Source organism: Nocardia sp. NPDC057227, assembly GCF_042669725.1.
Classification (GTDB): domain Bacteria; phylum Actinomycetota; class Actinomycetes; order Mycobacteriales; family Mycobacteriaceae; genus Nocardia; species Nocardia asteroides_A.
On sequence record NZ_JBHUXA010000008.1, the window covers coordinates 55328 to 111584 of the forward strand.

Annotated in this window: 51 protein-coding genes and 4 tRNA genes (2 of these 55 cut by a window edge); 23 read left to right on the forward strand and 32 right to left on the reverse strand. The window is 71.2% G+C overall.

Translation table 11 applies throughout. The annotated features are described in order from the left end of the window. Positions 1-673: the 5' portion of a salicylate synthase gene (locus ACFUJ1_RS13550; RefSeq protein WP_378645432.1), read on the reverse strand. Its footprint begins 578 nt before the window's first position; 673 of the gene's 1251 nt are visible here — the first part of the coding sequence; the start codon lies at positions 671-673; its stop codon lies off the left edge, out of view. A 254-nt stretch (positions 674-927) separates the two neighbouring features. Here ACFUJ1_RS13550 and ACFUJ1_RS13555 point away from each other — a divergent pair, with 254 nt between their 5' ends. From ACFUJ1_RS13555 to ACFUJ1_RS13565, 3 genes are all read left to right on the forward strand, one after another. Continuing rightward, a complete protein-coding gene (locus ACFUJ1_RS13555; protein WP_378645434.1) occupies positions 928-3420 on the forward strand; it encodes a glycerol-3-phosphate 1-O-acyltransferase in 2493 nt (830 codons plus the stop codon). 130 nt (positions 3421-3550) lie between these two features. After that, a complete protein-coding gene (locus ACFUJ1_RS13560; RefSeq protein ID WP_378645435.1) occupies positions 3551-5038 on the forward strand; it encodes an HAD-IB family hydrolase in 1488 nt (495 codons plus the stop codon). A gap of 73 nt (positions 5039-5111) precedes the next feature. Then, a complete protein-coding gene (locus ACFUJ1_RS13565; protein WP_378645437.1) occupies positions 5112-5555 on the forward strand; it encodes a DUF6069 family protein in 444 nt (147 codons plus the stop codon). Between the two features lie 38 nt (positions 5556-5593). Here the strand turns inward: ACFUJ1_RS13565 and ACFUJ1_RS13570 are convergent, their stop codons facing one another. Together ACFUJ1_RS13570 and ACFUJ1_RS13575 are read right to left on the reverse strand one after the other, a co-directional pair. Then, complete coding sequence (locus tag ACFUJ1_RS13570; protein ID WP_269821909.1) at positions 5594-6328, reverse strand: polyprenol monophosphomannose synthase; 735 nt, start codon at positions 6326-6328, stop codon at positions 5594-5596. 105 nt (positions 6329-6433) lie between these two features. Next, positions 6434-6616 (reverse strand): hypothetical protein, encoded by a 183-nt coding sequence (locus tag ACFUJ1_RS13575; protein WP_233015838.1) that lies wholly within the window; start codon positions 6614-6616, stop codon positions 6434-6436. Between the two features lie 134 nt (positions 6617-6750). Between ACFUJ1_RS13575 and ACFUJ1_RS13580 the strand changes: the two genes are divergently transcribed. Beyond that, positions 6751-7374 (forward strand): TetR/AcrR family transcriptional regulator, encoded by a 624-nt coding sequence (locus tag ACFUJ1_RS13580; RefSeq protein ID WP_378645439.1) that lies wholly within the window; start codon positions 6751-6753, stop codon positions 7372-7374. Between the two features lie 61 nt (positions 7375-7435). On the opposite strand, the gene ACFUJ1_RS13585 is transcribed toward ACFUJ1_RS13580, so the two are convergent. From ACFUJ1_RS13585 to ACFUJ1_RS13605, 5 genes are all read right to left on the reverse strand, one after another. After that, a tRNA-Phe gene (locus tag ACFUJ1_RS13585) sits at positions 7436-7509 on the reverse strand. A 60-nt stretch (positions 7510-7569) separates the two neighbouring features. Beyond that, positions 7570-7643, reverse strand: a tRNA-Asp gene (locus ACFUJ1_RS13590). A 29-nt stretch (positions 7644-7672) separates the two neighbouring features. Then, a tRNA-Glu gene (locus ACFUJ1_RS13595) sits at positions 7673-7745 on the reverse strand. Between the two features lie 93 nt (positions 7746-7838). Then, positions 7839-8504, reverse strand: coding sequence for a TetR family transcriptional regulator (locus ACFUJ1_RS13600; RefSeq protein ID WP_378645440.1), 666 nt, complete (start codon positions 8502-8504; stop codon positions 7839-7841). A 929-nt stretch (positions 8505-9433) separates the two neighbouring features. After that, a tRNA-Lys gene (locus ACFUJ1_RS13605) sits at positions 9434-9509 on the reverse strand. Positions 9510-10061: 552 nt separating this feature from the next. On the opposite strand from ACFUJ1_RS13605, the gene ACFUJ1_RS13610 reads away from it, so the two are divergent. The 4 genes from ACFUJ1_RS13610 (at position 10062) to phoU (ending at position 15479) form a co-directional block, all read left to right on the forward strand. Then, the gene (locus tag ACFUJ1_RS13610) at positions 10062-11024 is read left to right on the forward strand and encodes an acyl-ACP desaturase (RefSeq protein WP_378645442.1); all 963 of its coding nucleotides are present in this window, start codon (positions 10062-10064) and stop codon (positions 11022-11024) included. 64 nt (positions 11025-11088) lie between these two features. Further along, positions 11089-12243: a tRNA dihydrouridine synthase DusB gene (dusB, locus tag ACFUJ1_RS13615; RefSeq protein ID WP_378645723.1), complete on the forward strand. Its 1155-nt coding sequence runs from the start codon at positions 11089-11091 to the stop codon at positions 12241-12243. Between the two features lie 741 nt (positions 12244-12984). Next, the gene (locus tag ACFUJ1_RS13620) at positions 12985-14727 is read left to right on the forward strand and encodes an LCP family protein (protein ID WP_378645444.1); all 1743 of its coding nucleotides are present in this window, start codon (positions 12985-12987) and stop codon (positions 14725-14727) included. Positions 14728-14819: 92 nt separating this feature from the next. Next, positions 14820-15479, forward strand: coding sequence for a phosphate signaling complex protein PhoU (gene phoU / locus ACFUJ1_RS13625; protein ID WP_378645445.1), 660 nt, complete (start codon positions 14820-14822; stop codon positions 15477-15479). Positions 15480-15577: 98 nt separating this feature from the next. Here the strand turns inward: phoU and pstB are convergent, their stop codons facing one another. From pstB to ACFUJ1_RS13655, 6 genes are all read right to left on the reverse strand, one after another. Continuing rightward, a complete protein-coding gene (gene pstB, locus ACFUJ1_RS13630; protein ID WP_067647266.1) occupies positions 15578-16354 on the reverse strand; it encodes a phosphate ABC transporter ATP-binding protein PstB in 777 nt (258 codons plus the stop codon). A gap of 15 nt (positions 16355-16369) precedes the next feature. Continuing rightward, positions 16370-17269, reverse strand: a complete 900-nt coding sequence (pstA, locus tag ACFUJ1_RS13635; protein ID WP_233015831.1) for a phosphate ABC transporter permease PstA — start codon at positions 17267-17269, stop codon at positions 16370-16372. Continuing rightward, positions 17269-18243 carry a phosphate ABC transporter permease subunit PstC gene (pstC, locus tag ACFUJ1_RS13640; protein WP_378645447.1) on the reverse strand — a complete coding sequence of 325 codons (975 nt, stop codon included), beginning with the start codon at positions 18241-18243 and terminating at the stop codon, positions 17269-17271. The genes pstA and pstC overlap by 1 nt, the downstream gene beginning before the upstream one ends. An 89-nt stretch (positions 18244-18332) precedes the next feature. After that, entirely contained in the window at positions 18333-19442 is a 1110-nt protein-coding gene (gene pstS / locus ACFUJ1_RS13645) for a phosphate ABC transporter substrate-binding protein PstS (RefSeq protein WP_378645449.1), read from the reverse strand. 242 nt (positions 19443-19684) lie between these two features. Next, positions 19685-20608 (reverse strand): mycothiol synthase, encoded by a 924-nt coding sequence (gene mshD / locus ACFUJ1_RS13650; protein ID WP_378645450.1) that lies wholly within the window; start codon positions 20606-20608, stop codon positions 19685-19687. Then, positions 20605-21369, reverse strand: a complete 765-nt coding sequence (locus tag ACFUJ1_RS13655; RefSeq protein ID WP_378645452.1) for a winged-helix domain-containing protein — start codon at positions 21367-21369, stop codon at positions 20605-20607. The genes mshD and ACFUJ1_RS13655 overlap by 4 nt, the downstream gene beginning before the upstream one ends. 177 nt (positions 21370-21546) lie before the next feature. On the opposite strand from ACFUJ1_RS13655, the gene ACFUJ1_RS13660 reads away from it, so the two are divergent. From ACFUJ1_RS13660 to ACFUJ1_RS13685, 6 genes are all read left to right on the forward strand, one after another. Then, a complete protein-coding gene (locus ACFUJ1_RS13660) occupies positions 21547-22368 on the forward strand; it encodes an LmeA family phospholipid-binding protein (RefSeq protein WP_378645453.1) in 822 nt (273 codons plus the stop codon). Positions 22369-22407: 39 nt separating this feature from the next. Further along, positions 22408-22860: a thioredoxin family protein gene (locus ACFUJ1_RS13665; RefSeq protein ID WP_378645455.1), complete on the forward strand. Its 453-nt coding sequence runs from the start codon at positions 22408-22410 to the stop codon at positions 22858-22860. Between the two features lie 286 nt (positions 22861-23146). Continuing rightward, on the forward strand, positions 23147-23629 hold the full coding sequence (locus ACFUJ1_RS13670) for a DUF4395 domain-containing protein (RefSeq protein WP_378645725.1): 483 nt from the start codon (positions 23147-23149) through the stop codon (positions 23627-23629). Positions 23630-23659: 30 nt separating this feature from the next. Next, the gene (locus ACFUJ1_RS13675; RefSeq protein WP_378645456.1) at positions 23660-24493 is read left to right on the forward strand and encodes a sulfurtransferase; all 834 of its coding nucleotides are present in this window, start codon (positions 23660-23662) and stop codon (positions 24491-24493) included. 5 nt (positions 24494-24498) lie between these two features. Next, positions 24499-24804 (forward strand): DUF1416 domain-containing protein, encoded by a 306-nt coding sequence (locus tag ACFUJ1_RS13680; protein ID WP_233015823.1) that lies wholly within the window; start codon positions 24499-24501, stop codon positions 24802-24804. A 191-nt stretch (positions 24805-24995) separates the two neighbouring features. Continuing rightward, on the forward strand, positions 24996-25694 hold the full coding sequence (locus tag ACFUJ1_RS13685; RefSeq protein ID WP_378645458.1) for an FABP family protein: 699 nt from the start codon (positions 24996-24998) through the stop codon (positions 25692-25694). 1 nt (position 25695) lies between these two features. On the opposite strand, the gene ACFUJ1_RS13690 is transcribed toward ACFUJ1_RS13685, so the two are convergent. The 6 genes from ACFUJ1_RS13690 to ACFUJ1_RS13715 all read right to left on the reverse strand — a co-directional run bounded on the left by ACFUJ1_RS13690 (position 25696) and on the right by ACFUJ1_RS13715 (position 33662). Continuing rightward, positions 25696-26280: a Uma2 family endonuclease gene (locus tag ACFUJ1_RS13690; protein ID WP_378645459.1), complete on the reverse strand. Its 585-nt coding sequence runs from the start codon at positions 26278-26280 to the stop codon at positions 25696-25698. A 246-nt stretch (positions 26281-26526) separates the two neighbouring features. Continuing rightward, on the reverse strand, positions 26527-28254 hold the full coding sequence (gene cydC, locus ACFUJ1_RS13695; protein ID WP_378645461.1) for a thiol reductant ABC exporter subunit CydC: 1728 nt from the start codon (positions 28252-28254) through the stop codon (positions 26527-26529). Continuing rightward, positions 28251-30002, reverse strand: a complete 1752-nt coding sequence (gene cydD, locus ACFUJ1_RS13700) for a thiol reductant ABC exporter subunit CydD (protein ID WP_378645462.1) — start codon at positions 30000-30002, stop codon at positions 28251-28253. The genes cydC and cydD overlap by 4 nt, the downstream gene beginning before the upstream one ends. Positions 30003-30075: 73 nt before the next feature. Next, positions 30076-31107, reverse strand: a complete 1032-nt coding sequence (gene cydB, locus ACFUJ1_RS13705) for a cytochrome d ubiquinol oxidase subunit II (protein ID WP_378645464.1) — start codon at positions 31105-31107, stop codon at positions 30076-30078. 9 nt (positions 31108-31116) lie between these two features. After that, positions 31117-32583: a cytochrome ubiquinol oxidase subunit I gene (locus ACFUJ1_RS13710; protein ID WP_378645465.1), complete on the reverse strand. Its 1467-nt coding sequence runs from the start codon at positions 32581-32583 to the stop codon at positions 31117-31119. 158 nt (positions 32584-32741) lie between these two features. Next, positions 32742-33662 (reverse strand): aminodeoxychorismate lyase, encoded by a 921-nt coding sequence (locus ACFUJ1_RS13715; protein ID WP_378645467.1) that lies wholly within the window; start codon positions 33660-33662, stop codon positions 32742-32744. A gap of 162 nt (positions 33663-33824) precedes the next feature. On the opposite strand from ACFUJ1_RS13715, the gene ACFUJ1_RS13720 reads away from it, so the two are divergent. The 4 genes from ACFUJ1_RS13720 (at position 33825) to ACFUJ1_RS13735 (ending at position 37045) form a co-directional block, all read left to right on the forward strand. Next, complete coding sequence (locus ACFUJ1_RS13720) at positions 33825-34955, forward strand: YgfZ/GcvT domain-containing protein (RefSeq protein WP_378645468.1); 1131 nt, start codon at positions 33825-33827, stop codon at positions 34953-34955. Continuing rightward, a complete protein-coding gene (locus ACFUJ1_RS13725; protein WP_378645469.1) occupies positions 34955-35614 on the forward strand; it encodes an MOSC domain-containing protein in 660 nt (219 codons plus the stop codon). The genes ACFUJ1_RS13720 and ACFUJ1_RS13725 overlap by 1 nt, the downstream gene beginning before the upstream one ends. A 73-nt stretch (positions 35615-35687) precedes the next feature. Beyond that, positions 35688-36641: an asparaginase gene (locus ACFUJ1_RS13730; RefSeq protein ID WP_378645470.1), complete on the forward strand. Its 954-nt coding sequence runs from the start codon at positions 35688-35690 to the stop codon at positions 36639-36641. A 176-nt stretch (positions 36642-36817) separates the two neighbouring features. After that, positions 36818-37045: a DUF3073 domain-containing protein gene (locus tag ACFUJ1_RS13735; RefSeq protein WP_233015814.1), complete on the forward strand. Its 228-nt coding sequence runs from the start codon at positions 36818-36820 to the stop codon at positions 37043-37045. Positions 37046-37205: 160 nt separating this feature from the next. Here the strand turns inward: ACFUJ1_RS13735 and purM are convergent, their stop codons facing one another. Together purM and purF are read right to left on the reverse strand one after the other, a co-directional pair. Continuing rightward, the gene (gene purM, locus ACFUJ1_RS13740; protein ID WP_378645472.1) at positions 37206-38285 is read right to left on the reverse strand and encodes a phosphoribosylformylglycinamidine cyclo-ligase; all 1080 of its coding nucleotides are present in this window, start codon (positions 38283-38285) and stop codon (positions 37206-37208) included. Between the two features lie 123 nt (positions 38286-38408). Then, complete coding sequence (purF, locus tag ACFUJ1_RS13745; protein ID WP_378645473.1) at positions 38409-40055, reverse strand: amidophosphoribosyltransferase; 1647 nt, start codon at positions 40053-40055, stop codon at positions 38409-38411. Between the two features lie 140 nt (positions 40056-40195). Between purF and ACFUJ1_RS13750 the strand changes: the two genes are divergently transcribed. Beyond that, positions 40196-41605, forward strand: coding sequence for a YhgE/Pip domain-containing protein (locus ACFUJ1_RS13750; protein ID WP_378645475.1), 1410 nt, complete (start codon positions 40196-40198; stop codon positions 41603-41605). Here ACFUJ1_RS13750 and ACFUJ1_RS13755 read toward each other — a convergent pair. The 3 genes from ACFUJ1_RS13755 to ACFUJ1_RS13765 all read right to left on the reverse strand — a co-directional run bounded on the left by ACFUJ1_RS13755 (position 41592) and on the right by ACFUJ1_RS13765 (position 44421). Further along, positions 41592-41978, reverse strand: coding sequence for a sterol carrier family protein (locus ACFUJ1_RS13755; protein WP_378645476.1), 387 nt, complete (start codon positions 41976-41978; stop codon positions 41592-41594). The genes ACFUJ1_RS13750 and ACFUJ1_RS13755 overlap by 14 nt on opposite strands. A gap of 9 nt (positions 41979-41987) precedes the next feature. Beyond that, on the reverse strand, positions 41988-42533 hold the full coding sequence (locus ACFUJ1_RS13760) for a CPBP family intramembrane glutamic endopeptidase (protein ID WP_378645478.1): 546 nt from the start codon (positions 42531-42533) through the stop codon (positions 41988-41990). A gap of 148 nt (positions 42534-42681) precedes the next feature. Further along, positions 42682-44421: an alpha/beta hydrolase gene (locus tag ACFUJ1_RS13765; RefSeq protein WP_378645479.1), complete on the reverse strand. Its 1740-nt coding sequence runs from the start codon at positions 44419-44421 to the stop codon at positions 42682-42684. 219 nt (positions 44422-44640) lie between these two features. On the opposite strand from ACFUJ1_RS13765, the gene ACFUJ1_RS13770 reads away from it, so the two are divergent. Next, a complete protein-coding gene (locus ACFUJ1_RS13770) occupies positions 44641-44928 on the forward strand; it encodes a YiaA/YiaB family inner membrane protein (protein WP_378645481.1) in 288 nt (95 codons plus the stop codon). Here ACFUJ1_RS13770 and purL read toward each other — a convergent pair whose 3' ends face one another. Beyond that, a complete protein-coding gene (gene purL / locus ACFUJ1_RS13775) occupies positions 44929-47220 on the reverse strand; it encodes a phosphoribosylformylglycinamidine synthase subunit PurL (RefSeq protein WP_378645482.1) in 2292 nt (763 codons plus the stop codon). It abuts the gene before it with no gap. 103 nt (positions 47221-47323) lie between these two features. Between purL and ACFUJ1_RS13780 the strand changes: the two genes are divergently transcribed. Then, positions 47324-48547, forward strand: coding sequence for a glycosyltransferase 87 family protein (locus ACFUJ1_RS13780; protein ID WP_378645484.1), 1224 nt, complete (start codon positions 47324-47326; stop codon positions 48545-48547). Here ACFUJ1_RS13780 and ACFUJ1_RS13785 read toward each other — a convergent pair. The 4 genes from ACFUJ1_RS13785 to purS form a co-directional block, all read right to left on the reverse strand. After that, positions 48505-49800 carry a M18 family aminopeptidase gene (locus ACFUJ1_RS13785; RefSeq protein WP_378645485.1) on the reverse strand — a complete coding sequence of 432 codons (1296 nt, stop codon included), beginning with the start codon at positions 49798-49800 and terminating at the stop codon, positions 48505-48507. The genes ACFUJ1_RS13780 and ACFUJ1_RS13785 overlap by 43 nt on opposite strands. A gap of 149 nt (positions 49801-49949) precedes the next feature. Continuing rightward, positions 49950-50372 carry a MarR family winged helix-turn-helix transcriptional regulator gene (locus tag ACFUJ1_RS13790; RefSeq protein WP_233021127.1) on the reverse strand — a complete coding sequence of 141 codons (423 nt, stop codon included), beginning with the start codon at positions 50370-50372 and terminating at the stop codon, positions 49950-49952. A 272-nt stretch (positions 50373-50644) separates the two neighbouring features. Then, entirely contained in the window at positions 50645-51322 is a 678-nt protein-coding gene (gene purQ, locus ACFUJ1_RS13795; protein WP_378645487.1) for a phosphoribosylformylglycinamidine synthase subunit PurQ, read from the reverse strand. Continuing rightward, entirely contained in the window at positions 51319-51555 is a 237-nt protein-coding gene (gene purS / locus ACFUJ1_RS13800) for a phosphoribosylformylglycinamidine synthase subunit PurS (RefSeq protein ID WP_233015803.1), read from the reverse strand. The genes purQ and purS overlap by 4 nt, the downstream gene beginning before the upstream one ends. A 126-nt stretch (positions 51556-51681) precedes the next feature. On the opposite strand from purS, the gene ACFUJ1_RS13805 reads away from it, so the two are divergent. Then, positions 51682-52332, forward strand: a complete 651-nt coding sequence (locus tag ACFUJ1_RS13805; protein ID WP_378645488.1) for an MBL fold metallo-hydrolase — start codon at positions 51682-51684, stop codon at positions 52330-52332. A gap of 593 nt (positions 52333-52925) precedes the next feature. Here the strand turns inward: ACFUJ1_RS13805 and ACFUJ1_RS13810 are convergent. Together ACFUJ1_RS13810 and ACFUJ1_RS13815 are read right to left on the reverse strand one after the other, a co-directional pair. Next, entirely contained in the window at positions 52926-53630 is a 705-nt protein-coding gene (locus ACFUJ1_RS13810; RefSeq protein ID WP_378645490.1) for a DUF2334 domain-containing protein, read from the reverse strand. A gap of 86 nt (positions 53631-53716) precedes the next feature. Beyond that, positions 53717-55873, reverse strand: a complete 2157-nt coding sequence (locus ACFUJ1_RS13815; RefSeq protein ID WP_378645491.1) for a S9 family peptidase — start codon at positions 55871-55873, stop codon at positions 53717-53719. Positions 55874-55973: 100 nt separating this feature from the next. Between ACFUJ1_RS13815 and ACFUJ1_RS13820 the strand changes: the two genes are divergently transcribed. Next, positions 55974-56257: the beginning of a DUF2330 domain-containing protein gene (locus tag ACFUJ1_RS13820; protein ID WP_378645492.1), read on the forward strand. It continues 769 nt past the right edge of the window; 284 of the gene's 1053 nt are visible here — the first part of the coding sequence; its start codon is at positions 55974-55976; its stop codon lies beyond the right edge, outside the window.

Below are 56257 nucleotides of genomic sequence, written 5' to 3' on the forward strand. Positions count from 1 at the left end.
CGACGGCGACTACCAGTTCCGGACTGAAGCCCGCCGCCTCCAGTCCGCCGAGGCGGAGCAGGAAGGAGCGCGCGGGGGTGTTGTTGGCGCGGCCCAGGCGGTAGGTGGCGGGGATGTCGACCACGAAGGGCAGGTCGACCTTTCGGGAGAGGATCACCTTCTGGTAGCGCCCGGCGTTGATCTCGCCGACCGCCTCGGCGACCCGGTCGCGGTACCCGGTGGGGTCGAGCCGGATCTCGGCGGGGGTGGCGGCGGGCGCCTCGTCGTCCTCGGCGATGAGCGCGAGGATCGCCTCGGCCTCGTCGGGGGTGGCGCCGGTGACGGCGTGCCCGGAGCCGTCGATCCGCACCTCGATGCGCGGGACCATGAGGTGTGCGAGCGTGGTCCGCTCGGGGACGTGTGCGACGGCGTCCAGCGCCCAGGCGCAGAACTCGAAACCGATCCAGCCGTAGGCGTTTCGGCCGCCGAGCGGCAGCCGGGCGAGCGCCTGGTCGAGCACGGCGGCCGGGCGGCCGGACCATGCCTCTGCCGTCGTCTCGCCCTGCCAGGAGACCCGCAGTTCGTCGATGTCGAGCTCGATCCCGCCGATGGGGTCGGCGGCGAACACCCATTCACCCTGGCGCTCGTAGATCACGTACTCGCCGAAGCGGTCCGCCCCCGCGAGGCGTGACATCGCTGCCGCCGGATCGGTTACCAGCTCCGCGCGCACGCGCTCGTCCGTTGTCGACAACGATCCTCCAAAGGTAAAGCTGACCTAACTACGGGAGGTAAGGTTAGCATTACCTGGCTTTACGCGCGCTTGTGCCGCAACGCACACCGGCCCCCGACGCCTATCACCCGAATCGGATTCGACTCGCTGCCCGACTTCCCTGCGCGGATCGCCGCCGAGGGCTTGAATAGGAGTGTCGTTCAACGCGGAGGGACCGGATGATCGAGGACAGCGGCAGCACCGGCGGTGCCACCACCGCGCCTGCCACCCGGCCGGGGCGCGGGGCTCCGGCGCCGGTCTCGGTGGTGGCGCTGGTGGATTCGGCGTCGGCGGTGGAGCGCGAGCTGATCGGCGAGTGGATCGCCGCGGGCGGCCTGGCCGCGGAGGCGGGCAGCGCGGCGCCGGTCACCCAGATCGACCTGGACGCGGGCGCCATCGCCACCCGGCTGGCCGGGCGCAGGGACGACCCGCTCGTGGTACCGGTGCGGGTGCTCTGGCTGCCGCCGGAGCGCGATGGCGTGCGCCGGGTGACCTTCACCGACCTCGCGCTGCTCACCAACCCGCGCAAGCCGAACCGGCTGGTCCAGCGCAAACTGCTGGGCAGCTCGCCGGAGCGGCACCGGGTGCTCACCGGGCAGCCCGCCTACCTGAGCGAGCTGCGGCTGAACAACCCGGAGGCCGCCGCGCTGCACCGCACCGGCCAGTCGGAGCCGTTCGCCCGCGCGGTGGTGCGCGCGGCGGTGGTGGCGCTGGAGCGGGCCGAGCGCTCGGTGATCGGCGACCGGTACAAGGTGCCGCAGCTGGTTGCCGAGGAGATCCTGGACTCCCCCGACTTCCTGCGCAGGCTGGAGGCGATCGCCGACGCCGAGGACGCCGACCCGCGCGAGGTGTACCGGCGGGCGGAGAAGGGGCTGCACGAGCTGGTCGCGGCGCAGAGCAGGCTGGTCTCCGACCTGTTCACCCAGGCCATGCGGCCGGTGCACGCCTCGACCTGGAACGTCGACTCCGACGATTCCGGGCTGGCCGGGCTGCGCGACCTGAACCGGCGCTACCCGCTGGTCTTCCTGCCCTCGCACCGCTCCTACGTGGACGCCTTCGTGCTCGGCGACGTGCTCGCCCGCAACGACTTCCCGCCCAACCACGTGATCGGCGGGGCCAACCTGAGCTTCTGGCCGATGGGTGCGATCGCGCGCCGCACCGGCACCGTCTTCATCCGGCGCAGCTTCGGCGACGACGAGGTCTACAAGGCGGTGGTCGAGGAGTACTTCGCCTACCTGCTCAGCAAGCGCTTCAACATGGAGTGGTACTTCGAGGGCGGCCGCACGCGCACCGGCAAGCTCCGGCCGCCGCGGTACGGGCTGCTCAACTACCTGGCCGCCGCGGTCCGCGCGGACCGGGTGGAGGACGTCCTGCTCGTCCCGGTCTCGATCACCTACGAGCGGCTGAACGAGCTCGGCGCCATCGCCACCGAGCAGGTCGGCGGCAAGAAGAAGGCGGAGGGGCTGGGCTGGCTGGCCCGCTACATCCGCAACCAGCAGCACTCGGCCGGGCACGTCTATGTGCGCTTCGGCGAGCCGCTCTCGGCGCGGGACCGGCTCGGCGCGCACGGCGACCCGCTGCACAACCCGCCGGTCACCATCCCGCTGCACACCACCAACGGCACCGCGGCCGCCGACGACCCGGCGCGCGCCGAGCGCGAGGAGCGGGAGCGGCGCGCGGTGCAGCGGCTCGCCTTCGAGGTGGCGGTCGGCATCAACGCCGTCACCCCGGTCACGGTGAACGCGCTGGCCACGCTGGCGCTGCTCGGCGTGCAGGAGCGGGCGCTCACCCTCGGCGAGGTGCGCGCGCTGCTGGCGCCGGTGCTGGACTACATCGTCGAGCGCGACCTGCCGCGCGGCGAGCTCGGCGCGCTGCGCGAGGAGGCCAGCCTCGCCGTCGTGCTGGAGCAGCTCTCGCTGGCCAGGGTGGTCACGGTGTTCCGGGGCGGGCTGGAGCCGGTGTACTCGATCCAGAGCGGCGCGCATCTGGAGGCGGCGTTCTACCGCAACAGCGCGGTGCACTGGTTCGTCAACCGCGCCATTCTGGAGCTCGGCATCCTTGCCGCGGTCACCGCGGACGCCGACCCGCAGCCCGCCGCGGAGCCGGACCCGCTGAACGCGGGCTGGGACGAGGCGTTCCTGCTGCGCGACCAGCTCAAGTTCGACTTCTTCTTCCCGGAGCGCAAGGAGTTCGCCGACCAGCTCACCGCGGAGATGCTGCTGGTCGATCCGGACTGGCGGAGCAGGCCGCGGAGCACAAGGGGCCGGGAGGTGCTCGGCAGGCTCACCTCGTCCGGCTTCATGATGGCGCACCGGGTGCTGCGCGCCTTCTTCGACGCCCAGCTGGTGGTGGCCGAGCGGCTGGCCGCGCGCGATCCCGGAGTCGCGGTGGATCGCAAGGACCTGGTCGCGGAGTGCGTCGCGGTGGGCAGGCAGATGCTGCTGCAGCAGCGGCTGCACAGCCCGGAGTCGGTCTCGACCGAGCTCTTCGGCACCGCGCTGAAGCTCGCGGACAATCGCGGGCTGCTCGACCCGGCCGATGGGCCGGAGGCGCGGGCCGACCTGGCGGTGCGGCGCGAGGAGTTCGCCGCGCGGCTGCGCATCCTGGCGGCGCGAATCGGCCAAGCGGCGGCGCTCGACCCGTCCAACCGGGCGTCCCTGGACCGCCGATGAGCGCCACGCGCACAATCGTCGCGATGCGACCGCGCCCGATGAGCGCCACGCGCACAGCCGTCGCGTTGCGACCGCGCCCGATGAGCGCGACGCGCGCGGCCCGCCGATCCCGGCCGTCGGAGTCGCGGCGATGAGCGAGGCCGCGCACCGCGACGATTCCCCCGCGGCTGCCGAGCCCGCCCGCTCGGTCGACGCGCTGCTGGAGGCGATCCGCACCGGCCCGCAGGGGCCGCAGGTCGGCGCCTTCTTCGACTTCGCGGGCACCGTGGTGGACGGCTTCCGCAGACCGGGCCCACTGCGGAGGTTCACCGGACGCCGCCGCCCGCACGACGCCGCGCACACCCTGCGGGACAGCATTCGGACCGGCACCACCGACGGCGAGTACGGCCAGTTCCTCCAGGCCGCCCAGCACACCCTCGCCGGCTGCACCGAGGACGACCTCACCGCCGCGGGCCGCGCCCTCTTCCGCACGGAGCTCTACGAGCAGGTCTTCCCGGAGGCGTGGCTGCTGGTGCAGGCGCACCGCGAGGCCGGGCACACCGTGGTGCTGATCAGCTCACTCACCCGTTTCCAGCTGCGCCCGGTCGCCGACGAACTCGGCATCGAGCACCTGCTCTGCACCGAACTCGCGGTCGATGGCGGCGCGCTCACCGGCTACCTCGACGGCAAGCCGCTCTGGCGCAGCGGCAAGGCCGACGCCGCGCTGGCCTTCGCGCAGGCGCGCGGCATCCAGCTCGGGAACAGCTGGGTCTACGCCGACAGCCTGGCCGACCTCCCGCTGCTCGAGCTCGCGGGCCGCCCGGTCGCGGTGGCGCCGGACTCCCGGCTCGCCCTGGTCGCGGCCGAGCGGCGCTGGGCGGCGCCCACCTTCCGGCCGCGGCGCCCGCCGACCCCCCTCGACGCCGTGCGCACCGCGGCCGGCTTCGCCGCCATGCTCGGCGGCGCGCTGCTCGGCGTGCTCGCCCGCAGCTACACCGGCGAGCGCAGCAAGATGGCGGACGGGTTGCTCGCCTTCGCGACCAGGGGCGTGCTCACCACCACCGGGGTCCGGCTGCGGGTCACCGGCACCGAGCACGCGCGCGGCCCGCGCCCCGCCGTCTTCCTCTTCAACCACCAGAGCCAGTACGACGTCTTCATCGTGCCGCGGGTGCTGAACGGCGGGGTCACCGGCGTCGGCAAGCAGGAGCTCACGAAGAATCCGATCTTCGGCCCGCTCATGCGCTTCGTCGGGGTCACCTTCATCGACCGCACCAGCACCGACAGCGCGAAAGCCTCGCTCGCCCCCGTGGTGCGGACGCTGGGCGAAGGGCTCTCCATCGCCATCGCGCCGGAGGGCACCCGCTCGTACACGCCGCGGCTCGCCCCGTTCAAGAAGGGCGCCTTCCACATCGCCATCCAGGCAGGCGTCCCGATCATCCCGATCGTGATCCGCAACGCGGGCGAGGTCTGCCGCCGGAACGCCGCGGTCGCGCGCCCCGGCGTGGTGGATGTGGCGATCCTGCCGCCGATCGACGTGTCGGGCTGGGATCCGGCCGCACTGGACGAGAAGGTAGAGCAGGTGCGCAGGCAATATCTGCACACCCTGCTGCACTGGCCGGGACAAAAAGACTTGACCTGAAGGATCCTCGAGGTTTCAGTATGAGTGGGCAGAGCCGGAGCCGCTCCGGCGCCCGAGGGAGGGAGACCCCACCGTGACCACCGCTTCCACCACACCGAGCCGAGTCCCCGCGCTGAGCCGCCCCGTCGCGGTACTCGGCCCGACCATCGCCGCCGTCGTCGCCAACCTGATCATCTGGGCCATCGCCAAGGCGGCGGGGGTGAACTTCGAGGCCACCAACAACGGCGAGGTGGGCGAGGTGCCCGCGAGCGGCATCGTCTTCATCACGGCGGCGCCGATGCTGGTCGGGCTGACCGCCGCGGTGCTGCTCGCCTACCGCTGGCCCGGCATCCTGCGGATCGCCGCGATCGTCGGGTCGGTGCTGGCCATCCTCACCATCGGGCTGACCATCGCCACCGACTTCGATCTGTCGTCCACCATCGCGCTCGCGCTCATGCACGTCACGCTGGTGCCCGCCATCGTGATCGGGCTGGAGGGGCTGCGGCGCAAGCTGGCCGAGCAGGGCAAGGCAGCCTGATCACGAGGTCCGGCGCCCGTGCCAACCCGGCGCGGGCGTCAGACCTTGCGGTTGAAGAGCAGCTTCCACGGCATGAGCGCCGACTCCAGCTGCACCGCGAAGCTCATCTTGGAGTCGCCGATGGTGCGCTCCTCGAAGCGGATCGGCACCTCGGCGATGGTGTAACCGCGCTTGACGGTGCGGTAGTTCATCTCGACCTGGAACGAGTAGCCGTTGCTGCGGATCGAGCCGACCTCGATGGCGCGCAGTGTGTCGGCCTTCCACGCCTTGAAGCCCGCGGTGGCGTCCTTGACACCGAGCCGCAGGATGGCGTTGACGTAGAAGTTGGCCCAGGCGGAGAGCGCCTTGCGGTACCACTTCCACTCCTCGGCGGTGGAGCCGCCCGGCACGTAGCGGGAGCCGAGGACGACGCCCGCGTCGGTGTCGCGCAGCTTCTCCAGCATCGCCGGGATCACCTCGGCCGGGTGCGAGAGGTCGGCGTCCATCTGGATCACCACGTCGGCGCCCTCGTCGAGGGCGCGGGTGATGCCCGCGATGTAGGCCCGGCCGAGGCCGTCCTTCTCGGTGCGGTGCAGCACACCGACGACGGCGGGCAGCTCGGCGGCGAGCTTGTCGGCCACCTCGCCCGTGCCGTCCGGCGAGTTGTCGTCCACGACGAGGATGTGCAGGTCGGGGATGGACAGCGACGTCAGCCGCTCCACCGCGACCGGCAGATTATCCCGCTCGTCGTAGGTCGGCACAACAACGGTAACCCTCAAGGGTCGCCCTCCCAGCTCACCTGTTCACGCGCCGCGGGCATGAAGACCCGCGAGCGTTCGCCTGATTCCGGGGAAACGGTACTCGATCCGCGCGCGGGGAAGCCGGGCGGCGGGGTGGGTTCAGCCGCCCTCGCTCCAGTTCCGGTCGGAGCGGTCGGCCTGTTCGTTTCGCGCCCTTGCGATTTCCAGCGCGCGCTCGGCCGTCGCCTGGTCCGGGTAGGGGCCCATCCGGTCCCGGAACCAGCACTGCCGCCCGCGCTCGGCCCTGTTGTGCTTCAAGCAGTAGTACCAGCGTTCAGCCATGCTCTCAGCATTCCACCGGAGCGGGCTCCCTACACGGGACTCACGCGAACGACCGGCTCGGTAATTTTGACCCGAGTTCATCTCAGGGCCGCTATGGTTACGTGTTCACACCTAGCGTATGGGGGCACTCGCTGATGACCGTCGATACCGGAGCGCGCCGGGAGAGCCCGCGATCCAAGCGAAGCACCATCCTCGCGGTCGCGATCGACCAATTCGGCCGGGTCGGCTACGACCACACCAAGTGGGCGTCGATCGCGGACGAGGTCGGCATCGGCCAGACCGCGCTCTACCACTACTTCGAGTCCAAGGCGCACTGCCTGCTCACCATCATGCGGCTGGAGCTCGCCGACACGGTCGAGCGCTTCGACGCCGCCACCGACGGCATCGACGACCCGGCCGCCGCGCTGCGCGCCGCCGCCGCCGGCGCGCTGGCCGCAACGCCGAGTGACGCGCTGCAGCGGCGCATCCTGCAGAACCACCTGGATCTGCTGGCCGCGCCGCGGCAGTCGGAGAAGGAGGAGGCCGAGCGGCTGCGCTCGCGCGGCCTGGTGCAGGAGATCGAGGCGCGCTGGGCCGAGCTGATCCAGCGCGGCATCGATGCGGGCGACTTCGCCGACGCCGATCCGCGCACCCTCGGCAGGCTGGTGCTCGGCATGGTCATCAGCGTGTGGCGCTGGTACCGCCCGGACGGCCAGCTGACCCTGGATCAGATCATCGAGACGGTGAGCGACGCCGCCGTCCGCGCGGTCCGCGGGTAGCGGGCCCGCCTCTGCCCCGGAAACGCGAAATCCCCCTGATCGGCGACGATCAGGGGGAATGTGGCCAGGGCCGGGATCGAACCGGCGACCTTCCGCTTTTCAGGCGGACGCTCGTACCAACTGAGCTACCTGGCCGCAGGCAACTGCGAAACGGCTGCCATACGCGAAGTGCCGGATTTCTCCGGCACTCGTGTGCGACCCTGACGGGACTCGAACCCGCGACCTCCGCCGTGACAGGGCGGCGCGCTAACCAACTGCGCCACAGGGCCTTACTTTGCTACCAACGACCCGAAGGCCGTACCCCCTACGGGATTCGAACCCGCGCTACCGCCTTGAAAGGGCGGCGTCCTAGGCCGCTAGACGAAGGGGGCTCGTTCCGGATCTCTCCGGATCGGCTTTCAACGTTGTCCGCTGGGAGCTCGCATAGCTTATGACAGACCGCCCCGGATTCCCAAACCGGCTGGTCAGATACCCAATCCGAGTTCTTCGAGCCGGGCGGATGCCTGCCAGCCGTTGCTGTGGAACTTATCTGCCCACTCCTGGGTGGCCATGGCCTCGATCACCACCTCCAGCGCCTCCTGGAACCGCGAGCGCAGATCGATCCCGCCGCCGAAGACGTCGATCAGGTACCGCTGGCCGGCCAGCGCGGCCGCCAGGGTCCGGGTGAACCGGTCCGGGTCGGCATCCGCGCGCAGCTGCCCCTGCTCCATCGCGCGCACCGCCAGTGTCTTGGTGGCGCGGCCGATGATCCGGCTGCCGCCGGTCTGTACGTCGCGATAGAAATCGGGCTCGATGATGAGCCGGTACTCGGCCTGCACGATGATGTCGTGCTGCAGCCGGAGCGCCATCTCGTCGATCATCCCGTGCAGAACGTCGAGCGGCCCGAGATCCGTTCGGGTGAGCCAACGTTCGGCGGATGCGCGATATCGCTCGATCGCCGTGTCGAGGACGGCGCGCGCCAGGTCCTCCTTGGAGTCGAAATGGAAGTACATCGCCCCCTTGGTCGCCCGCGACCCTTCCAGTATCCGATTGAGCGACGCCGCGGCGTAGCCGCTCTTCCCGAATTCAACGGCGGCGGACCTGATGATCGCCGCACGTGTCCGGCGGGCCCGCTCTTGCTGCCGTGCCATGCTCGAAACGCCTCCGAAGCTTACTCGCCGCCGCTGGCTAACCCCCCTTGGGAAGAAACCGGCAGCGCATAATGACGACTCTTGTTTACACTTCAACCTGGGTTTTCGCCCAATTACAAACTTTGGGTACGGAAACTCGGTATAAAACTCGAAACACACCAGCTGGTATAGTTCCTCTGCCCGGGTGCGCCGCAGGGGGTGCGCATCCGGGCGTTTTTCGTCTCGAATCGGCCTCCTCCTGCGGCGTTCGACTCCAGCGGTACCGCGATCGGGGGCCCCGATCGCGGCGCGGCCCGGGAGAGCCGTACACATCCCGAATCAATCACGATCCGCTCGCGCGCGGTGTTTCTCCCGAATTTCACCAGGCCGCCACCGTACCTGGAAACCGCATCCGGCACGTGGCAAACCGAGGGGTCTGCCGTCGCGATCGCCAGAATTCGCATTCCGGCAAACCGTCCGCAATCGGTTATAGGTGGCGAACTCACCGCTATTTCGGACCGAACGGAACGGGCGCCGGGCCACCGGCCCGACAGCTCCGCGCGGCCGGTTTCCGGCCCCGCACCGGCGCACCCGATCCGTTCCGGGCGCCCCCGCGCGCCCGGCTGTCTCCCCCCGCAAATCCAAAGGCTTTGCTGGACAACATATTTCGATGATAGGCATGGACCGGAGCAGAGGCGAAGCCGGGGCTGCGGATTCCGGGGCACATCGACCCGATCCGGCGCCGCGTTACCCGAGCGGCTCGCGCCACCTGCGGAATCCCCTCGCGCACGGTCGGTTCGGGCACGCGGAACGGCTTCCGAACGGAAGGACCGCGAATATCGGAGCGATTCCCACCGCGGAGAAGATGTGATGCCCATCATTCCGAGGCAAGCACGCCGAAGCGACCGAAGCGGAGTGGTGAGCGTCCTCGACCGGGGGAACCTGGAGCGTGGTGCCCCCTGTAGGACTCGAACCTACGACCTAGTGATTAAAAGTCACCAGCTCTACCAACTGAGCTAAAGGGGCTCGGTCGGACACAGTACCCGACCACCACGCGCGGGCACGAGCAGGATTCACCGCCACCTCTACACATTTGCCTTATCTCGCCAGAAGCTCTCCGGCCCCGCCGGGCGAGCGCCGCGCCAGCAAAAGCTACCGACGGGTAGCAGGATCGCGGCCCCGTTCGGCGGCCCGCCGGGACTCCCCGCGGCGCCGGAATCCGCCGATGCCAGGCGGATACCGCCACCCCACCGCGCTCCCGGCGCCTGCGGGCCGCCGGTCGGATCCGGTGAGAGCCCCGCTCCCGCGCTGTAACCCAGGCCACGCCCAGCTAACGACGGGGCCCGCCGGACGATAGTCCACGGAACGCCGCGGAGCCCTAGAATCGGGGTGGTCGCCCCCCTGGTTCAGGGGGCGATACGGACGTGGTCGGAGCGGCCTGACGGTAGCGGACAGCACCCGAAGATGCGTTTCGCATCACACCTACGGTGCCGTAAGGTATGGCCGCATCGGCTTCGGTCTACCGTGGAAAACGACCCGAACGACCGCACGCACCGACTGAGAAGGGCACAAGACACTATGGCAAGGGATCTGACTCAACTCGAGCTTCTGACAGAGTTGGAGCCGGTTGCCGAAGAGAACGTCAACCGGCACATCTCCATGGCCAAGGAATGGCACCCCCACGACTACGTGCCGTGGGACGAGGGCCGCAACTTCGCCGCCATGGGCGGTGTGGACTGGGCGCCGGAGCAGTCCCACTTGAACGAGGTCGCCAAGGCGGCCATGATCACCAACCTGCTGACCGAGGACAACCTCCCCTCCTATCACCGGGAGATCGCGGAGAACTTCTCGCAGGACGGCGCGTGGGGCACCTGGGTCGGGCGCTGGACCGCCGAGGAGAACCGGCACGGCATCGTGATGCGGGACTACCTGGTGGTCACCCGCGGTGTCGATCCCGTCGCCCTCGAAGAGGCGCGGATGATCCACATGACCAACGGCTTCGCCTCCCCCACCGAGGCCGACGCCGGCTTCCTGCACTCGGTCGCCTACGTGACCTTCCAGGAGCTGGCCACCCGGGTCAGCCACCGCAATACCGGCAGGGTGTGCGACGACCCGATCGCCGACCGCATGCTGCAGCGCGTCGCCGCCGACGAGAACCTGCACATGATCTTCTACCGCAACCTCTGCGGCGCGGCGCTCGACCTCTCCCCCGATCAGGCGCTGGACGCGATCACCCTGATCCTGGAGAACTTCCAGATGCCGGGCGCGGGCATGCCCAACTTCCGCCGCAACGGCGTACTGATGGCCAAGCACGGCATCTACGACCTGCGCCAGCACCTCGAAGACGTGGTCAACCCGGTGCTGAAGAAGTGGCAGATCTTCGAGCGCGACGATTTCAGCCCGCGCGGCGAAGAGGTCCGCGAGCGGCTCGCGAAGTTCCTGGAGAAGCTGGGCGCCGACGTGCTCAAGTTCGAGGAGCAGCGCGACCGCATGCTGGCCCGCGAGGCCAAGAAGCGCGAGCTGGCGACCACCGGCAGCTGACGCCACGGACCCCGGCACCGCCGGGCAGCTGCCCGGCGGTGCCACACTGGTAACCGTGACGACGCTGGAAGCCGCGACCGCGGCAGCAACGGGCAACGCGCTGCGGATCGGCCCCTACCCGGTCGATCCGCCGGTGGTGCTGGCCCCGATGGCGGGCATCACCAACCTGGCGTTCCGCAAGCTCTGCCGCGAGTTCGGCAGCGCGACCTCGCTCTACGTCTGCGAGATGATCACCGCGCGGGCCATCGTGGAGCGGAACGAGAAGACGCTGCACATGATGTCCTTCGACGCGGACGAGCACCCCAGGTCCATGCAGCTCTACGGGGTCGACCCGAAGACGCTGGCCGAAGCGGTACGGATCGTGGCGGGCGAGGGCTGGGCCGACCACATCGACATGAACCTCGGCTGCCCGGTGCCCAAGGTGACCAGGCTCGGCGGCGGCGCGGCGCTGCCCTACAAGCGCTCGCTCTACGCCGAGATCGTCAAGGCCATGGTGCGCGCCGCCGAGCCGTACGGCGTCCCGGTGACCATGAAGTTCCGGATCGGCATCGACGACGAGCACCACACCTACCTGGACGCGGGGCGGATCGCCGAGGCCGAGGGCGCTCAGGCGGTCGCGCTGCACGCGCGGACCGCGGCCCAGCGCTACTCCGGGCAGGCGGACTGGACCGCCATCGCGAAGCTCAAGGAGCACGTGACCACCATCCCGGTGCTCGGCAACGGCGACATCTTCGCCGCCGCCGACGCGGTGCGGATGATGGCGGAGACCGGCTGCGACGGCGTCGTGGTCGGCCGCGGCTGCCTCGGCAGGCCGTGGCTCTTCGCCGAGCTGGCCGCCGCGCTGCGCGGCGAGCCCATGCCGGAGCCGCCGAACCTGGGCCGGGTCGGCGAGGTGCTGTATCGGCACGGCGCGCTGCTCACCGACCACGACGGCGAGGACAAGGCCATGCGCGATCTGCGCAAGCACATGGCCTGGTACCTGATGGGGTTCCCGGTCGGCTCCGAGCTGCGGCGCGCCTTCGCGACCGTCTCCCGGCTGTCCGAGCTCGCCGGGCTCGTCGAGCAGCTGGACCGGGAGGCGCCCTTCCCCCGGGACGCGGAGGGGCCGCGCGGGCGGCAGGGTTCGCCGGGCAAGGTCGCGCTGCCGCACGGCTGGCTGGACGACCCCGACGACCCGGCGGTTCCGCACGCCGCGGACGTCATGCACAGTGGCGGTTGATCGTTGCGTGCGGCAGAAGTGGCCTGCCGTGGCGTAATCGTTATCATTGCGGCATCGGTCACGCCGGTCGACACGGCCTGATGCGGCAGCAGGGATCGGGAAAAGCGAGGTTCGTAGGTGGCTGACGATCGGCAGGGGCGTTCGCCACGTCCGGGAGGCCGCCCCCCTTGGGAGCGGTACCCGGCCGGGAGCGAGCCCGAGGCGGACGGCGCGCACTCGTCCCGCCGGTCCAGGCACTCGGAGGACGGTGACGAGTCGGCGTCGGCTCCGCTCACCGTGCACGACCTCGTGCAGAAGGTCGACAGTGAGCGGGTCGCGCGGCGACGGCGGCCGGATTCGCAGGGCGAGCAGCGCAGGCCGAGCGGGCAGGGTGCCGCGCGGCGGGAGCCGCCACCCGCGCGCGGCAGGGGTGGCTCGCCGGTCGCGGGGGATATCGCCGGTGCCGCACCGGCTCCGGGGCGGCCGAGCGATCCCGGGCGGCCCGCTCCGGGGCGGCGCGCTCCGAGCCGCGAAGATCCGCCTCGGGCAGGCGGGCGGGGGGCCCCCGGACGCCAGGCGCCGGCACCGGACGAATCAGCCCGTCGACAGCCCCCCCAACGGCCGACCCCCGCCCGCGACGACGTCGCCCGGCCAGCGGGACGCCAGGCTCCCGCCCGCGACGAGCCCGCCCCTCCCCCCGGACGCCAGGCGCCCGGCCGCGCCGAGAAGCCAGCCCCCGAACCCGCCGCCGACTCCACCCGGGTGCACCGGCAGGCACCGGCCGCGGGCCCGTCCCGAGCCAGGGCGGAGAAGGGCCGCAAGCCCCCGGTACCACCGCGCGGCCCGGTCGCCGACGAACCCGCCGAGGACGTCACCGAGGAGATCCCCCCGATCGAGCCGGGGCCGGAGCCGCGCAAGACCGGCGACGCCCCGCGCGGCCGGAAGGCGCGCAGCGCGGAGCAGCCGCGCGCGGTCGGCCCGCGGAAAGCGGGCGCCACCGGCGTCAAGAGCAAGCGGGGCCGCTTCGCACTGCGGTCGTCCGTGGCCGCGGTCGCGGTGATCGCCCTGCTCACCACCGGCGGCGGCTGGAGCTACCTGCGCGCGACCGACAGCGGCTTCACCCAGGTCAATGCCCTTGACGAGAACCCGGAGGACGTGCTCGACTCGGACCTGCAGCTCGGCGACGAGAACTTCCTGATCGTCGGCACCGACACCAGGGCCGGGGTGAACGGCGACATCGGCGCCGGCACGCTGGAGGACGCCGAGGGCGCCCGCGCCGACACCGTCATGCTGGTCAACATCCCCAAGAACCGCTCCCGCGTCGTCGTCGTCTCCTTCCCGCGCGACCTGGACGTCACCCGCCCGCAGTGCCAGGGCTGGGACAACGACAACGGCACCTACACCCAGGAGACCTTCCCCTCCGCCATGGGCGACAAGCTGAACGCGGTCTACGCGCTAGGCGGCCCGCGCTGCCTGGTGAACGTGGTCCGCAAGATGAGCGGGCTCAGCATCAACCGCTTCATCGGCATCGACTTCGCCGGCTTCGAGGCCATGGTGGACCAGGTCGGCGGCGTCGAGGTGTGCAGCACCAAGCCGATCATCGACGACACCCTCGGCACCATCCTGGAGACCTCGGGCAAGCAGATCGTGAGCGGCCAGACCGCGCTGAACTACGTCCGCGCCAGGCACGTCTACGGCGAGGAGCGCAGCGACTACGACCGGATCAACCGGCAGCAGAAGTTCCTCGCCTCGCTGCTGCGCGGCGCGCTCTCCAGCAAGGTGCTGCTCGACCCCGGCAAGATGAACGGCTTCGTCTCCGCCTTCACCAGCCACACCTTCGTCGACAATGTGCGCAGCCAGGACCTGCTCATGCTCGGCCGCTCGCTGCAGAAGATGAGCGCGGGCGCGGTCACCTTCCTGACCATCCCGACCGCGGGCACCACCTCCTACGGCAACGAGATCCCGCGCGACACCGACATCAAGGCGCTGTTCCGCGCGGTCATCGACGACCAGCCGCTGCCGGGCGAGCAGAAGGCGCCGGAGATCACCACCGAGGCGGAGCCCGCGCCCGCCGAGCCGACGGCCAAGCTCACCGCCGTCGACCCGAGCATCGTCTCGGTGCAGGTGTCGAACGCCTCCGGGATGGAGGGCTCCGCGCAGCGCACCGCCACCAAGCTGAGCACGCAGGGCTTCGGCATCTACACCACCTCGAACTACGCGGGCGGGACCTCGCCGAGCACGAAGGTCAGGTACGCCACCGGGCACGAGGCGGAGGCGGCGACGGTCGCCAGCTCGATCCCGGGCGCCAGCCTGGAGCGCGCCGACGAGCTCGGCAGCATCATCGAGCTGGTGCTCGGCGAGAGCTACGCGGGCACGGTGGTGCCGCCGACCCCGGTCGGGACCACGTTGCCGAGCGTGCCGCTGGGCACCCCGGCGAGCGCCGCGCCGGTCGCGCTCCCCTCCGACCTGGAGCACATGAACGCCGCCGACGACACCTGCAAGTAGCGGTTTGCCGGGAATGCGCCCGGACCGGGCGCATCACCCGCCATTCACCCGTCGTTGGTGACGCGGAAAGTCGCGGACACTAGTCTCTGCCCATGCGTGTCATCTACAACGAGCAAATGGCCGACCTCGCCGATCTCCTCGGCGAGATGGCCGGACTCGCGGGCGCCGCCATGGAGCGGGCCACCCAGTCGCTGCTGCAGGCCGACCTCGGGCTGGCCGAACAGGTGCTCTCCCAGGACGACCGGATCGCCGAGATGATCAGCGACGCCGAGGAGCGCGCCTTCGCGCTGCTCGCGCTGCAGGCCCCGGTCGCGGGCGACCTGCGCCAGGTGGTGAGCGCCATCCAGATCGTGAACGACGTGAACCGGATGGGCGCGCTCGCCCAGCACGTCGCCAAGGTGACCAGGCGCAGGCACCCCGCGCACGCGCTGCCCGAGGCGGTGAACGGCTACTTCGCCGAGATGGGCCGGATCGCGGTCAGCATGGGCGCCAGCGCCAAGGAGGTGCTCGCGACCCGCGATCCCGAGCGCGCCCTCGAACTCAACGAGGAGGACGAGGCGATGGACGACCTGCACCGCCACCTCTTCACCCTGCTCATGGACCGGGACTGGAAGCACGGCGTCGCCGCCGCCGTCGACGTCACCCTGCTCGGCCGCTACTACGAGCGCTTCGCCGACCACGCCGTCGAGATCGGCCGCCGGGTCGTCTTCCTGGTCACCGGCGAGCTCCCCGTGAGCACCGACGAGAAGTAGTCGCACTCCGCTCGCCCGGCGTTCGCGCCGGGCGAGCCCCCCCATCGGACACGCGAAAGGCCCGCGCGCGAGCGCGGGCCTTTGTCGTCGCGGGCGGATCAGCCGAAGCGGCCGGAGATGTAGTCCTCGGTGGCGCGCTTCGACGGGTTCGAGAAGATCTTCTCGGTGTCGTCGATCTCGATCAGCTTGCCCGGCTTGCCCTGGGCCTCCAGGTTGAAGAAGCCGGTCTGGTCGCTGACCCGGGCAGCCTGCTGCATGTTGTGCGTGACGATCACGATGGTGAACTCCTTCTTGAGTTCCGTGATCAGGTCCTCGATCGCCAGGGTGGAGATCGGGTCGAGCGCGGAGCAGGGCTCGTCCATCAGCAGCACGTCGGGCGAGACGGCGATGGCGCGGGCGATGCAGAGCCGCTGCTGCTGGCCGCCGGAGAGGCCGCCGCCCGGCTTGTCCAGCCGGTCCTTGACCTCGTTCCAGAGGTTGGCGCCGCGCAGCGACTGCTCGGCCACCTCGTCCAGTTCCTTCTTGCCGCGCACGCCCTGCAGCTTCAGCCCGGCCACCACGTTGTCCCGGATGGACATGGTGGGGAACGGGTTCGGGCGCTGGAACACCATGCCGATGGTGCGGCGCACGCCGACCGGGTCCACCTGGGAGCCGTAGATGTCCTCGCCGTCGAGCAGCACGGCACCCTGGACGCTGGCGTTCGGGGTGACCTCGTGCATGCGGTTCAGCGAGCGCAGCACGGTCGACTTGCCGCAGCCGGATGGCCCGATGAAGGCGGTGACGCTGCGCGGAAGCACCGTGAGCGCGACATCGGCGACGGCGTGGAACTTGCCGTAGAAGATGTTCAGGTCTTTGACGTCGATACGCTTGGCCATTGTTTCGTTCCGCCTCTATCGGTTCCGCGTGAGCAGCTTGTTCACGACCGCGGCCGCCGCGTAGAGCGCCGCGATCAGCAGGATCAGCGTCAGGGCCGCGCCCCACACCCTGAGCCGGCCCGCCGGCTCGGGGTTCGCCAGCTCCTGGTAGATGAGCAGCGGCAGGGAGGCCATGTTGCCGTCGAACACGTCGGTGTTGATCGACTTGCTGTAACCGACCAGCACCAGCACCGGCGCGGTCTCGCCCATGACGCGGGCGAGCGCGAGCAGCATGCCGCTGAGCATGCCGGGCAGGGCGGTGGGGATGACGATCCGCACGATCGTCTTCCACTTCGGGATGCCGAGTGCATAGGACGCCTCGCGCAGCTCGTCCGGCACCAGCTTGAGCATCTCCTCGGTGCTGCGCACCACCACCGGCAGCATCAGCAGCACGAGGGCGAGCGAGACCGCGAAGGCGCTCTGCGGGAAGCCGAAGGTGGCGATCCACAGCGCGAAGATGAACAGCGCGGCGACGATCGATGGCACGCCCGCCAGGATGTCGACCATGAAGGTGGTGGTCTTGGCGAGCCAGCCGCGGCCGTACTCCACCAGGTACACCGCGGCCATGATGCCGAGCGGCACCGCGAGCACGGCGGCGATCAGGGTCTGCACGATGGTGCCGTAGATCGCGTGGTAGACGCCGCCGCGGCTCTGGTCCGGCAGCACGCCCTTCTGCGAGTTCAGCCACCAGTCGGAGCTGAGCACCGCCTCGATGCCGCTGGTGATGACCAGGCCGAGCACCCAGACCAGCGGGATGAGCGCGATCACGAAGCAGATCGCGACGACGACGGTGGCGATGTGGTTCTTGACCCTGCGGCCGGTGCTGATCGCCCGGAAGGCGGGCGCCTTGATCGGCTTGTCGAGTGTGGTGGTCATCAGCCGTTCACCCTTCCGCCGGACGCGACCCGCGCCAGCGCGTTGACGACGAAGGTCAGCGCGAACAGCACGAAGCCCGCCGCGATATAGGCACCGGTCGGCAGCGGCGCGCTGAACTCCGAGGCCGCCGAGGCGATCTTGGAGGCGAAGGTGTAGCCGCCGTCGAAGAGCGACCAGTTGCCCGCCTGCGACGCCGTGCGCAGCACGACGAGGACGGCGATGGTCTCACCGAGCGCGCGGCCGAGGCCGAGCATGGAGCCAGCGATCACGCCGGAGCGGCCGTAGGGAAGCACCGTCATCCGCACGACCTCCCACTTGGTGGCGCCGAGCGCCTGGGCGGCCTCGATGTGCGCCCGCGGGGTGAGGTTGAAGACCTCGCGGGCGACCGAGGTGATGATCGGCAGGATCATCACCGCGAGCACCACGCCCGCGGTGAAGATCGTGCCGCCGCCGGCCAGCGAGACGTTGCCGTCCGAGAAGAGGAAGAACCACCCGAGCTTGTCGTTCAGGAAGGTCTGCACCGGCTCGATCTGCGGAGCGAGCACCAGGAAGCCCCAGAGCCCGAAGACGATGGACGGCACCGCCGCGAGCAGGTCGACCAGCGTCGCGAACGGGCGGGCCACCTGCTTCGGCGCGTACTGGGTGAGGAACAGCGCGATACCGATACCGATCGGCACCGCGATCACCAGCGCGAAGATAGAGCTCAGCACGGTGACCATGAACAGGTCGCGAATGCCGAAGCGCAGGTCGTCGGCGTTCGAGGTGTTGAACTCGGTGCTGGTGAAGAAGTTGGCGTTGTTCGCCATGACCGATGGCACCGCGCGGATCAGGAGGAACAGCGCGATCAGGGCGATGGCGGCCACGATGGTCGCGCCCGCCGCCGTCGCCAGCGACCGGAACAGGACCTCGATCCGCTGGCTCGACGCCTTCTTCGTCCGGCCGGGGCCGGGCTCGTTGCTCGGCGGCTTCGTCATGGACGATGATTCTCCGCCCGCAGTCGGGCTCGTCGCGGTGGACGAGCCCTCGGCGGACACCTCAGGGTGCACGGTCATGGCCTACTCGATCAGGAAATCGCGTTGATGGCGGTGGTCAGGCGGGTCTTGAACTGGTCGGGGATCGGCACGTAGCCGCTCGCGTCCAGGCCGTCCTGCCCGTTGTCGATCGCCGAGGTGAGGAACGCCTTGACCGCGGTGGCGGTCGCGCCGTCCGTGTACTTCGAGCAGACGATCTCGTAGGTCGGCAGGATGATCGGGTACGCGCCTGCCGTGGTCGGCTTGTAGAACGAGGAGACGTCGAGCACCAGGTCGTTGCCCTGGCCCTTGATCTTCACGCTGTCGATCGCCTTGGCCGCGGAGGTGCTGGTCAGCTCGACCGGCTCCGGGCCGGCGGCGGTGACGATCCGCGCGACCGACAGGTTCTGCGACTTGGCGAAGGACCACTCGTTGTAGGTGATGGCGTTCTTGGTGTTCTTCACCGCGGCGGTGACACCCTCGTTGCCCTTGGCACCCTCGCCGACGCCGCCGTTGAAGGCCTTGCCGGTGCCCTTGCCCCACGCGCCGTTCGCGGCGGCGTCCAGGTAGAGCTGGAAGTTGTCGGTGGTGCCCGACTCGTCCGAGCGGAAGATGACCGCGATCGGGGCCGAGGGCAGCGTCGCGCCCGGGTTCAGCGCCTTGATCTCCGGGGCGTCCCAGGTCTTGATGGTGCCGTTGAACACCTTGGCGGCGGTGGCGCCGTCCAGCGCCAGGTTGGTCACGCCGTCGATGTTGTAGCTGACCGCGATCGGGCCGAAGACGGCGGGCAGGTTCCACGCCGGGGCCCCGCCGCAGCGCTCGGCGGCCTTGGCCACCTCGCCCTTGCTCTCGCTCAGCGGCGAATCGGAGCCGGCGAAGTCGGTCTGGCCGCCGAGGAACTCGTTGACGCCTGCGCCGGAACCACTCGAGGTGTAGTTCAGGGTCGAGCCGTCGCAGTTGGCCTCGTAGGCGGCGACGAAGCGATCCATCGCGTTCTTCTGCGCCGAGGAGCCGCTCGCCTTGAGGGCCTCCTTGCCACCGCAGGCGACGTCGACCGTCGAGCCGGTGTTCTCCGTGGTGTTGTCATCGCTACCACAGGCGGAAAGGACCATGGCCCCTGCGGCCAGCACACCGACAAGGGCGCTGCTGCGCTTGAACTTCACTATTCCTCCGGAATCGCATGCGACACGCCCGGTCCCTCACCGACCGAGCGGGTGTTCTGGTGCGGAGCGTTCGCGGGGAACTTGCGCACCAGGGCAGCCACCGAGCCGCCCGTACACAAAGTAAGGTCGCCCGGTTGACAGTTGGACCAGGCTGAGTGAACGGAAAATGAACACACCGGCGCGGGCGCGGAGGCTCCCTTACGATTTGCCGTCCGTTTACTGGAGCGTCTCCAGGACGACCGTCAGGCGACCGGCGCGGCGTAGGCGACGTCCACGTGCGCGGGCGCGAAGCCGAGCCGGGTGTAGGTGCGGACGGCCGCGGTGTTGTCCGCCTCGGTGTAGAGCAGCACCTCGCCGAGGCCGCGCGCGCGAAGGTGGTGCAGCCCGGCCAGGGTCAGCAGCCTGCCGAGCCCCCTGCCCTGCGCCGCCGGGTCGATCCCGACCACGTACACCTCGCCGACCGGAGGGCTCTCGTCGGAGTGCACCTTGGTCCAGTGGAATCCGAGCAGCCGCTCCGGATCGGCGGCGACGGTGGCGACGAAGAGACCTGCCGGGTCGAACCAGTCGGCCGCGCGCCTGGTCGCGATATCGCGCTCGGTCCAGCCGCCCTGCTCGGGATGCCAGTCGAACGCGGCGTTGTTCACCCGGAGCAGTTTGGCGTCGTCGGCCGCGCCCGCGCCGCCCGGACCGCGGTAGGTGCGCAGCACGATGCCGTCCGGAACGACCAGCTCGGGTAGCTCCGGCGTAGCCAGTGGCCGCCGCATCTGCCAGAGCTCGCGCGCGGTGCGCAGCCCGAGCCGCCCGGCCACCGCCTTCGCGGCGGGCAGGTCGCCGTGCGCCCACACCCGCGCGCCCGCGCCGCCCTCCGCCAATACGCGGGTGACCAGGGCGGATCCGATGCCGTGGCCGCGCGCGGCCGGGGCGACCGCCACCTCGGCCATGGCCGGGTGATCACCGTGCGCCGGAACGAGATTGGCGTACCCGGCGGGTTCGCCGCCGTGCCGGGAGACCAGGTGCCGCGCGCCTGCCGCGGGGTCGGCGAGCGAGAGCACGGCCGCCTCGGAGACCGGCGCGACGCCGTCCGCCGCGGTCGCCGCGGCGAGCAGTGCGCGCACGGCGGCGGCGGTCGGCTCGTCCAGCCGGTCGCTCCAGTCGGTGCCGGTCACTGCGCGGTGCCGTTGTTGACCGGGGCGAGCGGGGCGTCCCCGGCCGGCTGCTCGCCGTCGTCGGCGCCCGCGGGTTCGCCCTTGGCCGCGGTGCGGGACGGGCGGACGGCCTTGTACCCGACATTGCGCACGGTGCCGATCAGCGACTCGTAATCGCTGCCCAGCTTGGCGCGCAGCCGCCGCACGTGCACGTCGACCGTGCGGGTGCCGCCGAAGAAGTCGTAGCCCCAGACCTCCTGCAGCAGCTGGGCCCTGGTGAAGACCCGCCCCGCGTGCTGGGCCAGGTACTTCAGCAGCTCGAACTCCTTGTAGGTGAGGTCGAGCGGGCGGCCGCGCAGCCGCGCGGTGTAGGTGCCCTCGTCGATCACCAGCTCGCCCAGGGTGATCTTGCCGGTGTTCTCCGGGCTCGCGGCGCCGCCGTTGCGGCCGACCAGCAGCCGGAGCCTGGCGTCGAGCTCGGCCGGGCCGGTGCCGGGCAGCAGGATGTCGTCCAGACCCCAGTCGGCGTTCACCGCGACCAGCCCGCCCTCGGTCAGCACGGCGACGACCGGCACCGACGACCCGGTGCTGCCGAGCAGCCTGCACAGCCCGCGGGCCGCCGCCAGATCGGTGCGCGCGTCCACCAGGGCGACATCCGCGGTTCCGGCCTCGAGCAGCGAGGAGACCTCGGTCGGCGCCGGGCGCACGTGGTGCGCGAGCAGCGCTAGCGAGGGCAGTACCGACTCGGGGTTGGGGTCGGAGGTCAGCAGGAGCAGCTCCACAAGCCCTCCTCCATCTCGTGGCGCGCGGACCGGTCGGCCGCATCGCCGGGTCCACATCGCATCATCACAGGTGATTCCGGGAGAAAGATTAGCGCGTCGGTCCCGATAGTCCGGGTTCACACGGCCCGGAGGCCCCGGCGCGGGTGCCGATCGGGCCGCCGCGACTAGGGTCGAGCCATGCGCAAGCTGATCATCGGGCTGCTGGTACTCGCGGGACTGGTGGTGGTCGCCGACTTCGGGGTCGCCGCCTACACCGAGTACCGCGTGTCGCGCACGCTCCGCGACGGCGCCGACCTCAGCGCCGACCCGGAGGTCACCATCCACGGCTTCCCGTTCTTCGCCCAGGCGCTGGACGGCCGGTTCGAGACGGTCGACATCAGGGCCAGCGCCAAGCGGCCGGACCTGCCCGGCGAGATCGCGCTGGAGGCCACGCTCACCGGCGTGCACATGGAGGTCGGCGACCTCTCCGACGGCCGGGTGCGCAACATCCCGGTCGAGCGGGTCGCCACCAGGATGCGGATCGAGCCGACCGAGCTCGGCAGGCTCTTCGGCATCCCGGACCTGCAGGTGCACTCCAGGCCCGCGGACAAGTCGGACGGCACCGGCGGCTCGGGTGGGTCGGGGATGACCACCGCGGGCGCGCTGGTGCTCACCGGGACACTGCCCGAGCAGACCGGCGGGACGGCCGCCCCGTTCGGCGACGGCGAGTCCGAGAAGGTCAGCGTGATGGCCGATCTGCTGCTCGACGGCGACGAGGTGCGGATCGTGGCGACCGGCATGTACAAGGGCACCCTGGCCGACGCCACCCCGACCGCCGTGGTGCCGGAGGCGGAACGCCCGGCGGTGCTCGAGCGGTTCACCCGTACCATCGACACCGAGGAGCTGCCCTTCGGCGTGCGGCCGACCGAGGCGTTCGCGCTCGGCGGTCAGATCGTGGTGGAGGGCCGCGGCGAGAACGTGACGATCGATCTGGATCGGCTCGGCATCGGGCGCCGCTGATCGGCTCCTCCCGCCCGTTCGTCCCCGGAGAAAGCCGTCATGATCGAGATCGTCGTTCTGGTTGTGGTCCTGCTCGCCGCCGCCGCGGTCGGGTTCGCACTGCGGGCGCGCGAGGGCAAGCTGCGCGACGCCGCCCCCAAGGCGGTGACCGGCCCCGGCTCCGCGACCGACCGCCGCACCGAGCTGCTCGCCGAGGTCGGCGTCACCGGTGGTGGCCCCGCGGTGCTGCACTTCTCCGCCGAGTGGTGCGGGCCGTGCGCGGCGGTGCGCCGGGTGGTGGCGGGCGTCACCGAGGATCTGTCGGCGACGCCGCAGGCCCCGCAGGACATCGAGGTCGACATCGACGCCGAGCCCGCGCTGGCCCGCGAGCTGAACGTGCTCTCGCTGCCGACCACCTTCGTCTTCGACGCCGAGGGCAGGGAGCGCTTCCGCATCTCCGGCGTCCCCAAGGCCGACGCACTGCGCTCCGCACTGGTTCCGCTCACCGCGTGAAGTAACTCTGACCTGGCCGGAAACCCGGAAATTCCGGGTCTCCCGACGAATCCCCCGACGGACCCGGTAAACTTGACGTCGTGCAATCCGACCACGAGCTGATGCTCACCCGACGCCGCACGGTCGATCTGTGTCGGCTCGGGGGTTGTTGCTGCCTGTGCCGCTGAGCGGTCGGCCCCCTCAGAGTTCCTGACGCCGACCTGCGTTCACCGCGTGTGAGATCCCTCGATCCCCGGTGAACGGGCCCGATCCCAACCCGATCCGCCATAGAACTCACGCGCAGGAGATTCCCTTGGTTTCCGAAGCCACCCCCACCCGCACCTCCCCCGATGTGGTCGACGTCCGCGGCCCCCGCTTCGCGGCCTGGGTCACCAGCGCCGTGCTGGTGGTCGTCCTCGTGCTCGCGGCCTTCTCCCCGGTCGCGGCGGCGATCGTGCTGGCGGCGCAGGCCGTCGTGTTCGCCGTCGGCGCCGCGGTCGGCCCGAAGAACAGCCCCTACGGGCGGATCTTCCGCGCGGTGGTCGCGCCGCGGGTCGGCCCGCCCACCGAGACCGAGCCGACGCCACCGCTGCGGTTCGCCCAATTGCTCGGCCTGGTCTTCAGCGCCGTCGGCCTGCTGGGTTTCCTGGCCGGCTCCCCCCTCGTCGGTGTGATCTTCACCGGCTTCGCCCTGTTCGCCGCGTTCCTGAACGCCGCGTTCGGGATCTGCCTCGGCTGCCGGATCTATCCCCTGGTCGCCCGATTCCGCCGGACCCCGGCACCGAACTGACTCTGCACGTTCGTCGAAAGGAAAGTGCACATGGCTCGCTCCGATGTCCTGGTCTCCGTGGACTGGGCCGAAGAGAACCTCAACGCCCCCGGCGTCGTCTTCGTCGAGGTCGACGAGGACACCTCCGCCTACGACGGCGGCCACATCGCGGGCGCTGTCCGGCTGGACTGGAAGACGGATCTGCAAGATCCGGTCCGGCGCGACTTCGTGAACCAGGAGCAGTTCTCCGACCTGCTCTCGGCGCGCGGCATCTCGAACGACGACGAGGTCGTGCTCTACGGCGGCAACAACAACTGGTTCGCGGCCTACGCGTACTGGTACTTCAAGCTGTACGGCCACAACAACGTCAAGCTGATCGACGGCGGCCGCAAGAAGTGGGAGCTGGACGGCCGTCCGCTCTCCACCGACGCGGTGAGCCGCCCGGCCACCCAGTACAAGGCCTCCGCGCCGGACCTGTCGATCCGCGCCTTCCGCGACGAGGTCATCGCCGCGATCGGCACCAAGAACCTGGTCGACGTGCGCTCGCCCGACGAGTTCTCCGGCAAGATCCTGGCCCCCGCGCACCTCCCGCAGGAGCAGAGCCAGCGCCCCGGCCACATCCCCGGCGCCATCAACGTGCCGTGGAGCAAGGCGGCCAACGAGGACGGCACCTTCCGGTCCGACGCCGAGCTGGCCGAGCTCTACAAGGAGGCCGGGCTGGACGGCGAGAAGGAGACCATCGCCTACTGCCGGATCGGCGAGCGCTCCTCGCACACCTGGTTCGTGCTGCAGGAGCTGCTCGGGCACCAGAACGTCAAGAACTACGACGGCAGCTGGACCGAGTACGGCTCGCTCATCGGTGCCCCCATCGAGCTGGGAGCGTGACGACCATGTGCTCAGCACCCACCCAGGGACAGGACATCCCGGCAGGCGTCGACGTCGAGAAGGAGACGGTCATCACCGGCCGCGTTCTCGCCGAGGACGGCCAGCCGGTCGGCGGCGCCTTCGTGCGGCTGCTCGACGGCAACGGTGACTTCACGGCCGAGGTCGTGGCCTCCGGCACCGGCGACTTCCGCTTCTTCGCGGCGCCGGGCAGCTGGACGCTGCGCGCCCTCTCCTCGACCGGCAACGGCTCCGCCGAGGTGGCGCCGGAGGGCGCCGGAATCCACAACGTGGACGTGACCGTCGCCAAGTGACGTGTGCCGGACGGCCCCGGGGTTCCGCGGAACCCCGGGGCCGTTCGCATGTCCGGGGCCGTCCGCGCGGGCCTGCGGCCGGGCCGATAGACTCGCTCCGTGGTCCTCTTCTTCGAGCTTCTGCTGGTGGCCGTGTCCATCCTGATCGGATGGTTCGGCCTGTACGTCTTCTACCGGTTGTTCACCGAATCATGAGCGAACTCGCGAGCGAGGGTCCGGATCCGAGCGAGCGAGCGAGTGACACGGAGAACGGTGCGGTGCCCGCCGCCCGGCTCAGCGGCGACGCAGCCGTCGCCGGTGCGGTCGAGCGGTCCAAGTCGACCAGCGGCCGGAACATTCCGACGCTGCCCGATCTCCCCTTGCCCGACGACACCGCGAACCTGCGCCTCGGCCCCGATCTGAACCCGGCCATGCTGGCGCTGCTCCCGATGGTCGGCGTGTGGCGCGGCGAGGGCGAGGGCAACGAGCCGGGCCGGGGTGACTACCGGTTCGGCCAGCAGATCGTCGTCTCGCACGACGGCGGCGAGTACCTGGCCTGGGAGTCCCGCTCCTGGTTCATCGAGACCGACGGCTCCTACGGCGGCCCCGATCTGCGCGAGACCGGCTTCTGGCGGGTCGGCGTGGACGGCAAGGACGAGGTCATCGAGCTGCTGCTCACGCACAGCAACGGCATCGTCGAGCTCTTCTACGGCCACGCGCTCACCCAGTCGTCCTGGGAGCTCGCCACCGATGTGGTGATCCGCAGCCAGTCCGGCATCGTCGTCGGCGGCGCGAAGCGGCTCTACGGCATCGTCGACGGCGGCGACCTGGCCTACGTCGAGGAGCGCGTCGTCGCCGACGGCCCCCTCCAGCCCCGCCTCTCCGCCCGCCTCCAGCGCTACGTCGGCTGAGTCAGCCGCGCCTACCGACTTCGGTCAGGTCGATATCGATCGGGAACGGCACGGAGCTGCGCAAGCGGTCGTGGAAGATTCCGGCGGGGCTGTAGCGGTCGGTCGCCGGGTCGATCTCGTAGAGGTAGGCGACGGCGTCGGAGCCGCGGCGTTCGATGCGCCAGTAGTGCGGGATGCCCGCCCTGGCGTACTTGACCGGCTTGGTGTCGCGATCGCGCTCCTCCGAGTCGGGCGAGACCGCTTGCACGGCGAGCACGACATCGGCGGCGAAGTAGTGGGTGGACGGTGCCTCGCGCTCGTACGCCTCCGCGCTCACGACGATCACGTCCGGCTTCGGCATCTGTCTGGCGCCGAGCTTCACCGTCATCTCCCGGTCGGCGCGCCACTGCGGCGGCGCCTGCCGATCGAGCTCCCGCAGGAATCGGGATACGACACGACTGTGCCACTTCTCCTGCGGGCTCACGAAGATGAGACTCCCGTCGATGAGCTCGGTGTGCCGGGGCAACCCGTCGAGCCGCACGAAGTCCTCGACGGTGAATCCGCCGGGCGGCGGGATCACCCAGTCGGGCAGCGGGTCGACGGTCATGACACAAGCCTAACGGCGGGCTGGAAAAGGGACGACCCCCGAGCTGTGCGGTGCCGACTTGGTCGGTGCCGCTCCCGGACGGACTGGCCGGGGGCTCGGGGGCCGGGTGACTGCCTGGAATTCGCTCGCGCAACGCGTAGGGAATTCCCGCAGCGGTGGCGCTAGCTGACAGCCACCTCACGTGTCCTTGAACTATGCATTCTGGGAACCACCTCCTTCCTCGTGTACCACGAATCTAGTAGCGGTTCAGGAAACCGGCAACGTATTTTCGCCGAGGGCGGACAGGTGCAGGACCAGGTCGGCGCGGTGGGTGTCCGGCAGCTGGTGGGTGACCACGACGACGGTGCGGCCGGGGGGCACCAGGGGGTCGTCCGGGTCGAGCAGGCGGCGGAGCAGGGCTGCGCCCGCCTCGGCCTCCAGGTGCTCGGTGGGTTCGTCGAGGAGCAGGACCTCGGCGGGGGCGAGCAGGGCGCGGGCCAGCAGGAGCCTGCGGCGCTGGCCGCCGGAGACCGCGGCGGCGCCGCCGGTGAGGACGGTGTGCAGGCCGTCGGGGAGGGTCGTCAGCCAGTCGCCGAGGCCGACCGCGCGGAGTGCCTCGGTGGCCTCGGGCTCGGTGATGTCGCCGCGGGCGACGCGGAGGTTCTCCAGGATCGAGGTGCCGAAGAGGTGGGCGTCCTCGGCGAAGAAGGTGGTGCCTGGTTCGGGGGTGTCGAAGAGGCCGGCCCAGTGCATGAGGAGGGTGGTCTTGCCCGCGCCGCTGGGGCCGATGACGGCGATTCGCTTCGCGTCGCGGGGGCGTTCGGGGAGGCGCAAGTCGGCGGGGTCGGTGGGCAGTTCGAGCCCGCGAGGCCGGTGCAGCGCGGCAGGGCCGGTGGGCGGGTCGAGCACACGGGGGCGGCGCAGCGCGGCAGGGTCGGCGGGCAGGTCGAGCGCGCGGGGGCGGTGCCGGGCGGCAGGGCTGGTGGGCGGGTCGAGCGCGCGGAGGCGGTGCAGGGCGGCGCGGCCGGTGGTGAGGGCTTGGGCGGCCGCGGGGAGTGCGGCCACCGCTTCGAAGGCAGAGAGGGGGACCAGGACGAGCATGGTGAGCGCCATGGGGCTCATCCCGGCGGGGGTGCCGCCGGTGGGGCCGTAGAGCGCCAGCCCGGTGAGCAGGGCGCCGAGCACGCTGACGCCGATGCTCGCCGGTAGCGCGGCGGCCGCCCAGGCGCTGCGGGAGGCGGCGCGGTCCTCGGCGGCGACGGCGCGGGCGCTCGCGGCGGCGGCCGCGGCCATGGCCTCGGGGAGGCGACCGGCGACCCGGAGCTCGGGCGCGTGGTCGAGCACGGTGACGGCGCGGGCGGTGAACTCGGCGCGGTCGGCACGCACCGCCCGCTCGGCGTCGGCGGCCGCGGTGGCGGCGAGCCACGGCGCGAGCAGCGCGGAGACCAGCAGTGCCGCCGCGAGGACGAGGGCGGCGAGCGGGGCGAGCAGGACGAGCAGCAGGACGGCGGCGGCCGAGAGCACCAGCGCGACCGCGCACGGCACGACGGCGCGGACCACGACGGCGCCGAGGTCGTCGATGTCGGCGCCGATGCGCACCAGCAGGTCGCCGCGGCGCAGCACGGTGGCGTCGGCGCGGTCGCGGCGGCGCAGCCAGGCCCGCGAGCCTGCCAGGGTGCGGTAGGTGGCGGTGCGGGCGGTGTTCTGCGCGCGCAGCGCGACATCGTGGGTGGCGAGGCGCTCCAGGTAGCGGCAGAGGCCGCGGGAGATGCCGAGCGCGCGCACGGCGACCACCGCGACGGTGAGGTCGAGGACCGGCGGCATCTGCCAGGCCCTGGCGATGAGCCAGGCCGCGAGGGCGGCGAGGGCGAGGCCGCTGCCGAGGGCGAGCACACCCCAGGTGATGGCGGTGGTGAGGCGCCAGGGGTTCCAGGCGAGGAGTTCGCGCAGGTCGCGCAGGTCTGCGCGGAGCCGCCGGATCGCGCCTGCGCTCACGGGACCACCTCCGCGACCCGTGCCGCCACCTCGACCACGACATCGCCCGCGGCGAGCACCGACTCCCGGTGCCCGACCACGACGACCGTCGCCCCCGCGGCGGCGCGCTCGCGGAGGGCGGCGAGGACCGCGGCCTCGCTCGCGGCGTCGAGGTGGGCGGTCGGCTCGTCGAGCAGGAGGACGGGGCGATCCGCGCAGAGCACGCGGGTCAGCGCGAGCCGCTGGCGCTGGCCGAGCGAGAGCCCGGCGCCGCCGACGCCGACGACGGTGTCCCAGCCGTTCGGGAGCTCGGCCAGCACCGCATCGAAACCGGTCGCCGCACAGGCAAAGTCGAGATCGACCGGGTGGGCGCCGAGCAGCTCCAGATTCTCCCGCAGGGTGCCGGGCACCAGGACGGGCCGCTGCGGCAGCCAGGCCAGCCGGGACCACCACTGCTCAGGATCGAGCGCGGCCACCTCGGTGCCGTCCACCGTCACCCGGCCGGAGTCCGGCGCGGCGAGGCCGAGGATCACCTGCAGCGCGGTCGACTTTCCGCACCCGTTCGGCCCGGTCAGCACCGTCACCACACCCGGCCGCAGCACGGCGGAGAGCGCGGAGGGCGCCGCCCCGGAGCGGCTGTCGACGGAGAGCCGCTCCAGCTCGATCACCGCCGGAGCCACCCTGCGCTCCGCGCGCCGCGCTGCCGTCGTGGCCGTCGTGGCCGTCGTGGCCGTCGTGGCCGTCGCAGCCGTCGCGACTGTCGCGGCCACCGTGCGAGAACCGGCCGAAGCACCCTCCGCGCCGAGCACCGCGAAGGCGCGATCCGCCGCCGCCATCCCGTCCTGCGCGGCGTGGAACCGCTCCCCCACCGTGCGCAGCGGCAGGTACACCTCCGGCGCCAGGATCAGCGCGACCAGCCCGGCGTAAAGCCCCATCTCGCCGAAGACCAGCCGCAGCCCGATCGAGACCGCCACCAGCGCCACGCTCAGCGTGGCGAGCAGCTCCAGCACCGCCGAGGAGAGGAAGGCGACGCGCAGCGTGCGCATGGTGCGCACGCGCAGCGACTCGCCGAGCTCGGCCACCACCCCGGCCATGCTCCGCTCGCCGCCCTCCCGGCCGAGCGCGCGCAGCGTCGGCATCCCGGCGAAGAGGTCGAGCACCTGGTCGGAGAGGCGGGTGGTAGCGGCGAGGGTGGCCGCCGCCCGCCCCTGCGTGAGCAGCCCGATGAGCACCATGAAGATCGGGATGAGCGGCAGCGTGAGCAGCACGATCCCGCCGGAGACCGGGTCGTGCAGCGCGATCACCGCCAGCACGATGGGCGGGACCGGCACGGCGAGCAGCAGCGCGGGCAGGTACCCGGTGAGGTACCCGCGCAACCCGCCGAGCCCGGTGCCGACCACGACGGCCAGCTCGGTGCGGTGCCGCTCCAGTTCGCGCGGCGGCAGCGCGGCGCCCGCGGCGAGCACGGCCCGCTCCAGCTCGGCGACCACGCTCGCCCCGGCCCGGTGCGCCAGCCGCGACTGCCACCAGGTGACCACGGCCCGTCCGGTGAGCGCGGCGACGAGTGCGAGCAGCTCCGGCGTCCAGGCGCCGAAGCCGCGGGCGGCCGGGTCGGTGATCACCCCGGCCAGCACCCGGGCCAGCGCCACCGCGGTGACCACGATGGCGACCGTGGTGAGCAGCGAGAACACAACGGTGAGAACGAGATACGGCCGAGCCGACCGCGCATACCGCCACAGCCGCGGATCGATCGGCGCGCGGCGCGCCATCACTCCGCGCCTGTTCCGCACGCGCGGGGCGCCGGGTTGCCGCGCCCGGCGCCCGCCTCCCGGCCCGGCCCGCTCATGCGCTCGGCGCGCGGCGCGGCAGCCCTATGTGCGGCGGGATCTGGTCGACCGTGATGCGCTTGCGGAAGACCCAGTACGTCCACCCCTGGTAGAGCAGCACCACCGGGGTCACCGCGATCGCCGCCCAGCTCAGGATCTTCAGCGTGTACGGCGTCGACGACGCGTTCCGCACGGTCAGCGACCACGCCGGGTCCAATGTCGATGGCAGCACGTCCGGGAAGAGCGAGCCGAAGAGCAGCGCGGTGGCCGCGGCGACGGCGAGCGTGGTGCCGGTGAAGGCGATCCCGTCCCGCTGCACCAGGGTCGCGGCGGCGCTGCCGACCAGGCCGAGCACCGCGAGCCCGAGCGGAATCCAGGTCCAGCTCGCGCCGTGCGCGAGCTGGGTCCAGAGCCCGAAGCCGCCGACGATCAGCGCGGCGGGCACCAGCAGCAGCCTGACCACCCGCTGCGCGTCGGCCCGCACCTCGCCGCCGGTCTTGAGTACCAGGAACGTGGCGCCGTGCAGCGCGAAGAGCACGGCGGTGGTGAGCGCGCCGAGCAGCGCGTACGGGCTCAGCAGGTCGAGGAACGAGCCGACGAGTTGCTTGTCGGCGTCGAGCGGGACGCCGCGCACCACGTTCGCGAAGACCCAGCCCCAGGCCAGCGCCGGTACCCAGGAGCCGAAGGCGATGCCGAGGTCGCAGCGCCGCCGCCACACCGGGTCGTCGATCTTGCCGCGGTACTCGATCGCGCAGATCCGCAGGATCAGCGCGACCAGCACCAGCAGCAGCGCGAAGTAGAACCCGGAGAACAGGCTGGCGTACCACTCCGGGAAGGCGGCGAAGAGCGCGCCGCCGGCGGTGATCAGCCAGACCTCGTTGCCGTCCCAGACCGGGCCGATGGTGTTGAGCACCACCCGGCGCCTGGTGTCCGAGCGCCTGCCGAGCGGGTGCATGAGCATGCCGACGCCGAAGTCGAACCCCTCCAGCACGAAGTAGCCGGTGAAGAGCACGCCGATCAGGACGAACCAGAACTCCTGCAGATTCATCGTCGGCTCCTAGTAGGCGAAGGACAGCTGGCGGACGGGTTCGTCCTGATCGGGCGAGGACTCGTCCGGCGGCGGCTTCGGCTGGTCCGGCCCGGCCATCGCGTAGCGCCGCATGAGGTAGAACCAGACCACCGCGAGCGCGCCGTACAGCAGGGTGAAGACCGCGAGCGAGATCCAGACGGTGCTCGCCGGGTGCTGCGAGACGCCCTCCTGCACGGTGAGCCGCAGGTTGGGGTCACCGGTGGGATTGGGCACGACCACCCAGGGTTGGCGGCCCATCTCGGTGAAGACCCAGCCCGCGCTGTTCGCCAGGAACGGCGTCGGGATGGCGGCGATGCCGAGCCAGCCGAACCAGCGCTGGTGCGGCACCCGCCCGCCGCGGGTGAGCCAGAGCCCGACCACGCAGAGCAGCGCCGACCCGCCCGCGAGCCCGATCATGGCGCGGAACGCCCAGTAGGTGACGAAGAGGTTGGGCCGGTAGTCGCCGGGGCCGAACTGGTCGACGTAGGACTGCTGCAGGTCGACGACGCCGTCCAGGGTGACGTCGGTGAACCTGCCCTCGGCCAGCCAGGGCAGTACGAACGGCACCTCGATCACGTGCGTCACGCTGTCGCAGTTGTTGTGCGTGCCGACGGTGAGCACGGAGAAGTCCGGGTCGGTCTCGGTGTGGCACAGCGATTCCGCGGAGGCCATCTTCATCGGTTGCTGCTGGAACATGAGCTTGCCCTGCACGTCACCGGTGTAGATCAGCGCGACCCCGGCGAGCGCGACCACCACCAGCGAGGCCCGCGCGACCGGGCGCCACAGGGTCCGTGCCTCTTCCAGCTTCGCCGGGTCCCCGCCGCGCGCGTTGCGCACCATCCACCAGCCGCCGATCCCGGCGACGAAGGTGCCCGCGGTGAGGAACGAGCCTGCCACCACGTGCGGGAAGGCCGCCAGCGCGGTGTTGTTGGTGAGCAGCTCGACGATGCTGGTGAGCTCGGCGCGGCCGGTCTCCGGGTTGTACCTGGCGCCAACCGGGTGCTGCATGAAGGAGTTGGCCGCGATAATGAAGAAGGCGGAGGCGTTCACGCCGATCGCGACCAGCCAGATGGTGGCCAGGTGCACCAGCCGGGGCAGCCTGCTCCAGCCGAAGATCCACAGCCCGAGGAACGTCGACTCCAGGAAGAAGGCGACCAGCCCCTCCAGCGCCAGCGGCGCGCCGAACACGTCGCCGACGAAGCGGGAGTACTCGCTCCAGTTCATCCCGAACTGGAATTCCTGCACGATTCCGGTGGCGACGCCGAGCGCGAAGTTGATCAGGAAGAGCTTCCCGAAGAACTTGGTCAGCCGGTACCAGTGTTCTTTGCCCGTGATCACCCACGCCGTCTGCATCCCGGCGACCAGCGGCGCGAGGCCGATGGTGAGCGGCACGAAGAGGAAGTGATAGACGGTGGTGATCCCGAACTGCCATCGCGACACGTCCAGCGCGCTCACCGTGACCTCCTACCAGCCGATTTGTCTACGACACTCTGTAGTAAGGCTACGTGCGGAAGCGCCACGCACCAATCATCGTGACGCGAATCGCTGTCGGCGTCACGCAGCGCGGCCGGTCGAGTCCATCGGCGGCCGGAAATCCGGGCGCCGGGCCGGGTTCACCAGTCGCCGATGGCCCCCGCCCGCGCGACCCCGCGGTCGACCAGTTCGATGATCTCGTCGGTGCTGTCCGCCGCCATCAGCCGGATGCCGTCCAGCTGGGCGACCCTGGCCGCGAGCGTGATGCTGGAGAGCAGCCAGATGCTGTCGCAGACGAAGAGGTCGGCGGTCCAGAGCGGCTCGTACTTGACCTCCCAGCCCGCCTTGCGGGCCTCGTTGAACAGCGCCCGCTGGGTGACGCCGGGCAGCACGCCGTTCTTGGCGGGCGGGGTGATCAGCGTCTTGTCCCGCGCGATCACGATGGTCGAGCGCGGCCCCTCCAGCACCCGGTTCTCGGTGCTGGTGAAGATCACGTCGTCGGCGCCCTGCCGGTGCGCGAAGCGCAGCGCGGCCATGTTGGTGGCGTAGGAGAGCGTCTTGGCGCCGAGCAGCTGCCAGGGCGCGGCCTGGGCCAGATCGATGGAGATGCCGCGGACCAGGCTCACCACCTTGATGCCATCGGTGCGGGCCTTCTGCACGCGGGCGGGCACCGGGCTCACCGTGAGGAACGCGGTCGGGACCGGGACGGCGGCGGCGAGCTCGCCCGAGGTCACCGAATCGGGCACCTCGGTGAATTCGCTCTCCCGGCCGCGGGTCAGCACCAGGCGCAGCACGCCCTCTTCCTCGTCGCCCCATTCCTTGGCCGCTATCTCGGCCGCCGCCCGCCACCGGCTCAGCTCCAGCTCGGGTAGCTCCAGCGCCTGGGCGGAGCGGCGCAGCCTGCCCAGGTGGAACTCGATCGCACACGGGCTGCCGTTCCGCACCAGCACCGTTTCGAAGACACCGTCGCCGCGCAGAACACCGATGTCGTCGGCAAACAACAACGGCGCGTCCGCATCCTGGACCGCGCCGTCGAGTGTCACAAGAACTCGATCCGCCATGGGTAGGAGCGTAGGCAATTCGGGCAGGTAATGCCTACGGTGCGCTCGAGTTGATTGCTCCATCGGCGCGTGTCGCCAACATATTTGATGATTTCGTGATAGCAGCAGGACATTCCTTGTCATGTCCTCTATCCGAACCGGCCCGAATGACCCGGTGCCGGTATGCCACGTACAGTGGTTTTCGTGGTTCCTGTGCCAAGTCCTCTTTTGGGTGTTCCCGGAGCCGTCGCGGGGGTGCCCGGTTCGCCGGATGCCGCCGTCGCCTGGCACTACGGCGACCCGTTCGCCGAGCAGCGCGCCGCGGCCAGGCGGGTGGCGATCGTGGATCGCTCGCACCGCGCCGTCGGCACCATCACCGGTAAAGAGCGGCTGACCTGGCTGCACACCATCACCAGTCAGCACGTGGCCGGGCTGGCCGACGGTGAGTCGGCGGAGAATCTGGATCTGGACCTGAACGGCCGGGTACAGCACCATTTCGTGCTCACCGAACTGGCTGAGACCGTCTGGATCGATACCGAGGCCGAGCGCGGCCCCGACCTGCTCGGCTTCCTGACCAAGATGGTCTTCTGGGCCGATGCGCAGCCGAGGGACGCCGCCGACCACGCCGTGCTCACCCTGCTCGGCCCCGAGGTGGAGACGCTCACCGGCGCGCTCGGCCTCGCCGAACTGCCCGCCGTGTACCGCGCGGTCCCGCTGGCGGGCGGCGGCTTCCTGCGCCGCATGCCGTGGCCGGGCGAGCACTCGTACGACCTGGTGATCCCGCGTGCGCAGCTCACCGAGTGGTGGTCGGCGCTGACCGCGGCAGGCGCCACCCCGGCGGGCATGTGGGCCTTCGAGGCGCTGCGCGTCGAGTCGCTGCGCCCCCGGCTCGGCCTCGACACCGACGACCGCACGATCCCGCAGGAGGCGCGCTGGATCGGCGACCGCTCCGAAGCGGGCGCGGTGCACCTGGACAAGGGCTGCTACCGCGGCCAGGAGACCGTCGCCCGGGTGCACAACCTGGGCAAGCCGCCGCGCAACCTGGTACTGCTGCACCTGGACGGCTCCGCCGACGAGCGCCCGGAGCCGGGCACCGACATCACCGCGGACGGCCGCGCGGTCGGCAGGCTCGGCACCGTCGTCGACCACTTCGAGCTCGGGCCGATCGCGCTCGCCCTGGTGAAGCGGGCCGTCCCGGCCACAACCGCGCTGGTGGCAGGCACCGCGGCGGCCGCGATCGACCCCGACTCGGTGCCGACGGACGACCGTCCGCAGGCGGGCAGGCTCGCCGTCGACCGGCTGCGCGGGCGCTGATGCGCAGCGGTGACACCGGCCGCGTGCTCGCGGTCTGCGTCGTGCACGCGGAGCTGGAGGTGCCCGGCCGGGTCGGGCGCAGCGCCATCGACAAGCGGCCGGTCGCGGGGCGGGTCGAGGTCGGCCCGCTCGGGCTCGCCGGCGACCATGTCTGCAACACCGAGCACCACGGCGGGCTGAACCAGGCCGTCTACGCCTACGCCGACCACGACGCGCGCCGCTGGGAAGCGGAGCTGGGCCGGGTGCTGCCGCACGGCTGGTTCGGCGAGAACCTGCGGGTCGACGGTCTCCCCCTCTCGGACGCGGTGCTCGGCGCCCGGCTCCGGATCGGTACCGCGCTGCTCGAGGTGAGCGCGCCGCGGGTGCCGTGCGCGACCTTCCAGCACTGGTCCGGCGAGCGGCAGTGGGTCAAGCGGTTCGCGCTGCGCAGCGACACCGGGTGCTACTTCCGGCTGCTGGCGGCGGGCACCGTCGGCGCGGGCGACGAGGTGCTGGTCGAGTACGTCCCCGAGCACGGCATCACCGTCCGCGATGTCTTCACCGGCGCCGACCCGGAGCGGCTGACCCGGCTGCTGGAGCTGGAGCCGACCGCGTCGGACGACATCCGCATGCAGGTCGAGCGGCACACCAGACGCCACGCTCGGGAGGCGACGGGATGAGCGAGTCAGGCCCGGAGGCGGTAGCGGAGCGTAGCCACGGAGGGCCCTCGCTCGTCCCGCGGGAGGGCGCTGCGTGAGCGTCGAGCTGGTCGAGGTCGTGCGGTCGGGGTTCCGCGAGTGCGTGCACCGGGGGTCGGTGGTGCTGCTCGGCGCGGACGGCGAGGTGCGGTTCGAGCTCGGCGAGGTGCACGGCCCGATCTACCCGCGCTCGACCAACAAGCCGCTGCAGGCACTGGCCCTGCTCCGCAACGGCTTCACCCCGGCCGACGACGCCGAGCTGGCGATAGCCATCGCCTCCCACTACGGCGAGCCCGACCAGGTGGCGGCGGTCCGGCGCCTGCTCGACCGGAACGGCTTCACCGAGGACGACCTGGAGTGCCCGCCCGACCTCCCGCTCGGCGAGCTGCCGCGGGCCCTGCTCCTCGCCGCGGGCGAGCAGCCGAGCAGGATCCTGATGAACTGCTCGGGCAAACACGCGGCCATGCTCGCCACCTGCGCCGCGAACTCCTGGCCGACCAGGGGTTACCTCGACCGCGCGCACCCGCTGCAGCAGGCCGTGGTCGAGACCATCGCCGACGTCACCGGCGAGCCGGAGACCGATCTCGGCATCGACGGCTGCGGGCTGCCGATCGTCCCGGTCTCGCTGGTGAACCTGGCCCGCGCCTTCGCCACCCTGGTCACCGCCGCCCCGCATACCCCCGAGCGGCGTGTCGCGCAGGCGATTCGCGCCCATCCGCGCGTGATTTCCGGCACCGCCGCCCCGGACCTGATCCTGATGTCCGAGACTCCCGGCCTGGTCTGCAAGATCGGCGCGGACGGCGTGCACGCGGGCGCGCTCCCGGACGGACGGGCCTTCGCCTACAAGGTCGACGACGGCGCCGAGCGCGCGCGGATGCCGCTGACGCTGGCGATTCTGCGCCGTCTCGGCGTGCCGTGGACCGACCGGCTCGCGGAGCTGGCCGCCCCGCCGATCCTCGGCGGCGGCGCCAGGGTCGGCGTCATCCGTGCCGTCCCCGGAGTGCTGTAGCTTTCCGCGGCCGCGGCGACGGCGGGGCAAACGGCGGGCGGCGCCGGAATCTTCGCCCACTCGTGGGAGCGCGGGGGCCTGACACACGCTAAAGTGTCTGTCAGGAAGAGTATTAATTCGAACGGGGCCGCCAACACACCCCAGGCCGCCCCGCATTGACGCGAGGGGGTTCAGCCATGGGCCGTGGCCGGGCTAAGGCAAAGCAGACCAAGGTCGCGCGCGAGCTGAAGTACAGCTCGCCGTCAACCGACTTCACGAGCCTTCAGCGAGAGCTCTCGAACGGCACCGACCTGCACTACCACCGACCCAATGGTGGTGGCGTGTTGCCCGATGAGCACGACGCCGACGAGTCCCCGTCCCGCTGGAACAGCGACGACGACGACTACGACGACTGGCGCCGCTGACCGTACGCACGCGAAGGGGGAGGCCGATGGGCTTCCCCCTCGACCGCGTTCGGGCACGGTTACGGCGCGCGCGAGATAGCTCGCACGGATGGCCCGCATCGCACGATGCGGGCCCCGCCATTTCTCCGGTCGATGCAGTTCGGACCGATTCGGCCAGGATCTAGAAGCGCGGGTGCTCGCCGACCAGCACCGAGCGCGGCGCGTCGGCATCCTTGCTGCGGCTCACCGAACCCAGTGTCCAGCAATCGATGTGCCGCGCGGTGAGCACGGCCAGCGCCCGGTCGACATCCTCGGGGGCGACCACCGCGACCATGCCGACGCCCATGTTGAACGTCTTCTCCATCTCGGTGCGCTCGACCCGGCCGCGCTGCGCGATCATCTTGAAGACCGGCGCCGGGCTCCAGGTGCCGCGATCCAGCTCGGCGACCATGCCCTGCGGCAGCACCCGGCCCAGGTTGGCGGCCAGCCCGCCGCCGGTGACGTGCGCGAAGGTGCGCACATCGGTCTCGGCGACCAGCGCGAGGCAGTCCTTGGCGTAGATCCGGGTCGGCTCGAGCAACTCCTCGCCGAGCGTCCGGCCGAACTCCTCGACGTGCCCGGTCAGGCTCATCCGGTCGATCTCCAGGAGCACCTTGCGGGCCAGGCTGTAGCCGTTGGAGTGCAGCCCGGAGGCGCCCATGGCGATCACCACGTCGCCGGAGCGCACCCGCTCCGGGCCGAGCACGGCGTCCGCCTCGACCACGCCGACGCCGGTCGCGGAGAGGTCGTAGTCGTCCGGGTCCATCAACCCGGGGTGCTCGGCGGTCTCACCGCCGAGCAGCGCGCAGCCCGCCTTGACGCAGCCCTCGGCGATGCCGGAGACCAGCTCCGCGACCCGCTCCGGGACGACCTTGCCGACCGCGATGTAATCCTGCAGGAACAGCGGCTCGGCGCCGCAGACCACCAGGTCGTCGACGACCATGGCGACCAGATCCAGCCCGACCGTGTCGTGCTTGTCCAGCGCCTGCGCGACCGCCAGTTTGGTGCCGACGCCGTCGGTCGAGGCGGCGAGCAGCGGCTCCTTGTACCCGCCCTTCAGCGCGAACAACCCGGCGAAGCCACCGAGGCCGCCCTGCACCTCGGGGCGGCTCGCCTTCTTCGCCAATGGCCCGAACAATTCGACGGCGCGGTCACCGGCTTCGATGTCCACACCGGCCGCGGCGTAGGAAGCACCGTTACCACTGGGGGTCTGTTCAGTCATTTTCGGGAAGAGCTCCAAACCGAATCGGCGGATAGATGCCAGCTCACGCTACCGGAGCGGAATAACGGGCACGCAGCGGTATCGCACCCCGGTTCGTCACCCGCGCACCGCACGGCCGGTCGGTCAGGGCCTGCTCAGCGCGCTCGCGTTCGCGTTCTCCCGGAGCAGCGCGGCCTCCGGCTTGCCGCTCAGCATGCCCTCCAGCAGGTTCTTGCCGATGGCGGCCTCGTGCGGCAGCGGGATCGGGTAGTGGCCGTCGAAACAGGCGCTGCAGAGCCTGCTGCGCGGCTGCTCGGTGGCGGCGATCATCCCGTCCAGCGAGATGTAGCCGAGGGTGTCGGCGCCGATCGAGCGGCGCACCCCCTCCACCATGTCGCGGAAGACCTGGGACTCCGGGTCGTTGGAGCCCGCGGCGCCGTCCGGCAGCCCGGCGCCGTTGGCGATGAGCTCGGCCCTCGAGGCGAAGTCGATGCCGTAGAAGCACGGCCACTTGACCGGCGGCGAGGCGATCCGCACGTGGATCTCCAGCGCACCGGACTCGCGCAGCATGCGGATGAGGGCGCGCTGGGTGTTGCCGCGGACGATGGAGTCGTCCACCACGATCAGCCGCTTGCCCCTGATCACCTCGCGCAGCGGGTTCAGCTTGAGCCGGATGCCGAGCTGCCTGATGGTCTGGCTCGGCTGGATGAAGGTGCGGCCGACGTAGGCGTTCTTCATCAGCCCCTGGCCGTAGGGCACCCCCGAGCCCTGCGCGTAGCCGACCGCGGCCGGGGTGCCCGACTCCGGCACCGGGATCACCAGGTCTGCCTCGACCGGGTGCTCCTTGGCCAGCCTGCGGCCGATATCGACCCGGGTGGAGTGCACCGAGCGGCCCGCGATGGTGGAATCCGGCCTGGCCAGGTAGACGTACTCGAAGACACAGCCCTTCGGCTCCGGCGCGGCGAAGCGCATGGAGCGCACGCCGTCGGCGTCGATGGCGAGCAGCTCGCCCGGCTCGATCTCGCGGACGAAGGCGGCGCCGACGATGTCGAGCGCGGCGGTCTCGCTGGCGACCACCCAGCCGCGGTCCAGCCTGCCGAGCACCAGCGGGCGCACGCCGTGCGGGTCGCGGGCGGCGTAGAGCGTGTGCTCGTCCATGAAGGTCAGGCAGAAGGCGCCGCGCAGCGTCGGCAGCAGCTCCATGGCGGCCTGCTCGATGCTGGAGTCGGCGGCGGCGTGCGCGAGCAGCGCCGTCATCACGTCCGAGTCGGAGGTGGCGGCGATCGGGGCAGGCTTGCTGTCGCCCGCCGGGCGGCGGCCGAGCAGCCCCTGCTCCCTGGCGCGCTCGTTCAGCTCGGCGGTATTGACCAGGTTGCCGTTGTGCCCGAGCGCGAGCCCGGAGCCGACGGCGGTGGTGCGGAAGATCGGCTGCGCGTTCTCCCAGGTGGTGGAGCCGGTGGTGGAGTACCGGCAGTGCCCGATGGCGACGTGGCCGGGCATGGCGGCCAGCGTCTGCTCGTCGAACACCTGACTGACCAGGCCGAGATCCTTGAAGACCAGGATCTGCTGACCGTCCGAGACGGCGATTCCCGCCGCCTCCTGCCCGCGGTGCTGCAGGGCGTAGAGGCCGTAGTAGCTCAGCTTCGCGACGTCTTCGCTCGGCGCCCAGACCCCGAAAACGCCGCACTCCTCGCGCGGCTCGTTCTCGTCCTGATCATGGGCGGCGGCCGGCGGCGCGACCGGGTTGGGGGTGGATAGATCGCTGTCGACCGGAAAGTCGGCGTTGGTCACCGTTCGCTCCCTGTTCGGGCGGGCTTGGGGCGACCGCCATTCTACGGCCAGCCCCACCGGCGGCAGGCGGCGCGGCGGCGCGGAGCGTTCCGTGTCACGATCACCGCGGAACCGCCGGTTCCACCTGTTACCGTGCTGCGGTGACCACGCCCGACCAGCCCGGTAAGCCGGAAGACCCCGCCGGATCAGGCAATTCGGCCGATTCGGTCCAGGTTCCGGCGGGCGGAGGCAGCACGCCGCGGAGCCTGCTCGGCTGGGCCAGGATGACCGGTGCGCCTGTGGTGGTACTCACGTTGCTCACGGCGCTGCTCGGCGTGATGTACCTCGGCTACGTCGCCGACCCGGAGGAGAACCTGCACGACTTCCCGATCGCCCTGGTGAACCAGGACCTCGGCGACGTGCTCGACACCGGCGGCGGGCAGCAGCAGGTGAACTTCGGCAGGCAGGTGACCGACGGCATCGTCGCCGCGATCCCCACCGACAAGGTCGACCTGCACGTCGTCGGGATCAGCGAGGCCGAGCGGCTGCTGCAGACCGGCCAGGTCTACGGCGCCGTCGTCATTCCCAGCGACTTCAGCAAGTCGCTCGGCATCCTCGGTATCGGCAGCGTGGTGCCCGGCGACATCCAGCGCCCCATCGTGACCATCGAGACCAACCCGCGCGCGGGCGCCTACAGCACCCAGGTTGTGCTCCGGATCGCCGACGAGATGCTGGTCAGGGTGAACGAGCAGGTCGGGCGGCAGCTCACCGACCAGGTGAACGCACAGCTGGCGGCGAGCCCGCCGGGCGCGCAGGCGACCGAGCTGACCGGCGCCGCGCGGGTGGTGCTGCGCGAGCCGATCGACGTGCTGGTGCAGCAGTACCACCCGCTGCCGAACGGCACCGGCCAGGGGCTGACGGCCTTCTTCTACGCGCTGCTGCTGCTGCTCGCGGGCGTGGTCGGCGCGATGGTCATCCACACCATGGTCGATGCCCAGCTCGGCTTCGTGCCCACCGAGTACGGCCCCTGGTATGTGCACTATCCGCCGACCCCGATCACCCGGTTCCGGACCGTGCTGCTCAAGTGGGGCGTGATGGCGGTCGCCGCGGCCATCGTCTCCGGGGTCTTCCTGGTCACCTCGCACCTGCTCGACCTGCCGCTGAGCCACGGGCTCGCGCTCTTCCTCTACAGCTGGCTCGCCATCGCGGCGGTCGGCATCACCGGCATCTCCATGCTGGCGGCGATCGGCTCGGCCGGGCTGCTCGCCAACCTGATCCTCTTCGTCGTGCTCGGGCTGCCCTCCTCCGGCGGGACGGTGCCCATCGAGGCGACGCCACCGTACTTCTCCTGGCTGGCCACCTTCGAGCCCATGCACCAGGTGTTCCTCGCCATCCGCGCGATCCTGTACTTCGACGCGAGCGGCCCGGCCGGGCTCACCCGGGGAGTCTGGATGACCATCCTCGGGCTCGGCATCGGGCTGGTCTTCGGCGCCGTGGTGACCCGGTTCTACGACCACAAGGGGTTGCACCGGAAGAACGTGCTGAACCGGGGCGCCGCTACAGCCGGGTGACCGGCAGCCAGTGCGCCACCTCGGCGGCCCTGCTGCCGGAGGCGGTGACGGCGCCGCTCTCCGCTGCCGCCGCGAAGGTCAGCAGGCCGGTGGCGAGCAGGAGCCAGGTGCGCGGGTCGGTCTCGACCACGTTCGGCGGGGTGCCGCGGGTGTGCCTCGGGCCGTCGATGCACTGCACCGCGACGTAGGGCGGCACCCGCACCTCGACCGAATGGCCGGGGGCCGCCTTGGCCAGCGTGCGGGCGGTGGCGCGGACGGCGGCGCCGAGCTGGGCGCGGGGCGGGGTCGGGGTGCTCTCGTCGAGCAGCCAGTCGCGCACCGCGGCGGTGGCGGCGCGGAGTTCGTTCGGGTCGACGGTGGAGCGTCCTGGCACGTCGCGAGGTTACCCGGCGCCGGTGCCGCGCGCGGAGAACGCCTGGAGGGTGGAGTTCGGGCTGTCGCCGGCGGTGCCGCGGGCCAGCCGGGGAGTCAGGGCGCCGCCCGCGTTGAGGGCGTAGTGCAGCAGGGCGGGGGCGGTCGCGCTGCCGCTCCGCCTGCGCAGCGCACCGAAGACGAGTCCGGCCGCGGTGGTCGCGGCGATGGTCGGCAGGATCGGGTCGCCCGCGGCGCGGGCCGGGGCTATGTGCCAGAGGCCGAAGGTGAGGGCGGCGAGCGGGGTGCCTGCGATGTCGTCGAGGGCGCCGCGGAAGATCAGCTCCTCGGTGTAGACGGTGCCGAGCGGGATGTGCACGCCGATCCACTCGGCGACGGCGACGCCGGGTGCCCGGTCCGGGGCTGCGGCCAGTGCCCGCCGGGCGGGCGGAAGGGCGAGCGCGGCGCCGTAGCCCGCGAGCACCGCGGCGGCGGCGCCGAGCCCGAGGCGCCATCCGGGCCGCGCACCCCACCGCGGCTCCCCCGCGAAGACTCGCGCATAGCCCGTCGCGAACATGGCATTCGCAACGGTCCGCCCGCGAATACCGAGCGCGAGCCGAGGCAACACCGCGTTGTGCCACAGCAACGGCGCCGCCGCCGCGAGCAGTGTCCGCCCCGCACTCACCGCGGCTCGCTCCCGGCCGCGGTGCTTCCGCGCGAACCCGTCACTTGGTGGCCCGCTCGAAATCCTCGGCCGCCTCCAGCTGGATCCGGACGTTCTCGGCCAGCTCCGCGTTCCACTCCGGCGGGGCGGCGACGGCGGCCCAGCCGTCGATCACCAGGTCACCGTAGCGGTGCCCGTGCCCGTCGCTGACCCCCTGCGCATTGGTGAGATCCGCGGCGACCTGCCAGAAGGTGACGAAGGGGTACCAGCGCATCTGCGACGAGACGTCCGAGCCGCGCGGCTCGGAGAGCCAGTCCGGCTGCGAGAAGATCAGGTCCGTCGACCACCAGACGATCGGGTCGGAGGCGTGCTGCAGGTACGCGATGCGCGGCGTCCGCCACTCCGCATCCGGCCTGGCCAGGTCCGCCCGCTCGGCAGCGAACCGGACGACGAGCCCGTCCGCGTACACCGGCTGCACCTCCCGCGACCCGGGATCGCGCCGGGTGACGAACTGCTTCCACAGCCGGTTCGAGTTCGGCGGCCCGACCCAGAGCGCCCCGTCCACCTGCGCGCGCAGGTCGGCCAGCCCGTCGAATGCCTCCTCCGACCCCTGCGACCCCAGGCTCTCGCCGTAGACAAGCAGCTTGGGCCGCGCCTGCGGCGGCAGCGCCGACCAGCGCTCGTACACCGCGTCGAACAGCTCGCGCCCGGCGCTCGCCGCCTTGCTCCGGTCGGCCAGGAAGGAGAGCACGCTCGGCAGGTAGGAGTACTGGGTGGCGACGATCGCGCTGTCGCCGCCGTACATGTACTCGATGGCACCGGCCGCCATGGAGTTCACCCAGCCGGTGCCGGTCGTCGTCATGAGGACGAGCACCCTGCGCTCGAAGGCGCCGGTGCGCTCCAGCTCGGCGACGGCCAGCTCGGCCTGGGTGCGGTCGCCTGCGCGCGACTCCAGCCCGACGTAGGCGCGGATCGGCTCCGCCGCCTGCCGACCGGTGACGGCGGCGATCCGGCTCCGGCTCGGCCCGTGCGAGACGAACCAGCGGCCCTCGAAGCCGAGGGTGTCCCACTCGGCGAGCGAATCGGGGCTGCCCGAGCGCTCCGGCAGCACCGGCTGGAAGGCGTAGGCCGAGGTGTCGTCGTTGCGCACCTTGAACGCCTCGTTCGCCAGCGCGAAGAAGGCCCGGCTGGCGACGCCGTTGAACACGGTGACCACCGCGATCACCAGGACGAGCAGCCCGACCGCAGGAGCGAGCTCGCGCGGCACCCGGACCCAGCGGTTCAGCTCCCTGGCCAGCACGGTCACGACGGCGCGCACCGTCCGGTAGACGGCGACCACCGCCACCCCGACGGCGACGCTGAGCAACCCGGTGCGCAGGTAGGCCGGGGTCGGCGTGCCCTCCATGCCCATGAGCGCGCTGATCTCGCGCTGCCAGCGCGCCGACTGCACCAGCATGAAGCCCGCGCCGAGCGCCGCCGTGCCGAGCACCGCCGACTTCACGGCGTACCCGACCCAGGTCGGCGGCTCCGGCACCCGCCCGCGCACCCGCGGCCACACCCAGAGCCGGAACAGCCACTCCAGCACGCATCCGACGCCGTAGCCGAGCGCGGCGTTGATCCCGGAGACGAGCCCCTGGAACAGCCAGTCGCGCGGCACCAGCGACGGCGTCACCGAGAGCGCGAAGAAGAGGGTGGCGACCACCAGTCCGGCGTAGTTGAGGTCGATGATGATCTCGATGTGCCGCACCACGATCAGCAGCCGCCTGCGCAGCCGGGTGAGCGTCGGGGAGGTCGCTGGCACGACGCGGCTCAGCGGGCCGACGCGGCGGGGGGCTGGGCGGACGTCACCGGAACAGTATGGCTGGCAGTCCGGACATCCCCCGGCGGCGGCTCGCGGCGACCACGTCACACCCGATACACCGTGCCGCGCCTGCCGGGCCCGCCCGCAGGCAACTACTCGGGGACGCTCGAGTAGTCACACGCAGGCGCCCGGCCCGCCCGCGCCGGAGACTCGATACCCATGAGCACTACCAACGCACAGTCGAAGATGACCGCGGCCTACGTGGCGCAGGCCTCGATCGCATTCGGCGTCAGCTTGATCGGGGCGGGCGTCGGCATCCTCTACCTGCCGCTGGACGTGTGGCAGCGCGGCTTCCTCGCGATGTCCGTGCTGTTCCTGGTGACCAGCTCCTTCACCCTTGCCAAGGTGGTCAGGGACCGGCAGGAATCGGATTCGCTGCGGGTCCGGGTGGACGAGGCGCGGCTGGAGAAGCTGATCGCCGAGCACGACCCGTTCAAGGCCGCCTGATCAGCCAAGGGCGCCGAAGAGCCTGGGCAGGGTGCCCTCGAAGGCGGCCCGCAGCTCGGTGAGCGGCACCGTGAACTGGCCCTGCACCTCCACCGAGTCGGAGCCCTGGTCGACGACGCCGATGCGCACCGCGGGCAACCCGCGGGCCTCGCACATCTTGCTGAACCTGGTCTCCTCCGAGCGCGGCACGGCGACGAGCACCCGGCCCGCGGATTCGGCGAAGAGCGCGACGAACGGGTCGGCGCCCTCCGGCAGCAGCACCCGGCAGCCGGTCTCGCCGGCCAGCGCGGCCTCGACGACGGTCTGGATCAGCCCGCCCTCGGAGAGGTCGTGCGCGGCGCTGATCATGCCGTCCCGCGAGCCTGCGGTGAGCACCTCGGCCAGCAGCTGCTCGCGGGCGAAGTCGACCTGCGGCGGGACGCCGCCCAGGTGGTCGTGCACCACCTGCGACCAGATCGAGCCGCCGAACTCGTCGCGGGTCTCGCCGAGCAGAATCAGCGTCTCCCCCGGCTCGGTGCCGAGGCCGGTGGGGATGCGCCGGTGCACATCGTCGATGACGCCGAGCACGCCGACCACCGGGGTCGGCAGGATCGCGTCCTGCCCGGTCTGGTTGTAGAAGCTGACATTGCCGCCGGTCACCGGGATGCCGAGGGCTACGCAGCCGTCCGCGAGGCCGCGGACCGCCTGCTGGAACTGCCACATGACGCCGGGATCCTCGGGCGAGCCGAAGTTCAGGCAGTTGGTGACGGCCTTCGGCGTGGCGCCGGTGACGGCGACGTTGCGGAACGCCTCGGCCAGCGCCAGCTGCGCGCCGGTGTACGGGTCGAGCTTGGTGTAGCGGCCGGAGGCGTCGGTGGCGAGCGCGATGCCGCGGCCGCTGTTCTCGTCGATCCGGATGACGCCCGCGTCCGCGTGCTCGGCGAGCACGGTGTTGCCGCGCACGTAGCGGTCGTACTGCTCGGTGATCCACCTGCGGCTGCAGAGCTGCGGGCTGGCGAGCATGGTCAGCAGGGTGGCGCGCAGCTCGTCGGGGGTGCCGGGGCGGGCCAGCCGGTCGGTGCTGTCGGCGATCAGCGCGTCCTGGTGGTCCGGGCGGCGCACCGGGCGCTCGTAGACCGGCCCGTCGTGCGCGACGGTGCGCGGCGGGACGTCGACCACGGTCTCCCCGTGCCACGTGACGATGAGCCGCTCGCCCTCGGTGACCTCGCCGATCACCGTGGCCAGCACGTCCCACTTCCGGCAGACGTCGAGGAAGGCGTCCACGTTCTCCGGGGTCACCACCGCGCACATGCGCTCCTGGGACTCGCTGGAGAGCACCTCGGCCGGGGTCATGTCGGCTGCGCGCAGCGGCACCCGGTCCAGCTCGACCCGCATGCCGCCGTCGCCTGCCGCGGCGAGTTCCGAGGTGGCGCAGGCCAGCCCGGCGCCGCCGAGATCTTGGATGCCGACCACCAGCTTCGCCGAGTACAGCTCCAGGCAGCACTCGATCAGCACCTTCTCGGTGAACGGGTCGCCGACCTGGACGCTCGGCAGCTTCTTGCGGCCGCGGCCGGACTCGTCGCCGGAGAAGGTGTCCGAGGCGAGCACCGAGACGCCGCCGATGCCGTCCAGCCCGGTGCGCGCACCGAACAGAATGATCTTGTTGCCGGCACCGGAGGCGAAGGCCAGGTGCAGGTCCTCCACCCGCATGACGCCCGCGCAGAGCGCATTCACCAGCGGATTGCCCTGGTACGAGGCGTCGAAGACGGTCTCGCCGCCGACATTCGGCAGCCCGAGCGAGTTGCCGTAGCCGCCGACCCCGCGGACCACGCCGTCAACCACGCGCCTGGTGTCGGCGGCGTCGGCGGCGCCGAAGCGCAGCTGGTCCATCACCGCGATCGGGCGGGCGCCCATGGCCATGATGTCGCGCACGATGCCGCCGACGCCGGTGGCCGCGCCCTGGTAGGGCTCCACGTAGGAGGGGTGGTTGTGGCTCTCCACCTTGAAGGTGACCGCCCAGCCGTCGCCGATGTCGACAACGCCCGCGTTCTCGCCGATCCCGGCCAGCATCGAGGCGCGCATCGCGTCGGTGGTGGTCTCACCGAAGTAGCGCAGGTGCACCTTGGAGGACTTGTACGAGCAGTGCTCGCTCCACATCACCGAGTACATCGCGAGTTCCGCGTCGGTGGGGCGCCTGCCGAGGATCTCCTTGATGCGGGCGTACTCGTCGTCCTTGAGCCCGAGTTCGGTGTAGGGCTGCGCGGTGTCCGGGGTTGCTACGGCTGCGCTGACGGTGTCGACCTGCGAAGTCACGGGAGTACCAGGGTCCTTTCGGGCCGGTTTTCGCGATGCGGGAAATCGCCTGCGAGTTTAGCCGTGGGCCGATGGGGGGACGGCACCCGCTACCCTGTGCCGCGTGAACGAACGATCGGGGGTTGCCGATTCGGCACGGCGGCAGCGACGGTTGCTGCTCCTCGCGATCGGCCTGTTCGCGCTGTCGGCCACCGTCTCGCTGCTGCTGCACTGGTGGGACCACTACATCGACCTGCAGGTCTACCGCAACGGCCCGCGGGTCTGGCTGGACGGCGGCGAGCTGTACGGCCCGATGCCACCGATCGGCGACATCGCGCTGCCCTTCACCTATCCCCCGCTGGCCGCGCTGCTCTTCGCCCCGCTCGCGCTGGTCCCGCTCGGCGTCGCCGAGATCGTGGTGCTGGTCACCTCGATCGCCAGCCTCGCGATCACGCTGTGGCTGGTGCTGATCCGGCTGCGGCCCGAACTGGACCGGGTGGCCGTGCTGACCGCGGTGATCGCCGCGGTGGCGCTGGCCCAGATGCTGGAGCCGGTGCGCCAGACCTTCGGCTTCGGCCAGATCAACCTGGTGCTGATGGCCGCGGTCGCGCTCGACTGCCTGGCGCCGCGGACCTTCTGGCCGCGCGGCATGCTGATCGGCATCGCGGTCTCGGTGAAGCTCATCCCGGCCGGCTACCTGCTCTTCTTCCTGCTCCGCCGGGACTGGAAGGCGGCGGGCACGCTCGTGGTCTCGGCGGCCGCCGCGGTGGGCGTCGGTTTCCTGTTCTTCCCGACGGATTCGGTGCAGTACTGGTCGGAGACGCTGGCCAACACCGATCGGATCGGCCCGCCCTACTTCGCGGGCAACCAGTCGCTGAAGGGGCTCGCCTTCCGGCTCGGCGTCTCCGACGGCGCCGCCACCGCGCTCTGGCTCGGGCTCGGGGCGATCGCGGTCGCGCTGGCCGCGCTCTGGATGCACCGGCTGCTCGCCGCCGACCGCCCGGTCTCCGCGCTGCTGGTGAACGCCGCCGCGCTGCTGCTGGTCTCGCCGGTCTCCTGGTCGCACCACTGGGTCTGGGCCGCCCCCGCGCTGCTGCTGCTCGGCGTCGCCATCGCCGACGGCGACCGCTCCCGCCCGCTGCTCGTCGGCACCGGCGCGCTCGCGCTGCTCTTCCTGATCGGCCCGCAGTGGCTGCTGCCGCATGCGAAGGACCGGGAGCTGGAGTGGGCCTGGTGGCAGCAGGTCATCGGAAGCAGCTACGTCTGGGTAACCTTCCTGGTGCTGGTCGCCGGGGTCGCCGTCGGTCAGGCGGCCGGGGTGAGGAAGGCCGCGAGCGCGGCCGCGTAGGCGGGCACGTCGGCGGCGCCCATGAACTCGCGCGCCGAGTGCATGGCCAGCTGCGGCGCGCCGACGTCGACCGTGCCGATGCCGGTGCGGGCCGCGGTGATCGGGCCGATGGTGGAGCCGCAGGGCAGGTCGGCGCGGTGCACGTAGCGCTGCAGCGGCACCCCCGCCTCGGCGCAGGCCAGCGCGAAGGCGCCGGTGCCGACGGCGTCGGTGGCGTAGCGCAGGTTCTGGTTGACCTTGAGCACCGGGCCGCCGTTCACCGCGATCCGGTGCGCGGGCTCGTGCCGGTCCGGGTAGTTGGGGTGCGTGGCGTGCGCCATGTCGCCGGAGGCGACCAGCGAGCCGGCCAGCGCCGCCAGGTACTCCGCGCGCCCGCCGCCCGCGGCGAGCACGATCCGCTCCAGCACCGCGGGGAGCAGGTCGGACTGCGCGCCGCGCTCGGACTGGCTGCCGACCTCCTCGTGGTCGAAGAGCGCGAGCACCGGCAGCGCCGCGCCCGGCTCGGCCAGCGCGGCGAGGAAGGCGGCCAGCCCGGCGTAGCAGGTGGCCTGGTTGTCCAGCCGGGGCGCGCTGACCAGGTCGCGGTCGCGGCCGACCAGGGTGCTCGGCGCGAGGTCGTTGGTCATCAGCTCCCAGCCGAGCACGTCGCCGGCGACCACCCCGGCCTGCTCGGCCACGTACCGGATGAACGAGGCGGGCTCGGTGCCGACGCCCCAGACCCCGTTGACGTGCCGCTGCGGGTCGAGCGTGACCCCGCGCCGCTCCTCGGAGAGGTGGATGGCGAGCTGCGGCACCCGCAGGATGGGCTCGTCGATCCGCACCAGTTGCTCGCGCACCCCGGCGCCGTCGGGATCCCGCAGCGTGAGCCTGCCGGAGATGCCGAGGTCGCGGTCGAGCCAGGAGTTCAGCCAGGCCCCGCCGTAGGGCTCCAGCCCGACCAGCTGCCAGCCCGCCGAGAGCAGGTCGGGATGCTGCTTGACGCGGAGGTTGGGGCTGTCGGTGTGCGCGCCGACCACCCGGAATCCGGCCCCCGGTGCGATTCTCTCGGTGCTCCAGGCCACCAGCGAGCCACCTCGGATCACGTAGTACCGGCCCGGCTCGCCCGCCTGCCACGGCTCCGCCTCGCGCAGCGCGCGGAAGCCCTTTGCCTCCAGTTCCCGGCTCACGGTGTGGCAGACGTGGAACGGGGAGGGCGAGGCGTCGATGAAGGCGCACAGGCCGGTGGCGGTGGCGGTGGTGCTGACGACGGGCATGCCCGCGATCCTAGGCAGCGCGGCGCAGGCACTCCGGCCCAGGTGCGGGACCGTCAAGTCCTATTGACGATGCGGAATCACATCCGCACCATTCGCACACACCCGCCACAATTACCGGCGGAAATGCCGCGCGAATTTCATCGGATGAATCAACCGACGGTCTGCGCCACCAGATCCAGCAATCGGAGCAGTTCCGCATATCGCCGCGCCCCGATCCGGGAACGGAGTTGCTGCTCGGCCCGATACTCCTCGGCGCGCACCGCCGCGACCAGCTCGGCGCCCAGCTTGCTGAGCCCGATCAGGATGCGCCGCCGGTCGTCCTCCGCCGCGACGCGGAAGATCAGCCCGCGTTCGGCCAGCGCATCGGCGTGCCGAGTCGCCGAAGACGGCGGCAACTGCGACTTCGCCGCCAATTCGCTCATCGTGGTCCGGCCGTCGACGGAGAGATTCGACAACATCGACCACTGATCCGGGGAAAGCTGGCGCGCGTACAAAGCGTCGTCGAGGTGACGCACCCAACTCCGCTCCGCGGAACGCAACGCGCCATGCAGCGTGGAATTACCGCCCACCATGGTTTCCACAATTGTCCTGACTGCCTCGAGAATTGGAACGAGGGGAAGACTACCGAACGTGGAAAATTCGCGTGAGCGAGTGGTGTCGGCCGGTCACCGGACACCGCGCGGGTGTCCGAAAAGTCGGCTGTGCCAGTTCAATTCGACTTCAAATACTCGAAATGCAATTTTCAGCGAGAGGATTCGGCGCGGACACCGGAGCACCGGAAACGACACCGGCCCGGACCGCGCGGGAGCGCGATCCGGGCCGGGTACCGGGAAGTCGTTGCGGCTCAGGCCGCCACGAGCGAATCGAGGACCGAGAGGAAGAGCCCGAGCCCGTCGTCGCTGGGGCCGGTGAGCGCCTCGGTGGCGTGCTCCGGGTGCGGCATCAGCCCGACCACCCGGCCGTTCGCCGAGGAGATCCCGGCGATGCCGCGCTGCGAGCCGTTCGGGTTGTCGCCGGAGTAGCGGAAGACCACCCGGCCCTCGCCCTCCAGCTGGTCGAGCACCTCGGCCGAGGCCTGGAAGCGGCCCTCGCCGGACTTGAGCGGGATCAGAATCTGTGCGCCCTGCTCGAACCGGCTGGTCCACGCGGTGCCGGTGGACTCGACGGTCAGCCACTCGTCGCGGCAGACGAAGTGCAGCCCGTCGTTGCGGGTGAGCGCGCCGGGCAGCAGCCCGGCCTCGCACAGCACCTGGAAGCCGTTGCAGATGCCGAGTACCGGCAGGCCCTGGCCCGCGGCGCGCACCACCTCGCCCATGACCGGGGCGAACCGGGCGATGGCGCCCGCCCGCAGGTAGTCACCGTAGGAGAAGCCACCGGGCACGATCACCGCGTCGACCTGCTTGAGATCGGCGTCGGCGTGCCACAGGTGCACCGCCTCGGCGCCGGAGAGCCGGACCGCGCGGGCCGCGTCGACGTCGTCGAGCGTGCCGGGAAAGGTGATCACCCCGATGCGCGCGCTCATGACAGCCGGACGACCTTCCACTCCTCGATGACGGTGTTGGCGAGCAGCGATTCGGCGATCTGCTCCAGCTCGGCGTCGCTCACCGAGTCCTCGACATCGAGCTCGAAGCGCTTGCCCTGCCGCACATCGGACACACCGGCGAATCCCAGGCGGGGAAGCGCACCGACGATGGCCTGACCCTGCGGATCCAGGATCTCGGCCTTCGGCATCACCTCGACCACGACTCGTGCCACGCGTTTTCTCCTCGCGAAGGTTCGGGGGGTTACCGGCACAGCGTAATGGCGGCGGGCGCGGGCGGCTGCCGGGGGGGTGCGAGATCACAGCCGGTCACGCCGGTCACCGGCGACTAGCATCGCCGCATGCGCATAGCTCACTTCGGACACTCCTGCATCCTCGTCGAGCTGCACGGCACGAAAGTGCTGTTCGACCCGGGCACCTTCGCGCACGGGTTCGAGGGCATCACCGGGCTCGACGCCATCGCCGTCACGCACCAGCACCCGGACCACATCGACGGCGACCGGATCGGCGCGCTGATCGACGCCAACCCCGGCGCCCGGCTGCTCGCCGACCCGCAGACCGCCGAGCTGCGGCCGGAGCCGTGGGAGGCGGTGCACGCCGGGCAGGTGCTCACCATCGGCGGGGTCACCGTGACCGGCGGCGGAGGCAGGCACGCGGTGATCCACCCGGAGCTGCCGGTCATCGACAACACCGTCTTCCAGCTCGGCACCCCGGCGGAGCCCGCGCAGCTGGTGCACCCCGGCGATTCGCTCTGGGTGCCGCCGAGCCCGGTCGGCGTGCTCGCCATCCCGGCGGCGGCGCCGTGGATGCGGATCAGCGAGGCGGTGGACTATCTGCGGGCGGTTCGCCCGCGGAGCGCGGTGCCGATCCACTACGGAGTGGTCGCGCCGGAGGCGCGGGGGATCTACTTCGGCAGATTGGCGGAAATGGGGCCGGAGGGTACGGAGTTCTCGCTCATCGAGCACGAGGACAGTGCAGATTTCCCCAGCTGAGCCGGGGCTACACCTTCGCAATTCGACGCGAGAGAGCCGGAATACGAAATTGCACGTGCATCGGCAATTTCGCGAGCGTCCTTTTCCCGCGGACAGCAAACCGCCCCGCTCCCGGGGGTAGGACCGGGACGGGGCGGCTGGTCAGCGTGGACCTGGTCAGAGCGGGGAGCTCGCGCTCAGCGTATCCAGCAGGGTCGTGATCAGTTCGAGCAGCGTTTCCAGCATTGTGCTTCCCTTCCTGTCGGTTACTTGCTTCCGGATCTCGCAATCACAGAATTGCACCGATCGGTGGGGCACAAACGCGTACGGGCAAAGAATTTTTCGGATTTGTTTTCGGCACCTCCGAATTCCACGAACAGAATTCGGAGCAAAGACGGCGAATCCGACCGAAACAATAGAAACCCGCGGGGAGCCGGGTTGCCGGTGTCGTTCCGGCGATTTGCCGGACTGCCGTGCGGGGTGCTCCGGACACTGCGATCCGGTGGCCGGGTGCGGACCGGGAACACCGGCCCCGAGTCCCGGTCGGGCCACTGCCAAGCGCGCTCGGCGGACCCGGCGCCCGCAAACGGGCACGAAACGGACCGCTCGGTCGGTCAGGCTGCGCGTGTCGCGGCGGAGTACGGCTCCCAGCGGTACAGCTGACCGGTGGCGCCGTGGTAGAGCGCGAGATCGACAGCGTCGAGCACGGCCTGCCGCGGCCCGGAGCGGGCCAGCTGCGCGCCGGAGACCGCGAGCCGCACGACCCCACCGCGCTTGGCGGTCCGCGCCGCGCCGAGCACCAGTGCCCGGCACCACCACGGCTCCGTGCGGAACCCCTCGCCGATCCCGTACACCCGGGTGCGCTGCGCGATATCGCGCTCCAGGTCCACGATCGAGGTCAGCCCGAGCGCCAGCCGGAAACCGACATCGGGAAGCGCCTCCATGGCGCCCGCCGAAGCGTCCCAGCGCGGGGCGGCGAAGAGCCGGGTGCGCAGCCCAACCCGCTCCATCACCCGATCGGCCGCCATCAACCGCAACCGCGCCTCGTGCCTCGGCAGCGCACCGAACTCGGCCCGCCTGCGCTTGGTGGCCGCCTGGTCGTAGCCGTGCAGCACGATGGCGTCGCCACCGGCGCGCCGCCCGCGCAGCCAGGCAAGCGTGGCCGGGTCGTCGGTCAGCCGATAGCCGCCCTTCAGCCGCGGCGCGACGAGCAGCGACAGCGGGACGCCCCGGTCGTCCATCTCGGCAGCGAACTCGATCGCGGCGTCCCGGGTGGTGTCCCGGATGCCGGACACGGAGACGATCAGCTCGGCAGTCATACCCGCAACGGTGGCAGGACGACATGTCCGCGGCGTGCAGCCGGGATGACGCCGAAGCCAACACCGTCACATATCGGCGCGTTCCGCTATGACGGCGCCACCTTGCCGAGCCCGACGGTGTCCAGCACCCAGGCGTACTCGAAGGCGACTTCCTTCCACTTCTCGTAGCGCCCGCTGACCCCGCCGTGGCCCGCGCTCATCTCGGTCTTCAGCAGCAGCGGGGCGTCGCCGGTCGCGACCGCGCGCAGCCGCGCGACCCACTTGGCAGGCTCCACGTAGAGCACCCGGGTGTCGTTGAGGCTGGTGATGGCGAGGATCGCCGGGTAGTTCTTGGCCTCGACGTTCTCGTACGGCGAGTAGGACTTCATGTACGCGTAGACCTCGGGGTCGGCGAGCGGGTTGCCCCACTCGTCCCACTCGATCACCGTGAGCGGGAGCGAGGGGTCCAGGATCGAGGTCAGCGGGTCCACGAAGGGCACGTTGGCGAGGATGCCCGCGAAGAGCTCCGGCGCCAGGTTGGCGACCGCGCCGACCAGCAGCCCGCCCGCGCTGCCGCCATCCGCGATCAGCCGGTCCGCGCTGGTGCGACCGGTGTCGATGAGGTGCCTGGCCGCGGCGACAAAATCGGTGAAGGTGTTCTTCTTCCGCAGCGTCTTGCCGTTCTCGTACCAGAGCCGGCCCATCTCGCCGCCGCCGCGCACGTGCGCCACCGCGAAGACCATGCCGCGGTCCAGCAGCGAGAGCCGGGAGACCGAGAAGCCGGGGTCGATGCTGGCCTCGTAGGAGCCGTAGCCGTAGAGCAGCAGCGGCGCCGCGGTGCCCGGCTGCACCGCGTCCCTGCGCCAGACCAGCGAGATCGGGATGCGGGTTCCGTCCGCGGCGACCGCCCAGTCCCGGCTCTGCTCGTAGAGCTCCGGGTCGTAACCGCCGAGCACCGGCTGCTCCTTGCGCAGCAGCAACTCGCCGGTGTCCGGGGCGTAGTCGAAGACCTGGGTGGGGGTGGTGAACGAGGTGAGCCCGATGCGCAGCGTCGGCTGCTCCCACTCCGGGTTGGCGCCGAGCCCGACGGCGAAGAGCGGCAGGTCGAACTCGAGTTCGCGGCGCTCGCCGTAGCCGTCGGGGGTGAGCGGCCAGACCGCGAGCCTGCTCAGCGCCTCGCGGCGGTAGCCGAGCACCAGGTGGCCGGCGAAGGCGTCGACGTCCTCCAGCCGGACGTCGTCGCGGTGCCCGATGAGCAGGGTCAGCGCGGCGGGGTCGCCGACCGGCGCCTCGGCGAGCACGAAGTTCTCCGCCTTCACCCCGTCGACCACGTCGTTGTGCAGGACCAGGAACCGGTCCTCGCCCGCGATCACCGCGTGCTCGACGCCGTACTCCACGCCCTCGCGGCGCGGCAGGATCACCCGGAACTCGCCCTCCGGGTCGGCCGACTCCAGCATCCAGCCCTCGCTGGTGATCTTGGAGGCGACCCAGATCAGCAGGTACTTCTCCGAGCGGGTGGTGCCGATGCTGACCCAGTACCGCTCGTCCGGCTCGTGGAAGACCTTGACGTCGGCCGCGGCGGCGGTGCCGAGCCGGTGCCGCCATACGGTGTCGGGGCGCCAGGAGTCGTCAACGGTCTGGTAGAAGACGTGCGAGCCGTCCAGCGACCAGGTGGCGCCGGGGGCGGTGCCGGGGATCTCGTCGCCGAGCTGCTCGCCGGTGCGCAGATCCAGGAAGCGCAGCAGGTAGCGCTCGTCGCCGACGGTGTCGGTGGAGTAGGCGAGCAGGGTGCCGTCGTTGCTCACCGAGAAGGCGCCGAGCGCGAAGAAGTCGTGCCCATCGGCGAGCACGTTGCTGTCCAGCAGCACCTGTTCGCCCGGAATCTCGGCACCGGCCTCCAGCTCCGGCGGGGTCCAGGCGTCCAGCCCGGCGGCGGCCGGGTCGACCGGGCAGCGGCAGTGCACGCCGTACTGTTTGCCCTCGAAGCTGCGCGAGTAGTACCAGTACTGCCCGAGCCGGGTCGGGACCGAGAGGTCGGTCTCCTGGGTGCGGCCCTTGATCTCGTCGAAGATCGCGGTGCGCAGCTCGGCCAGGTGCGCGGTGTTCGCCTCGGTGTAGGCGTTCTCCGCCTCCAGGTGGGCGATCACCTCGGGGTCGTCCTTGTCGCGGAGCCACTCGTACTCGTCGATCACGACATCGCCGTGCTGCACGCGCTCGGTCGGCACGGTCTTCGCGACGGGGGGCGGCACACTCTCGACAGACATGCGCACCACCCTACTGTCGCGCCACCCCCGCACTGCGCTCGTGCGGGGCACTCGGCGGCTTCGCCGGGAGCGCGGGCCTGGCCTCCCTTACGCTCGCCGCATGGCTTTCGCTGCGCGCCCCCGTCCGTCCGGTGTGCTGGTGGCCCTGCTCCTCGCGGTGGCCGCGCTGACCGGCGGCGCCGCCGTCCCGGCCGCGGCCTGTGCCTGCGGCGCCGTCGCCGGAACCGGCGAGATCGCCACGGTGAACAACGAAGTGGCGCTGGTGCACTGGGACGGCGCGCGGCAGACCATCCTCATGCAGCTCGCCCTGCGCTCCGACGGCGACCGCGCCGCCCTCGTCATCCCGACCCCGGCCCCCGCCACGGTGAGCGCGGGCTCCGCGGA

Bases quoted from the DNA above. Each gene is read 5' to 3' on its own strand.
- pstA (WP_233015831.1), bottom strand. From the start codon at position 17,269: ATGACCACCACACTCGACAAGCCGATCAAGGCGCCCGCCTTCCGGGCG.
- ACFUJ1_RS13815 (WP_378645491.1), bottom strand. From the start codon at position 55,873: ATGTCTGTCGAGAGTGTGCCGCCCCCCGTCGCGAAGACCGTGCCGACC.
- ACFUJ1_RS13675 (WP_378645456.1), top strand. From the start codon at position 23,660: ATGGCTCGCTCCGATGTCCTGGTCTCCGTGGACTGGGCCGAAGAGAAC.
- ACFUJ1_RS13555 (WP_378645434.1), top strand. From the start codon at position 928: ATGATCGAGGACAGCGGCAGCACCGGCGGTGCCACCACCGCGCCTGCC.
- ACFUJ1_RS13770 (WP_378645481.1), top strand. From the start codon at position 44,641: ATGAGCACTACCAACGCACAGTCGAAGATGACCGCGGCCTACGTGGCG.
- ACFUJ1_RS13575 (WP_233015838.1), bottom strand. From the start codon at position 6,616: ATGGCTGAACGCTGGTACTACTGCTTGAAGCACAACAGGGCCGAGCGC.
- pstC (WP_378645447.1), bottom strand. From the start codon at position 18,243: ATGACGAAGCCGCCGAGCAACGAGCCCGGCCCCGGCCGGACGAAGAAG.
- ACFUJ1_RS13715 (WP_378645467.1), bottom strand. From the start codon at position 33,662: ATGGCGGATCGAGTTCTTGTGACACTCGACGGCGCGGTCCAGGATGCG.
- ACFUJ1_RS13600 (WP_378645440.1), bottom strand. From the start codon at position 8,504: ATGGCACGGCAGCAAGAGCGGGCCCGCCGGACACGTGCGGCGATCATC.
- cydD (WP_378645462.1), bottom strand. From the start codon at position 30,002: ATGGCGCGCCGCGCGCCGATCGATCCGCGGCTGTGGCGGTATGCGCGG.
- phoU (WP_378645445.1), top strand. From the start codon at position 14,820: ATGCGTGTCATCTACAACGAGCAAATGGCCGACCTCGCCGATCTCCTC.
- ACFUJ1_RS13690 (WP_378645459.1), bottom strand. From the start codon at position 26,280: ATGACCGTCGACCCGCTGCCCGACTGGGTGATCCCGCCGCCCGGCGGA.
- ACFUJ1_RS13790 (WP_233021127.1), bottom strand. From the start codon at position 50,372: ATGGTGGGCGGTAATTCCACGCTGCATGGCGCGTTGCGTTCCGCGGAG.
- ACFUJ1_RS13785 (WP_378645485.1), bottom strand. From the start codon at position 49,800: ATGCCCGTCGTCAGCACCACCGCCACCGCCACCGGCCTGTGCGCCTTC.
- ACFUJ1_RS13560 (WP_378645435.1), top strand. From the start codon at position 3,551: ATGAGCGAGGCCGCGCACCGCGACGATTCCCCCGCGGCTGCCGAGCCC.
- pstB (WP_067647266.1), bottom strand. From the start codon at position 16,354: ATGGCCAAGCGTATCGACGTCAAAGACCTGAACATCTTCTACGGCAAG.
- cydB (WP_378645464.1), bottom strand. From the start codon at position 31,107: ATGAATCTGCAGGAGTTCTGGTTCGTCCTGATCGGCGTGCTCTTCACC.
- ACFUJ1_RS13660 (WP_378645453.1), top strand. From the start codon at position 21,547: ATGCGCAAGCTGATCATCGGGCTGCTGGTACTCGCGGGACTGGTGGTG.
- ACFUJ1_RS13685 (WP_378645458.1), top strand. From the start codon at position 24,996: ATGAGCGAACTCGCGAGCGAGGGTCCGGATCCGAGCGAGCGAGCGAGT.
- ACFUJ1_RS13580 (WP_378645439.1), top strand. From the start codon at position 6,751: ATGACCGTCGATACCGGAGCGCGCCGGGAGAGCCCGCGATCCAAGCGA.
- ACFUJ1_RS13805 (WP_378645488.1), top strand. From the start codon at position 51,682: ATGCGCATAGCTCACTTCGGACACTCCTGCATCCTCGTCGAGCTGCAC.
- ACFUJ1_RS13760 (WP_378645478.1), bottom strand. From the start codon at position 42,533: ATGTTCGCGACGGGCTATGCGCGAGTCTTCGCGGGGGAGCCGCGGTGG.
- purQ (WP_378645487.1), bottom strand. From the start codon at position 51,322: ATGAGCGCGCGCATCGGGGTGATCACCTTTCCCGGCACGCTCGACGAC.
- ACFUJ1_RS13610 (WP_378645442.1), top strand. From the start codon at position 10,062: ATGGCAAGGGATCTGACTCAACTCGAGCTTCTGACAGAGTTGGAGCCG.
- ACFUJ1_RS13810 (WP_378645490.1), bottom strand. From the start codon at position 53,630: ATGACTGCCGAGCTGATCGTCTCCGTGTCCGGCATCCGGGACACCACC.
- ACFUJ1_RS13680 (WP_233015823.1), top strand. From the start codon at position 24,499: ATGTGCTCAGCACCCACCCAGGGACAGGACATCCCGGCAGGCGTCGAC.
- ACFUJ1_RS13665 (WP_378645455.1), top strand. From the start codon at position 22,408: ATGATCGAGATCGTCGTTCTGGTTGTGGTCCTGCTCGCCGCCGCCGCG.
- purM (WP_378645472.1), bottom strand. From the start codon at position 38,285: ATGACTGAACAGACCCCCAGTGGTAACGGTGCTTCCTACGCCGCGGCC.
- ACFUJ1_RS13725 (WP_378645469.1), top strand. From the start codon at position 34,955: ATGCGCAGCGGTGACACCGGCCGCGTGCTCGCGGTCTGCGTCGTGCAC.
- ACFUJ1_RS13735 (WP_233015814.1), top strand. From the start codon at position 36,818: ATGGGCCGTGGCCGGGCTAAGGCAAAGCAGACCAAGGTCGCGCGCGAG.
- ACFUJ1_RS13720 (WP_378645468.1), top strand. From the start codon at position 33,825: ATGCCACGTACAGTGGTTTTCGTGGTTCCTGTGCCAAGTCCTCTTTTG.